49 protein-coding genes (1 of these 49 only partly in view) are annotated in these 57671 nt (G+C 71.1%); 15 read left to right on the plus strand and 34 right to left on the minus strand.

Translation table 11 applies throughout. The features are described 5' to 3' along the window. Positions 1-816, plus strand: the 3' portion of a protein-coding gene (locus ACIHEJ_RS15260) for a M48 family metallopeptidase (RefSeq protein ID WP_400135288.1). 264 nt of this gene lie to the left of the window's left edge; only the last 816 of its 1080 coding nucleotides appear in the window; the start codon falls outside the window, past its left edge; it ends in the stop codon at positions 814-816. A 287-nt stretch (positions 817-1103) separates the two neighbouring features. Here ACIHEJ_RS15260 and ACIHEJ_RS15265 read toward each other — a convergent pair whose 3' ends face one another. From ACIHEJ_RS15265 to proB, 5 genes are all read right to left on the minus strand, one after another. Beyond that, positions 1104-2174 (minus strand): hypothetical protein, encoded by a 1071-nt coding sequence (locus ACIHEJ_RS15265; protein WP_400135289.1) that lies wholly within the window; start codon positions 2172-2174, stop codon positions 1104-1106. 89 nt (positions 2175-2263) lie between these two features. Beyond that, a complete protein-coding gene (locus ACIHEJ_RS15270; protein WP_400135290.1) occupies positions 2264-2872 on the minus strand; it encodes a hypothetical protein in 609 nt (202 codons plus the stop codon). A gap of 91 nt (positions 2873-2963) precedes the next feature. Beyond that, a complete protein-coding gene (locus tag ACIHEJ_RS15275) occupies positions 2964-4250 on the minus strand; it encodes a glutamate-5-semialdehyde dehydrogenase (protein ID WP_400135291.1) in 1287 nt (428 codons plus the stop codon). 129 nt (positions 4251-4379) lie between these two features. Beyond that, the gene (locus ACIHEJ_RS15280) at positions 4380-4808 is read right to left on the minus strand and encodes a hypothetical protein (RefSeq protein ID WP_400135292.1); all 429 of its coding nucleotides are present in this window, start codon (positions 4806-4808) and stop codon (positions 4380-4382) included. Positions 4809-4949: 141 nt separating this feature from the next. Then, entirely contained in the window at positions 4950-6056 is a 1107-nt protein-coding gene (gene proB / locus ACIHEJ_RS15285; protein WP_400135293.1) for a glutamate 5-kinase, read from the minus strand. A 217-nt stretch (positions 6057-6273) separates the two neighbouring features. Here proB and ACIHEJ_RS15290 point away from each other — a divergent pair, with 217 nt between their 5' ends. Further along, positions 6274-7692 carry a polysaccharide pyruvyl transferase family protein gene (locus tag ACIHEJ_RS15290; RefSeq protein WP_400135294.1) on the plus strand — a complete coding sequence of 473 codons (1419 nt, stop codon included), beginning with the start codon at positions 6274-6276 and terminating at the stop codon, positions 7690-7692. 4 nt (positions 7693-7696) lie between these two features. Here the strand turns inward: ACIHEJ_RS15290 and ACIHEJ_RS15295 are convergent, their stop codons facing one another. From ACIHEJ_RS15295 to ACIHEJ_RS15355, 13 genes are all read right to left on the minus strand, one after another. Then, positions 7697-8902, minus strand: a complete 1206-nt coding sequence (locus ACIHEJ_RS15295) for a glycosyltransferase family 2 protein (RefSeq protein ID WP_400135295.1) — start codon at positions 8900-8902, stop codon at positions 7697-7699. 309 nt (positions 8903-9211) lie between these two features. Next, a complete protein-coding gene (locus ACIHEJ_RS15300; RefSeq protein WP_400136107.1) occupies positions 9212-11326 on the minus strand; it encodes a hypothetical protein in 2115 nt (704 codons plus the stop codon). 187 nt (positions 11327-11513) lie between these two features. Then, entirely contained in the window at positions 11514-13010 is a 1497-nt protein-coding gene (locus ACIHEJ_RS15305) for a D-ribitol-5-phosphate cytidylyltransferase (protein ID WP_400135296.1), read from the minus strand. A 196-nt stretch (positions 13011-13206) separates the two neighbouring features. Then, positions 13207-13656 (minus strand): hypothetical protein, encoded by a 450-nt coding sequence (locus ACIHEJ_RS15310; protein ID WP_400135297.1) that lies wholly within the window; start codon positions 13654-13656, stop codon positions 13207-13209. 113 nt (positions 13657-13769) lie between these two features. Beyond that, a complete protein-coding gene (locus ACIHEJ_RS15315; protein ID WP_400135298.1) occupies positions 13770-15314 on the minus strand; it encodes an alkaline phosphatase D family protein in 1545 nt (514 codons plus the stop codon). A gap of 243 nt (positions 15315-15557) precedes the next feature. Then, complete coding sequence (locus tag ACIHEJ_RS15320) at positions 15558-17051, minus strand: FG-GAP-like repeat-containing protein (RefSeq protein ID WP_400135299.1); 1494 nt, start codon at positions 17049-17051, stop codon at positions 15558-15560. A gap of 175 nt (positions 17052-17226) precedes the next feature. Continuing rightward, entirely contained in the window at positions 17227-18675 is a 1449-nt protein-coding gene (obgE, locus tag ACIHEJ_RS15325) for a GTPase ObgE (protein ID WP_400135300.1), read from the minus strand. Between the two features lie 120 nt (positions 18676-18795). Then, the gene (gene rpmA / locus ACIHEJ_RS15330) at positions 18796-19050 is read right to left on the minus strand and encodes a 50S ribosomal protein L27 (RefSeq protein WP_023550764.1); all 255 of its coding nucleotides are present in this window, start codon (positions 19048-19050) and stop codon (positions 18796-18798) included. Positions 19051-19064: 14 nt separating this feature from the next. Continuing rightward, complete coding sequence (gene rplU / locus ACIHEJ_RS15335) at positions 19065-19385, minus strand: 50S ribosomal protein L21 (RefSeq protein WP_009188585.1); 321 nt, start codon at positions 19383-19385, stop codon at positions 19065-19067. 228 nt (positions 19386-19613) lie between these two features. Beyond that, complete coding sequence (locus tag ACIHEJ_RS15340) at positions 19614-24134, minus strand: ribonuclease E/G (protein WP_400135301.1); 4521 nt, start codon at positions 24132-24134, stop codon at positions 19614-19616. A 262-nt stretch (positions 24135-24396) separates the two neighbouring features. Further along, positions 24397-25173 (minus strand): TIGR03936 family radical SAM-associated protein, encoded by a 777-nt coding sequence (locus tag ACIHEJ_RS15345; RefSeq protein ID WP_400135302.1) that lies wholly within the window; start codon positions 25171-25173, stop codon positions 24397-24399. Between the two features lie 46 nt (positions 25174-25219). Further along, positions 25220-26188 (minus strand): hypothetical protein, encoded by a 969-nt coding sequence (locus ACIHEJ_RS15350; protein ID WP_400135303.1) that lies wholly within the window; start codon positions 26186-26188, stop codon positions 25220-25222. Positions 26189-26225: 37 nt separating this feature from the next. After that, complete coding sequence (locus ACIHEJ_RS15355; RefSeq protein ID WP_400135304.1) at positions 26226-26825, minus strand: hypothetical protein; 600 nt, start codon at positions 26823-26825, stop codon at positions 26226-26228. 314 nt (positions 26826-27139) lie between these two features. Here ACIHEJ_RS15355 and ACIHEJ_RS15360 point away from each other — a divergent pair, with 314 nt between their 5' ends. Beyond that, on the plus strand, positions 27140-28057 hold the full coding sequence (locus ACIHEJ_RS15360; RefSeq protein WP_400135305.1) for a hypothetical protein: 918 nt from the start codon (positions 27140-27142) through the stop codon (positions 28055-28057). Positions 28058-28107: 50 nt separating this feature from the next. Here the strand turns inward: ACIHEJ_RS15360 and ACIHEJ_RS15365 are convergent, their stop codons facing one another. From ACIHEJ_RS15365 to ACIHEJ_RS15380, 4 genes are all read right to left on the minus strand, one after another. Next, the gene (locus ACIHEJ_RS15365) at positions 28108-28818 is read right to left on the minus strand and encodes a hypothetical protein (RefSeq protein ID WP_400135306.1); all 711 of its coding nucleotides are present in this window, start codon (positions 28816-28818) and stop codon (positions 28108-28110) included. A 145-nt stretch (positions 28819-28963) separates the two neighbouring features. Then, positions 28964-31516 (minus strand): amino acid permease, encoded by a 2553-nt coding sequence (locus ACIHEJ_RS15370; protein ID WP_400135307.1) that lies wholly within the window; start codon positions 31514-31516, stop codon positions 28964-28966. 157 nt (positions 31517-31673) lie between these two features. Then, the gene (locus tag ACIHEJ_RS15375) at positions 31674-32099 is read right to left on the minus strand and encodes a SpoIIE family protein phosphatase (RefSeq protein WP_400135308.1); all 426 of its coding nucleotides are present in this window, start codon (positions 32097-32099) and stop codon (positions 31674-31676) included. Positions 32100-32195: 96 nt separating this feature from the next. Beyond that, complete coding sequence (locus tag ACIHEJ_RS15380) at positions 32196-35192, minus strand: SpoIIE family protein phosphatase (protein ID WP_400135309.1); 2997 nt, start codon at positions 35190-35192, stop codon at positions 32196-32198. 183 nt (positions 35193-35375) lie between these two features. Between ACIHEJ_RS15380 and ACIHEJ_RS15385 the strand changes: the two genes are divergently transcribed. From ACIHEJ_RS15385 to ACIHEJ_RS15405, 5 genes are all read left to right on the plus strand, one after another. Beyond that, positions 35376-35510, plus strand: a complete 135-nt coding sequence (locus ACIHEJ_RS15385) for a hypothetical protein (protein WP_400135310.1) — start codon at positions 35376-35378, stop codon at positions 35508-35510. A gap of 174 nt (positions 35511-35684) precedes the next feature. Beyond that, on the plus strand, positions 35685-35912 hold the full coding sequence (locus ACIHEJ_RS15390; protein WP_400135311.1) for a ferredoxin: 228 nt from the start codon (positions 35685-35687) through the stop codon (positions 35910-35912). Further along, positions 35902-37296: an NAD(P)/FAD-dependent oxidoreductase gene (locus ACIHEJ_RS15395; protein ID WP_400135312.1), complete on the plus strand. Its 1395-nt coding sequence runs from the start codon at positions 35902-35904 to the stop codon at positions 37294-37296. Before ACIHEJ_RS15390 ends, ACIHEJ_RS15395 begins: the two co-directional genes overlap by 11 nt. A 39-nt stretch (positions 37297-37335) precedes the next feature. Continuing rightward, complete coding sequence (locus ACIHEJ_RS15400) at positions 37336-38544, plus strand: cytochrome P450 (RefSeq protein ID WP_400135313.1); 1209 nt, start codon at positions 37336-37338, stop codon at positions 38542-38544. Positions 38545-38556: 12 nt separating this feature from the next. Beyond that, on the plus strand, positions 38557-39177 hold the full coding sequence (locus ACIHEJ_RS15405; RefSeq protein ID WP_400135314.1) for an isochorismatase family cysteine hydrolase: 621 nt from the start codon (positions 38557-38559) through the stop codon (positions 39175-39177). 43 nt (positions 39178-39220) lie between these two features. Here the strand turns inward: ACIHEJ_RS15405 and ACIHEJ_RS15410 are convergent, their stop codons facing one another. The 3 genes from ACIHEJ_RS15410 to ACIHEJ_RS15420 all read right to left on the minus strand — a co-directional run bounded on the left by ACIHEJ_RS15410 (position 39221) and on the right by ACIHEJ_RS15420 (position 41612). Next, complete coding sequence (locus ACIHEJ_RS15410; RefSeq protein ID WP_400135315.1) at positions 39221-40810, minus strand: serine hydrolase; 1590 nt, start codon at positions 40808-40810, stop codon at positions 39221-39223. Between the two features lie 50 nt (positions 40811-40860). Further along, the gene (locus ACIHEJ_RS15415; protein ID WP_400135316.1) at positions 40861-41133 is read right to left on the minus strand and encodes a hypothetical protein; all 273 of its coding nucleotides are present in this window, start codon (positions 41131-41133) and stop codon (positions 40861-40863) included. A gap of 122 nt (positions 41134-41255) precedes the next feature. Then, positions 41256-41612, minus strand: a complete 357-nt coding sequence (locus ACIHEJ_RS15420) for a carboxymuconolactone decarboxylase family protein (protein ID WP_400135317.1) — start codon at positions 41610-41612, stop codon at positions 41256-41258. 355 nt (positions 41613-41967) lie between these two features. Between ACIHEJ_RS15420 and ACIHEJ_RS15425 the strand changes: the two genes are divergently transcribed. Together ACIHEJ_RS15425 and ACIHEJ_RS15430 are read left to right on the plus strand one after the other, a co-directional pair. Next, a complete protein-coding gene (locus ACIHEJ_RS15425) occupies positions 41968-42408 on the plus strand; it encodes a hypothetical protein (protein WP_400135318.1) in 441 nt (146 codons plus the stop codon). Positions 42409-42436: 28 nt separating this feature from the next. Beyond that, positions 42437-42610 (plus strand): hypothetical protein, encoded by a 174-nt coding sequence (locus ACIHEJ_RS15430; RefSeq protein ID WP_400135319.1) that lies wholly within the window; start codon positions 42437-42439, stop codon positions 42608-42610. A gap of 84 nt (positions 42611-42694) precedes the next feature. Here the strand turns inward: ACIHEJ_RS15430 and ACIHEJ_RS15435 are convergent, their stop codons facing one another. The 3 genes from ACIHEJ_RS15435 to ACIHEJ_RS15445 form a co-directional block, all read right to left on the minus strand. Next, positions 42695-42925 carry a hypothetical protein gene (locus ACIHEJ_RS15435; protein ID WP_400135320.1) on the minus strand — a complete coding sequence of 77 codons (231 nt, stop codon included), beginning with the start codon at positions 42923-42925 and terminating at the stop codon, positions 42695-42697. Continuing rightward, positions 42922-43602: an AAA family ATPase gene (locus ACIHEJ_RS15440; RefSeq protein ID WP_400135321.1), complete on the minus strand. Its 681-nt coding sequence runs from the start codon at positions 43600-43602 to the stop codon at positions 42922-42924. The genes ACIHEJ_RS15435 and ACIHEJ_RS15440 overlap by 4 nt, the downstream gene beginning before the upstream one ends. Positions 43603-43755: 153 nt before the next feature. Next, positions 43756-44310 (minus strand): ATP-binding protein, encoded by a 555-nt coding sequence (locus ACIHEJ_RS15445; RefSeq protein WP_400135322.1) that lies wholly within the window; start codon positions 44308-44310, stop codon positions 43756-43758. A 178-nt stretch (positions 44311-44488) separates the two neighbouring features. Between ACIHEJ_RS15445 and ACIHEJ_RS15450 the strand changes: the two genes are divergently transcribed. From ACIHEJ_RS15450 to ACIHEJ_RS15460, 3 genes are all read left to right on the plus strand, one after another. Then, positions 44489-45088 carry a TetR/AcrR family transcriptional regulator gene (locus ACIHEJ_RS15450; RefSeq protein ID WP_400135323.1) on the plus strand — a complete coding sequence of 200 codons (600 nt, stop codon included), beginning with the start codon at positions 44489-44491 and terminating at the stop codon, positions 45086-45088. A 277-nt stretch (positions 45089-45365) separates the two neighbouring features. Further along, the gene (locus ACIHEJ_RS15455) at positions 45366-46331 is read left to right on the plus strand and encodes an alpha/beta hydrolase (protein ID WP_400135324.1); all 966 of its coding nucleotides are present in this window, start codon (positions 45366-45368) and stop codon (positions 46329-46331) included. Between the two features lie 152 nt (positions 46332-46483). Continuing rightward, the gene (locus ACIHEJ_RS15460) at positions 46484-47848 is read left to right on the plus strand and encodes an FAD-binding oxidoreductase (protein ID WP_400135325.1); all 1365 of its coding nucleotides are present in this window, start codon (positions 46484-46486) and stop codon (positions 47846-47848) included. Positions 47849-47926: 78 nt separating this feature from the next. On the opposite strand, the gene ACIHEJ_RS15465 is transcribed toward ACIHEJ_RS15460, so the two are convergent. From ACIHEJ_RS15465 to ACIHEJ_RS15490, 6 genes are all read right to left on the minus strand, one after another. After that, positions 47927-49435, minus strand: a complete 1509-nt coding sequence (locus ACIHEJ_RS15465) for an APC family permease (RefSeq protein ID WP_400135326.1) — start codon at positions 49433-49435, stop codon at positions 47927-47929. A 95-nt stretch (positions 49436-49530) separates the two neighbouring features. Then, positions 49531-50289: a DUF2182 domain-containing protein gene (locus tag ACIHEJ_RS15470; protein WP_400135327.1), complete on the minus strand. Its 759-nt coding sequence runs from the start codon at positions 50287-50289 to the stop codon at positions 49531-49533. Continuing rightward, the gene (locus ACIHEJ_RS15475; RefSeq protein ID WP_400135328.1) at positions 50286-50900 is read right to left on the minus strand and encodes a DUF1326 domain-containing protein; all 615 of its coding nucleotides are present in this window, start codon (positions 50898-50900) and stop codon (positions 50286-50288) included. Before ACIHEJ_RS15475 ends, ACIHEJ_RS15470 begins: the two co-directional genes overlap by 4 nt. A 540-nt stretch (positions 50901-51440) precedes the next feature. Beyond that, positions 51441-52577, minus strand: a complete 1137-nt coding sequence (locus tag ACIHEJ_RS15480; protein ID WP_400135329.1) for a catalase family protein — start codon at positions 52575-52577, stop codon at positions 51441-51443. 56 nt (positions 52578-52633) lie between these two features. Next, positions 52634-53986, minus strand: a complete 1353-nt coding sequence (locus ACIHEJ_RS15485) for a Dyp-type peroxidase (RefSeq protein WP_400135330.1) — start codon at positions 53984-53986, stop codon at positions 52634-52636. A gap of 178 nt (positions 53987-54164) precedes the next feature. After that, the gene (locus ACIHEJ_RS15490) at positions 54165-54938 is read right to left on the minus strand and encodes a hypothetical protein (protein ID WP_400135331.1); all 774 of its coding nucleotides are present in this window, start codon (positions 54936-54938) and stop codon (positions 54165-54167) included. Between the two features lie 313 nt (positions 54939-55251). On the opposite strand from ACIHEJ_RS15490, the gene ACIHEJ_RS15495 reads away from it, so the two are divergent. After that, entirely contained in the window at positions 55252-55929 is a 678-nt protein-coding gene (locus ACIHEJ_RS15495; protein WP_400135332.1) for a GAP family protein, read from the plus strand. 807 nt (positions 55930-56736) lie between these two features. After that, positions 56737-57204: a tectonin domain-containing protein gene (locus ACIHEJ_RS15500; RefSeq protein WP_400135333.1), complete on the plus strand. Its 468-nt coding sequence runs from the start codon at positions 56737-56739 to the stop codon at positions 57202-57204. Positions 57205-57671 lie beyond the last annotated feature (467 nt).

Genomic DNA, 57671 nt, shown 5'->3' on the forward strand with positions numbered 1-57671 from the left:
GACGCCTGTTACATCCTGGACCTCGAGAAGGTCCCGCCGATGTACGTCACGCAGGACCCGCAGCCGAACGCGATGTGCATCGGCCTGGACGAGCCGATCATCGTGGTGACGACGGGGCTCGTGGAGCTGCTCGACGAGGAGGAGATGCGGGCGGTCGTGGGCCACGAGGTGGGCCACGCGCTGTCCGGCCACTCCGTCTACCGCACGATCCTGCTGTTCCTGACGACCATCGCGCTGAAGGTGGCCTGGATCCCGCTGGGCAACCTGGCGATCATGGCGCTCGTCACGGCGCTGCGGGAGTGGTTCCGCAAGTCGGAGCTGTCCGCGGACCGGGCGGGGCTGCTGGTGGGGCAGGACGTGCGGGCGTCGATGCGAGGCCTGATGAAGACAGCGGGCGGCAACCATCTGCACGAGATGAACGTGGACGCGTTCCTGGAGCAGGCCGAGGAGTACGAGTCGGGGGGCGATCTGCGCGACTCCGTGCTGAAGATCCTGAACGTGCTGCCGCGCTCGCACCCGTTCACCACCGTGCGGGCGGCCGAGCTGAAGAAGTGGGCCGAGTCCCGGGACTTCCAGCGGATCATGGACGGCCACTACCCACGGCGCAGCGAGGACAAGGACACCTCCGTCAGCGACTCCTTCCGGGAGTCCGCGGCCAGCTACGCGAGCGATGTGAAGGGTTCCAAGGACCCGCTGATGAAGCTGGTGGCGGACCTCGCGGGCGGTGCGGGCGACCTGGGCGGCCGGGTACGGCGTGGCTTCGACGGCTTCAAGAGCCCGCCACCGGCGAAGGAGGGGCCGGCGGACGCGGAGTAGAGCGGGCCGCCGGTGCAAGCGCCCGGTGAGTGCGGCCCCGCCGGGGTCGGCACCGCCGGGCGGAGTGTCAGGGGCTGGGCACCGCCGGGCACGCCACCGCCGGGCCCGGCACCGCCCGGCTCAGCGGCCCGGTCCTGCTCCCCGGCGGACTGCCCGCCACAGGACTACGCACCGCCGGATCCAGGCGCCCCGCCGAGCGCCGCCGGGCCCGGCATCGCACAGCTGGGGTGCCGCCCCTCTCCCGAGCGGCTTCTCTGCGAGCGCCGTGATCCCCGCCCGGTTCTGCCCTACCCCTTCGGCTGGGCCGCAGCGGCCAGCGTTCCGCACAGGGCCGTAGGGCTGTCCGTTGCGTAGGGGTCCGTCCCCGCGGGGCCTCCTGATCGGGCTGTCTGGCCTGCCAGGAGGGGGCGGAGGTAGGCCGTGGAGTCCTCGGCGCAGGACAGCGGCCCCGCCTGGACGTAGGACGTGACCAGCTGGGTCTGGTGGGTGCGCAGGTCGTCGCGGGTGAAGTGGAAGGTCAGCTCGCGGCGGACGGTGAAGAGGGAGACGGCCGCGCCCGCACCGGCGCCGGTGCGGCGCAGGGCGTAGACGAAGGTGTGGTCGGCGGTGACTTCCAGCGTGGCCGCGTCGCTCTCGGTGGCCCGGAGGTCGCCCTGGACGCGGATCCTGTCGTCGGCCAGCTGGGCCCGGGAGGGGTCGAGGCGGACCAGCCAGCCGGTCGCGGCATGCCGGCCGTCCGCCGACGGGCGGTCGAAGCTCTGGTCGAACTGGTCCAGCTGGTCGGCGTCGAGCAGGGACCGGGCGGGCCCCGCCTGGCGGCCGGTGAGCACCTCGGGGTAGAGCGAGGAGCGGACGATGTAGTCCTTGGCGGTGGTGAGCGCGGCCACGATCTGGCTCTCGGAGAAGTGGGCGGTGCTCCGGGAGGCCGGCAGCGGAATCCCCTCGGCGCCGATCTCGTAATGGACGGCGGGGCTGTGCCTGTACAGGGTCTCGGCGTCGGCGTCACCGGGCACCTTGCCCTGCGGAGCGAGCGGGATGACCGTCATCCGCAGGGGCTCCACGGGCCGCCGGGCCTGCGGTGAGCCGTAGGGGTGGCGGACGCCCATGTAGATCGCGGTGCCGAAGGCGATGGCGATCAGCAGGACGAGGATCAGTGCCTGGCGGGTGAGGCCCCGGTGCAGGGGCGAGCGGCGGCGTACGGCGGGCGCGTGGTCGGCCATCCGCTCCCGGGCGGAGTACTCCTGCAGGCGGGCAGCACGGACGAACGACTCGTCGAAGACGACGGATCGGTACTCGTCCTCTGCACCGCCGGGGCCGCCCTCGGGTGTCCCCTCCGGTGGGTCTCCAGGCCCGCCCATACTTTCAGGGTAGGTCTCGGAAGCCTCGGGTAAACGCCCTGGTACACGACAAGTTCTGACAGGTTCTCACCAGGCGGCGCCCCCGGCGCTCAAGGGGAGCGCGGGATGGCCGAGGCGGCGGGCTGGGCCGGCTGGGAGTAGTCGGCTGAGACGGAGGGAGCCGCGGCGCTGCCCTGCTCCAGACCGGTGGAGGCGGGGGTGGGCACCCCGTCGCGGGTGCTGGAGGAAGCCCCCCGGTAGACGGCGGCGAAAGCCAGGGCGACCATGCCGATGCCCATGACGACGGCGAGCACCCAGGCCACGGGGCGGTGCCAGCGGACCTGCTTGCCGTAGGAGCCGAAGGGGCCGTGGCGGTCGCCGAGCACGTAGGTGTCGTGCAGCTCGTCGTCGCCCGGATCTTGGCCGAAACCGACGCCGTCGGGGCCGTAGGCGTCGTCGTAGTGCTCGCCCGTGGTGCGGGCGCGGCGAGCCTCCGCCTCCGACGCCTCGGCTCTGGCCTGGGCGGCGGCCAGGAGGCGTTCGACGGCGGTCGGCTCATGGAAGGCGGCCGCCTGTACGAAGGCCTCGTCGAAGACCACGGAGGCGAACTCTTCGTCCGACACCCCGCGGTCGTGGTCGTCGTCGGGCTCCCAGCCGTCAGGGAACGGCGTGCCCCCCACGTCCTCCGGCACGCGTCCAGAGTAGTCCTGGGGGGTCAATTTGGGCAGACGGTATGGAAATTCGTCTGACTGGTGAGACGCCTTTCGGACGCCTCGCAGCAGCCCGGCAGGTCCGCCGACCGGGTGAACCTCAGCGGCGTACGTGCCCGTCACCGGTGACGATGTACTTCGTGCTGGTCAGCTCCGGCAGGCCCATGGGGCCGCGGGCGTGCAGCTTCTGGGTGGAGATGCCGATCTCCGCGCCGAAGCCGAACTGGCCGCCGTCGGTGAACCGGGTGGAGGTGTTCACGGCGACGGTGGTGGAGTCGACCAGCTGGGTGAAGCGGCGGGCGGCCTGCTGGGAGGTGGTGACGATCGCCTCGGTGTGGCCGGAGGTCCACAGCCGGATGTGCTCGACGGCCTTGTCCAGCGAGTCCACGACCGCGGCGGCGATGTCGTAGGACAGGTACTCGGTCTCCCAGTCCTCGGCCACGGCCTCGACGACGGTGGCCTTGGAGTCCTTGGCGTAGGCCATGACCCGCTCGTCGGCGTGCACGGTGACGCCGGCCTCGGCGAGGGCGTCGAGGGCGCGGGGCAGGAACTCGGGGGCGATGTCCTGGTGGACGAGGAGGGTCTCGGCGGCGTTGCAGACGCTGACCCGCTGGGCCTTGGAGTTGATCAGGATGTCGACGGCCATGTCGATGTCGGCCCGGGCGTCGACGTAGACGTGGCAGTTGCCGGTGCCGGTCTCGATGACGGGCACGGTGGACTCGGTCACGACCGTCTGGATCAGGGAGGCGCCGCCGCGCGGGATGAGGACGTCGACCAGGCCGCGGGCGCGCATCAGCTCGCGGACGGAGTCGCGGCTCTCGCCGGGCACGAGCTGGACGGCGTCGGCGGGCAGCCCGGCGCCGCCGACGGCGTCCCGGACGACCCGGACGAGCGCGGTGTTGGACTCGTAGGCGGAGGCGGAGCCCCGCAGCAGGACGGCGTTGCCGGACTTCAGGCAGAGGGCGGCCGCGTCCACCGTCACGTTCGGGCGGGCCTCGTAGATGATGCCGACGACGCCGAGCGGGACACGTACCTGGCGCAGGTCGATGCCGTTGGGGAGGGTGGAGCCGCGGACCACCTCACCGACCGGGTCGGGCAGCTTCGCGACGTCGCGGACGTCGGAGGCGATGGCGCGGACCCGCTCGGGGGTGAGGGTGAGCCGGTCGACGATGGCCTCGCTGGTGCCGTTCTCCCGGGCCTTGGCCACGTCCTTGGCGTTGGCCTCGACGATCTCGGCCGTCCGCACTTCCAGGGCGTCGGCGACGGCGAGCAGCGCGTCGTCCTTCACGGCGCGCGGGAGCGGCGCGAGGTCGGCGGCGGCACCCTTGGCCCGGTAGGCGGCCTGGGTGACCGGGGACATCGAGTCGTACGGCGAGAGCGTGGTCATGAGGGAAGGGTAGTGCGCCGGGCGGGCCACCCACCGCTCGTCCCACAGCCCGAGACGAGCCCTGGGGCCTCGGGCGGGGCTCGGCCGGCGCCTCGGGCGGCCCGCCGGGCAGACGCTCGGCCGGGCCGTTCAGAAGGGGTGCACGCCCACCGGGGTCGCCGGCGCGGGGCCGTACCCCGCGGCGATGCGCTGGTGGTAGGTCTCGCGGTCGATGACCTCGAGTCCGACGATCTCCCAGGGCGGCAGCCCGGCGCTGTGCCGGTGCTCGCCCCACAGACGCAGGGCGACAGCGGCGGCGTCGTGCAGGTCGCGGGCCTCTTCCCAGTACCGGATCTCGGCGTGGTCGGTGGCGTACCTGCTGGTCAGCAGGAAGGGGTGGTCGTGGGCGAGCTGTTCCAGGGCCCGCCGCAGGTCCGGGAGCGGGACCGTCTCCCCGGAGACGCTGAGGGTGACGTGCCACAGCCGGGGCAGATCCTGGGGTTCTTCGTAGGCGTCCCCGGCCGCGACACTCGTCAGAGCACCGCGGGACGCCGCCGTCCCAGGGCGCACTCGTCTCACGACGGCCTCCTTCACACACCGCTCGGGAACGTGTTCCTGGGTCACAGTTGAGCAGGCCCTATCGCTCCGTGGGGCGGTTTTACGGAACGTCCCCCACCGGGGGCCGTCGGTACGCCCCGTTTACGAGCGGTTTTGCGAGGGTCACGCGTGCAGGAGCACCAGGTCGTCCCTGTGTACGACCTCGCGTTCGTACGCCGGGCCCAGGTCTCGCGCCAGCTCACGGGTCGAGCGGCCGATCAGCCGGGGGATCTCCTTGGCGTCGAAGTTGACGAGTCCGCGGGCGACGGCGTGCCCCGCCGTGTCGCGCAGTTCGACCGGGTCGCCGGCGCTGAACTCGCCCTCGACGGCGGCGATTCCGGCGGGCAGCAGCGACTTGCGGCGCTTGACGACCGCGTCCACGGCCCCGTCGTCCAGGGTCAGGGCGCCCTGCGGGGTGGAGGCGTGCTGGAGCCAGAGCAGCCGGTCGGCGGAGCGCTTGCCGGTGGGGTGGAAGTAGGTGCCTGTGTCGCCGCCGGACAGCGCCTCGGCGGCGTGCACGGCGCTGGTCAGCACGACCGGGATGCCGGCGGCGGCGGCGATCCGTGCGGCCTCGACCTTGGTGACCATGCCGCCGGTGCCGACGCCGGCCTTGCCCGCGCTGCCGATCTCCACACCGGCGAGGTCGGACGGGTCCCGCACCTGAGCTATCCGGGAGGTGCCGGGCTTGCTGGGGTCGCCGTCGTAGACGCCGTCGACGTCGGAGAGGAGGACGAGGAGGTCGGCGTGGACGAGGTGGGCGACGAGGGCGGCGAGGCGGTCGTTGTCGCCGAAGCGGATCTCGTCGGTGGCGACGGTGTCGTTCTCGTTGACGATCGGGAACGCGCCCATCGCGAGGAGCTTGTCGAGGGTGCGGGAGGCGTTGCGGTGGTGGGCGCGGCGGCTCATGTCGTCGGAGGTGAGCAGCACTTGGCCGACGCGGACGCCGTAGCGGGCGAAGGAGGCGGCGTAGCGGGCGACGAGCAGGCCCTGGCCGACGCTGGCGGCGGCCTGCTGGCGGGCGAGGTCCTTGGGGCGGCGGCGCAGGCCCAGCGGCGCCAGTCCGGCGGCGATGGCACCGGAGGAGACGAGGACGATCTCCCGCTCTCCCCCGCTGCGGCTCTTGGCGAGGACGTCGACCAGCGCGTCGACGCGGTCGGCGTCCAGGCCGCCCGCGGCGGTGGTCAGCGACGAGGAGCCGACCTTGACGACGATCCTGCGGGCTTCACTCACGGCCTGCCTTGCGCTTGCCACTGTGCCTGCCGTCCCCTCGGTTTCTGCTGCCTTCCGGCAATCTACGCGAAGTGGATCGCGCGGCGCGCGCCGGTCCAGCCTCCGGACATGCGCGGACGCCTCCGGAGTAATCGTTTGCTCACAGGTTGCGTACGGCAAAAAGGTTGTACTGGTTGCCCATAGAAATTAAATCCTCGACAAAGTTAACTTGACCGTCGTGTCACCTACTGTTCGCCAGCCGAAGCGCATTCTGCTCAGATCGGGCAAGAGCCCTTACGACGTCTTCTCCCTGGAGGACGCCCTCCATCAGGACGTCATCGCCACCAACTCGGGCAACCTCATCTTCCAGGACGCCGCGCACAAGATCCTGGAAACGCCGGACACCGAGGTCGTCTCGAACGGCGGACGGACCGAGGTGGCGGCTGCCGCGCGTATCAACGAGGAGTACGACGCGTTCGTCGTCCCTCTGGCCAACGCCTTCCGGCCGTCCTTCGAGACCGCGCTGAAGCGGCTGACCCGGCTCATCTCCCGGCTGCGGATCCCGGTCGTGGTGCTCGGCGTCGGCGCGCAGACCGGGGTGAGCTACGACCCGGCGCGGCTGAAGCGGATCGAGCCGACCGTGCGCGAGTTCTGCTCGGCGGTGCTGGAGCGCAGCGCGTCGATCGGTGTGCGCGGGGAGTTCACCGAGCAGTATCTGCAGGACATGGGCTTCCGTGACGTGGAGGTCATCGGCTGCCCGTCGCTGTTCCTGTACGGCCGCGATCTCGAGGTGCGCAAGGGGACCGAGGAGCTGACGGCCGGCTCGCGGATCGCGGTGAACGGTTCGCACAGCGCGGTGCAGAAGCAGGGACTCGGGAAGGTCATCGACCGGGCCCACGCGCAGTACCCGAACCTGCGGTTCATCGGCCAGAACCTCAGTGACGCACGGCAGCTGCACTGGCGGGACCTGTCGGACCCCAACTCCCGGGTGACCGCGATGCCGACGCATCCGGACCACCCGATGTACCGGGAGGACAAGGTGCGGGTCTACGTCGACCCGATCACCTGGATCGACGATCTGCGCTCCTTCGACTTCTCCTTCGGCTCCCGCATCCACGGCAACATCGCCGCGCTGCTGGCGGGCACCCCCGCGACCGTGCTGTGCGGCGACTCGCGCACGCTGGAGCTGTGCCGCTACTTCGAGATCCCGCACCGGCGGCTGGACCAGGCCGTCAAGGACCCGGAGTCGGTCGACCCGGCACGGCTGTACGAGCAGGCGGACTTCGGCGGACTCGTCGGCAACCACGTCGAGCGCTTCGAGCGGTTCATCGGCTTCCTGGACAAGAACGGGCTGCAGAACACCTTCACGCACGGCGACGGCGGGGCCGCCTTCGAGAAGCGGATGCGCTCGCTGTCGTTCCCGCCGGGTGTCCGGCCGTGGAACGACACCGACCTCGCCTCGCTGAGCAGCCGGTTCGGCTGGTTGCACACCCGGGTCACGGAACTGACCGAGGACAACGTCCAGTTGCGCAAGGACCTGGCGCGGGCCCGGAAGACGCAGGGCGGCGTCCCCGCCCCCGCTGCCTCCGTCTACCGGCGGGCCCGCCGGGTGGTGGGCCGGCCGCTGCGCCGGGCGCTGCAGGCCGGCAAGCAGTAGCGCGTCAGGCCGCCGCCGCTCCCGCTCCCCCGCTCCTCAGCATCCTGCGCACCTTGCGCAGGGCCCGGCGCAGGAAGGAGTTGGCGGCGGCCTCGCGGTAGCCGGGGAAGGCCCGGGCCTCGCGGGGCTCCGCGAGGTAGACCTCGTCGGGGACGCCGGCCGCCGCGGCCCGGAAGTGCGGGTAGCCGAGGTACACCCGGGTGCCGCGCTTCTCCACGACGGCGTCGGCCTGCTTCTTCGCCTTGACGAACTCCACGACGTCCACGAGGAGTTCGGGCCGCTGCATGGCCACCAGGTGCAGCCGCAGCCGCTCGTGGACCTTCAGCCGCCGGGCCACGCCGGGCGTCCAGTAGGCGTCCATCAGCGGCTTGGCCAGTTCGAACTTGTTCCGCCGCACGTCCTCGCCGTCCTTCAGGAACCTGGGCCCGAACTGCGGCAGCAGGGTGATCAGGAAGGGCCGGACCATGAGGGTGTCGCGCCTGGAGCCGGCCGGAACCATGTCGGCGATCAGCTTCATCAGGGCGCGCGCGGAGTCGAAGCGGAGCGTGTAACTGCCGGTCTTGGTCACGTGCTTGCCGTCGTCGCGGCCGACCAGGTAGTAGCAGGTGTAGTCGGCGAGCACGGAGACACCGTCCGCCCGCAGGTAGGCCTCCATGGTGAAGAGGGCGTCCTCACCGGTCCACAGCGACTCGTCGAACCGCATCCCGTGTCTGTCGAGCAGCTCGCGGCGGAACAGCTTCTGCGCGCTCAGCGTGAACTTGATGTTGGAGGAGAAGACGTCGGTCCGGTCGAGCGTCTTGCCCCACATGGACTTCGGCGGGGTGCGGTTGATGCCTTCGACCCGGCCGAGGACGACGTCCGTGCCGTTCTCGTCGGCCATGGCGACCATGCGCTCCAGGGCCTCGGGCCCGAGCCGGTCGTCGGCGTCGAGGAAGAAGACGTAGCGGCCGGTCGCCTTGGCGAGGCCGACGTTGCGCGGGCCGCTGGGGCCACCGGAGTTCTCCTGGCGGATCACGGTGACGTGCTGGGGGGCGCGGGCCGCGAACTCCTCCAGGCACTCCCCGGTGCCGTCCGTGGATCCGTCGTCGACCGCGATGACCTCCAGACGCGCCGGGTCCATGGTCTGCGCCTCGACGGATGCCAGGCACTCGACCAGGTACGGCATCGCTTCGTACGCCCCGATGACCACGGTCACATCAGGCTGCGTCACGACGGTCACTGTTCCCCCTCGGTCAACGGATATTTCCCCCGTATCGCCTCAATCGCAATCTGTAAGACGGGTAACCGCTTACGTCGGTTGCCTGCGGACCCGGAGCCTGTGATTCACCTCACAGGGTTCCCGTCGGCGGCGGACGGCACCGGACAGTACGCGGCGGCAGTAAGAGACGCTCATCCGCGGAGCGTGCCCGCGGTAAGACCGGACGGTAAGAAACCTGAAACGGGACCGTGGGAGAAGCACCGGAAGGGCCCGGCCCGGGAGTTTCCCGGGGCCGGGCCCTGATCGAGGCGATCGGTGCGGTCAGCCCGCGTTCACGCCGTCCGTCTCTCCGGCGGACGCCGTGCGCTGGCCGGGCAGCGCGTTGGTCAGCTCGGCGGTCTCGGCGGGGTCCGCGTTCGCGGCGCCCAGCCGGGTCTCCTGGCCGACGTTGCGGGCCTCGGCCTTGCGGGCCAGGTCGGCCACCGCGCCGTTGAACTGGTCGATGGACTTCGGCTCGTCCGGGCCGAGCAGGTAGCGCTTCAGCTCCTTGCGGGCGTCCGTCAGCGGGTCGCCGGACGGGTCGCGCACGGCGTCCAGCAGCCCGCCCAGCTCGGCCGCGTCGTTGGACAGGATCACCGCGGCGCGCACGGCGGTGTTCTGCCGCTTGAACTCCTCGTGGCCGAGCTCGCCGGAGTCGGTGACCGCGTACGGCTTACCGCTCGCGATGAAGTCGGAGACCACGGAGGAGATGTCGGAGACCATCGCGTCGGAGACGTTGAAGCAGTCGTACAGACGCGGCTCGGCGCCGGTGATGACACGGTGCTCGTACGCCGGGAAGGAACGCCAGTAGGCGGTGTTCCACTCGGTGCGCAGCCGGGAGACCTCCTCGTGCCTGGCCACGTCGACGATGCCGTCACGGGTGGCCTCGGCCTCGTCGCCCTTGTCGCCGCCGGCGCCGGCCAGCTGGGCGAGCCGGGCCTCGATCCGGGCCAGCTCGGCCTTGGCCCGGTCCTGGGCGGCGGCGTCGGGGGTGAAGCGGGCGTCGGCGGCGCGCTCGGCGGCGGCCTTCTCGACGAGGGCGGTGATCCGCTTGTGGGCGGCACCCGCCTCCTTGCTGACGGTGCCGGTGAACGGGTGCGGCTTGTACAGGACACGGACCGGCGGGTCGGCCTGGACCAGCTTCTTCACGATGTTCTCGCCGGCGAGGACGATGGAGGTGTTGCCGGGGTTGCCGTCCCAGCCCTCCCAGGTCGGGGCGTAGAGCACGGTCGGACAGCGTCCGTCGGCGGCGTCGCCGCGGGGCCCGTCGGGCACGCCCTGCCAGGACTGGATGGGCGCGAGCTGCGGGCGGCCGACCTCCACGATGTCGTCGTCGCGGACACCGACGTCGGCGATGGCGTAGCGGTCGCGGCCCGCGCGGCCGGCGGTCCACACCTCGTCGTAGACCTTGCTGTACGGGTTGACGCTGGCGAGCTTGTCGCTGTCGCCGTGGCCGATGAAGACGTGCTTCATGGTGGGCACGCGCAGCAGGTGGATGTTCTTGCCGACGTTCGCCGCGTAGAGGGCGACCCGCACGGTCGACAGGTCCATGTTCATCAGGTGCACCCCTCCGGGCACGCAGACGACGGGGACCGTGGTGGGTGCGAGGTTGTTCAGGATGGCGCGCTCGCGCAGGATGATCAGCGGCCGGGTGTCCAGCTGCTCCATCGTCTCCAGCCACATGTTGACCTGGTACGCGGAGTCCTTGGAGCCGGAGAAGTAGAGCACGGTCTCCGGCTTGTAGCCGGCCAGCCAGTCGTCGAGGGCGGCGAGGACGACCTCGGTCTTCGGCGGGATCTTACTGCCCCGGACGTACGGCACGAGCACGAGCACGTACAGGAGGCCGAGGGCGGCGGTGAGCCCGACACCGACGAAGCCGGCGACGGAGGAGCCCACCTGCGCGGAGACCAGGATGCCGACGACCGCGAAGAGGTCGAGGTGCAGCATCTTCTCCGCGGAGCGGTGCAGCAGCCGGCGCGGCGGGGCGTCCGGGATGCGGATGCGGGACCGCAGGTCGATGTTGCGGGTGGCGACCGGCATCCGGCGGCGGTTGCGGATGAGGGTGACCAGGGCGCCGTGCGGGGCCTGGAGGCCGTAGAAGGCGATGAAGCAGGCGACCGCGCCGTAGAAGATCAGGTCGTTCGCGTGGGACAGGCGGGCGAGCAGCAGGATCAGCAGGAGCTGCCGGATCAGGAAGCGGATCGACAGACCGGCCCGGACCTTGCTGAGGCGGTTGATCAGGTAGCTGCCCTTGCGGTGCAGATAGTGGTCCGCCAGGTACGTCACGGCGGTCGCGGCCGCGAAGGCGGGAGTGCTCGGGACGAGCGCGGCCAGCATGAGCGCCGGGAAGCCCAGGATCATGAGGGCCGCCGCGGCCAGCTCGGCCGCGCTGCCCACCCGGGCCACGCGAATAGCGGTGGATATCACGGAGAAACCTGCTCTGGGAGGGGGAGTGCCGGTTTTGTTCGGTAATGCCGGGCGTATCCGGGTTTTTGCGAGATGTACGGATTCAGGCCTCTGCAAATACCCGATGAACGGGTACCCACAGAGGCCTGAATTTCGAAAGCTTAATTACTTCCGATTATTACACGCCGTCCTGACGGTCCAGCACCGAGGCCAGCGCCTGCTCGAAGCCGGAGGCCTTGGCGGCACCGGCGGTCGGGTCCTGCTGGCGGACGTCGATGACGTGACCGGTCAGCTCCGACAGCAGCACGTCCAGCGAGGTGCGGGCCACGGCCTCGGAGGAGAGCAGGCTGCCCGCGGGCTCCTGGCCGAAGGCCTTGGTGCGCATCGGGGTGGCGGTGCGCTCGGGGTTGATGCAGTTGACGCGGATGCCGTCGCCGGCCCACTCGTCCGACAGCGCCTGGGTGAGGTTCACCATGGCGGCCTTGGTGGAGGAGTAGAGGGAGTACTCGGCACGGCCGCGGGTGTAGCTGCTGGAGGTGTAGAGCAGCAGCTGGCCCTTGGTCTCGGACAGGTACTTGTAGCTGGAACGGGCGATCTGCACCGGGGCCAGGTAGTTGACCTTCAGCGCCTCCTCGATGGTGGCGTTGTCGGTCTCGGCGAGCTTGCCGATGCGCAGCACGCCCGCGGTGTTGACGACGTAGTCGATCCGGCCGGTCTCCGCGTACGCCTTGGACAGCGCGTCGTCGACCTCCTCCGGGTTCTCCACGTGGGTGCCGGTGGTGGAGCGGCCCAGCGCGTAGACGTTCGCACCGTACGATCCGGCGAGTTCGGCGATGTCCTGGCCGATGCCGTAGGAGCCGCCGAAGATGACGACCGTCTTGCCGGTCAGCAGCTCGCGGTAGGCCTCCTCGCCGTTCTGCTCCGGGGCGGCCGTCGAGGCCAGCTGGAACAGCTTGTCGGCGATGAAGACGTCGACCGGCTGGGTCACCTTCATGTTGTACTCGTCACCCGCGACGACGTGGATCGGCACGTCCGGCAGGTACCTGAGGACCACCGAGCAGTCGTCCGTCGCCTGGAAGTTGGGGTCGCCGGCGGCGACCTCGTAGGCGCGGCGGATCGTGGACAGCTTGAAGGCCTGCGGGGTCTGGCCGCGGCGCAGCCGGGAGCGGTCCGGGATCTCGGTGATGAACTCGCCGTCCTCACCGTGCGTGCGCGTGACGATGATGGTGTCCGCGGACGGGATGGCGACGTCGACGGCCTGGTAGCGCTCCAGCGCGGTCACGCAGTCGTCGATGACGCGCTGCGAGAGCAGCGGGCGCACGGCGTCGTGGAAGAGGACGTTGCGGTCCTCACCCTCGGCCAGACCCTCGCCGAGGGCGGAGATGGCGCGCTCGGTGGTCTCGTTGCGGGTCGAGCCGCCCTCGATGATCTTCTTGACCTTGGTGAACCCGGCCTTGGCGACGATCTTCTCGACGTCCGGAACATAGCCCGGCGCCATCAGCACGATGATGTCGTCGATCGAGTCCGCGTTCTCGAAGGTGGTCAGGGTGTGCTCGATGACTGCCTTGCCGGCGATCTTCAGCAGCTGCTTGGGGATCGACAGACCCACCCGCTGACCGGTGCCACCGGCCAGGATCACTGCGGTGGTACGGGGCTTGGCTATGTGCTGGGACACAGGCTGACCTACCTTGGGGCGACAGGGAACCGTGAAATGGTCCCACTCTGGGTAAGCGCAGTGCAAGGTGAGCGACATCCCATGCATATGTGAGCGCAACCTGTCATTCACCTGGCACGCCCGGTGATTGGGCGCGGGCCCCGTGAACCCCCGTGAATTTGCTGTGAGTAAGTCCACAGGTGGGGCGAGAGAGGCTTCAGCCCCGCCCGCGCCGCTTCGGACAGCGGTGCCCGAGCACCCGCGGCGGCTCGTCCGGCACCGGCTCCGGCCGCGACGGTACGGCGGACAGCAGGCCCGGATCGCCGAGGATCCGCACGCCCGGAGCGGCGATCCGTTCCGCCGCCCCGGCACCGATCGCGCCCGCCGCCTCGACGGCCCAGCGCGGGGTCACGATCTTCACGTCGCGGGGTGTGGGACTGCACGCGTTCTTCATATGCAGCACGGCGCCGTTGCGGATGAGGCGGGAATACCGCTCCTCGGGGAGTCCATTCCCGCGGAATTCCACATCAAGATTCCGCAGCATTTCGGTCTCGGCCAGGGTAAGGGACCGATTCGCCGTGTCCGGGGCGGGCCTGAGGAGATCCTCCGGCAGCCCGAGCAGTGCCTCGACGGTGCGGGGCAGACCGCCGCGGTCCCGGTCGTCCACCACGACCGCGGTGACCCGCTCCGCCCCGGCCGCCCGGGCCCACCCGTAAGAGCCTCGCCCGAGGCGGGGCCGAGGGGAGCCTGGGACCGGGACGAGTCCCGGGCTCCGGAGCCTCACACCAGCCGGACGCCGGGCTCGTCCGACTCCACCCGCAGCCGGGCCAGGGTGCTCGCCGTGGCCTGCGGCCCGGTGACCGTGTCGACGACCCTCACCCGGGCGTCGATGCCGTCGCTGTCGATGTCGAAGAGGTGGTATCCGCGGTGGGCGTCGATCAGCTTCCAGTGCGGGTTGTCCGCCTTCAGCGGGTCCCACTGGGCGTGGAAGGCGGCCTGGTCCTGGTCGCCGTTGCTGGAGATGGAGGTGCCGACGAACTCGGCGCCGACGACATCGGAGTCCGGGTCGGCGAAGTCCTCCTTCAGGTCGCTGATCATCGTCAGGTGCCGGTCGCCGCTGAGCACGACCGGGTTGCGGATGTCGGCGAACTCCTCCAGCAGGGCGCCTCGTTCGGCCTGGTAGCCGTCCCAGGCGTCGTAGTACCAGAGCTTGCCGTCGCCGGGCAGCAGATCGGTCTCGGCCATCATGATCTGCGAGGCGATCAGGTTCCAGCGCGCCGGGGAGTCGTGCAGTCCGTCGAGCAGCCACCGCTTCTGCCCGGCGCCGAGCATGGTCGTCGACGGTGACTCGGCCCCCTCCTGGGTGGTCGCCTGGTCGCTGCGGAACTGCCGGGTGTCCAGGACGTTGAGCCGCGCCAGCCGGCCGAACTCCAGGCGCCGGTACATCTGGATGTGCGGGCCCGTGGGGATCGCGGAGGCGCGGACCGGCATGTGCTCGTAGTAGGCCTGGAAGGCGGCGGTCAGCCGGGCCACGAACGCGTCGTGCGACTGCTTGTCCGGGTCCTGGGGGACCTCGCCGGCCCAGTCGTTGTCCACCTCGTGGTCGTCGAACGTGACCACCCAGGGCGCGCTCGCGTGCATCGCGGCGAGGTCGGGGTCGGTGCGGTACTGGGCGTACCGGTTGCGGTACTGCACCAGCGTGTACGGCTCGCCCTTGCCCTCGTGCCGGCGCACCGCCGTCGTGGACGGGGCCGACTCGTAGATGTAGTCGCCGACGAAGAGGACGAAGTCGGGGTCCTGGGCGCGCATGTCGGCGTAGGGCGTGAAGTAGCCGTGCTGCCAGTTCTGGCAGGAGGCGAGGGCCACGCGCAGCGAGCCGCCGCGCTGGTGCGGGTGGGGTGCGGTGCGGGTGCGGCCGGTGGGCGAGAGCTGGCCGTCGGCCCGGAAGCGGTACCAGTACGGGCGGTCCGGGCGCAGGCCGCGGACGTCCACGTGGACGCTGTGGCCGAGTTCGGGGCGGGCCTGGGCGATGCCCCGGCGGACGGTCCTGTGGAACCGCTCGTCCTCGGCCAGTTCCCACTCCACGGTGTACACCGCGTCGGGCATGCCGCCGCCGTTCAGCGGGTCCGGCGCGAGTCTGGTCCACAGCACGATGCCGTCGGGCAGCGGGTCGCCCGAGGTGACGCCGAGGGTGAACACCCCGTCCGGGAGCGGGGTGCCGGCGGCGCGGGCGATGCCCGGCAGCCACAGCTGGGCGGAGGCCGCGGCGCCGAGGACGGCGGCACCGGCGGTCAGAAAGCGGCGTCGGTCGGGCGATGCGGTCATTCGCTGACTCCCCTGCCACGGTGGCCTCTTCGGACTCCGGGAAGCTCCCACGGCCGGACGGTCCGCCTCCTGAACGAGACCAATCACGAGCATGACAAATGGACAGACAACAGGAAATCCGTCGCGGCACGAGAACACCCTCGCGCCACAACGGATCTGACGGTAGTTCAGAACGCGCCGCGGGCCGGAGGCCGACAGGCGACACGATCGGGGCACGGGCCGGCCCGGGGGCCGAACACCGGTTCAGGAACCGAAGGCGTAGCCCAGCTGGGCGCCGGTGGCCACCGTGCCCAGGGTGCCGCTCGCAAAGCTGAACGAGCCGCTCGGGGTGATCCCCGTGGAGCCGCCGCGCAGCACCCACACCGCCCCGGCCTTGCTGTTCTCCCCCGGTGCGCCGACGGCCAGATCGGCCCGCCCGTCGCTGTCGGCGTCGACCAGCCGGACGGCCGTGCCGAACGCGTCCCCGCTCTCGCCGGCCCCGGGCACACCCGCGGTGTCCTGGTCGAACGCCTTCGCGCCGCTGCCCGTCGGACCGGCCGCGGTGCCGCGCAGGGTGACGACCCGGCCGCCGCCGCTCGTACCGGGCACGCCCACCGCGACGTCCGCGTAGCCGTCGCCGTCGATGTCCGCGACCGACACGGAGCTGCCGAAACCGGACCCCGGCTTGGCGGTGCCCGGCACACCGGCGCTGTCCTGGTTGAGGAGCACCGCCTTCGTCCCGTCGGGACCGTTCGCGGTACCCGGGATCCAGGCGATCCGGCCGCCCTTGGCGAGCGGCGTGTCCACATCGCTGTCGGCGCCCTCGGCGGCCCGGCCCACCACCAGGTCGGCGTAGCCGTCCCGGTTCACGTCCCCGACGGCGAGGTGCTCGCCGCCCTCGAGTCCGTAGGCACTGGTGTCCCGCACCATCGTGTACGGCGTGAGCCCGGTGTGCGTGCCCGTCCAGTACACGACGCGGCGGGCGTCCCACTCGTCGCCGTCGTTCCTGGTGGCGGCGATGTCGGTGATGCCGTCGCCGTTGAGGTCACCCGCGGCCAGGTCCAGATAGCGGCTGTCGAACTGGTCCGTGACCAGCCGGCCGGCCTGCGCCGTCGAGCCGTCGCGGCGGAACGGCCCGTTCAGCACGCGCAGGTCGTGCGCGTTCTCGACGGTGACGACGTCGGGCGCGCCGTTGCCGTCGACGTCCCCGACGACCAGGTGCCCCCGGTCGCCGAACCCGTCGTACGCCTTCCCGCCGGCCAGGGTCGCGCCGCCGGACAGCCCCTTCGGGCCGCCCCAGACGACCTCGACGGTCCCGGCGTCGGTGCCGGCCGTGGTGTCCTCGCCACCCGCCCCGACGACCAGGTCGGCGTAGCCGTCCCGGTCCAGGTCGGCGGTGGCGACCGCGCTGCCGAACCGGTCACCGGCCTCGGCACTGCCCGGCACCCCGGCGCTGTTCTGGCTGAAGACCTGCTGGGTCGAGGTCTTCAGCCCGCTCGCCGAGCCGTAGAGGACGGCGACATAGCCGGCGCCCTTCTGGCCGCTCACGGTCGCCGAGGGCGCGGCGACGGCGAGGTCGGCGTAGCCGTCCCCGTTGAAGTCGTCGTGCAGGTGCTTGCCGCTGGGGTCCGTGGCCGGGGCGGCGGCAAGGGCGGCGGGGGCCGCGAGGGCACCGGCGGCGAGGGCGATGCCGGTGGCGATCGCGAGAGTGCGCCGGCGGAAGGGGCGGAACAGAGGCACGTCGGCTCCGGGAGTCATGGAGAGAGAGGAGTGCGACGCGGCGAGGTGCAAGATCCTCTCCGCGTCGCACGGTACGACTCACCGGGAAGGGGCAGGGTTGCCCTCACCGCCGCCCCAGATTTCCCCGACGTTCACTTTTTCAGTTCTTCGGTGCCGGGAGGCCCGGCTCGCCGGGCCTCCCGGGGACGCGTCCTCACTCGAACGGGTCGAAGTCGCCGTACTCGCGCAGGGCCTCGTCCCGCTCGGCCTCCTTGTCCCGGCGGCGCTGGGCCGCGGGCCGCGGCGCGTCGAAGCGGTGGTCCTCACCGCGGCGGCCGAGCATCTCCGCGCCGGCCATGACCGTCGGCTCCCAGTCGAAGACGACCGCGTTCTCCTCGGGGCCGATGGCGACGGCGTCGCCGGCCCGGGCGCCCGCCTTCATCAGCCGCTCCTCGATGCCGAGGCGGTTGAGGCGGTCGGCGAGGTAGCCGACGGCCTCGTCGTTGTTGAAGTCGGTCTGGCGGACCCAGCGCTCCGGCTTCTCGCCGCGCACCCGGAACAGCGGCTCGCCGCCGACGTCCTCGCGGGCGACGGTGAAGCCCGCGTCGTCCACGGCCTTGGGCCGGATGACGATCCGGGTCGCCTCTTCCTTCGGCTTGGCGGCACGCGCCTTGGCGACCAGGTCGCCGAGCGCGAAGGACAGCTCCCTGAGGCCGATGTGGGCGACGGCCGACACCTCGAAGACGCGGTAACCGCGGGCCTCCAGGTCGGGGCGGACCATCTCGGCCAGGTCCTTGCCGTCGGGCACGTCGACCTTGTTCAGGACGACGATCCGGGGGCGGTTGTCGAGGCCGCCGTACTCCCGCAGCTCCGCCTCGATGATGTCGAGGTCGGAGACCGGGTCGCGGTCGGACTCCAGGGTCGCGGTGTCCAGCACGTGCACCAGCACACTGCACCGCTCCACGTGCCGCAGGAACTCCAGGCCCAGGCCCTTGCCCTGGCTGGCGCCCGGGATCAGACCGGGCACGTCGGCGATGGTGTACACGGTCGAACCGGCCGTCACCACACCCAGGTTGGGCACGAGCGTCGTGAACGGGTAGTCCGCGATCTTCGGCTTGGCCGCGCTGAGCACGGAGATCAGCGAGGACTTGCCGGCGCTCGGGTAGCCGACCAGCGCCACGTCGGCGACGGTCTTCAGCTCCAGGACGATGTCCCGCAGGTCACCGGGCTCACCGAGCAGCGCGAAACCGGGCGCCTTGCGGCGGGCGGAGGCCAGCGCCGCGTTGCCGAGGCCGCCCCGGCCGCCCTGCGCGGCGATGTACGACGTCCCCTGCCCGACCAGGTCGGCGAGCACATTGCCCGCCTTGTCCAGCACCACGGTCCCGTCCGGCACCGTCAGGACCAGGTCCTGGCCGTCCTTGCCGGAGCGGTTGCCGCCCTCGCCGGGCTTGCCGTTGGTGGCCTTGCGGTGCGGCGAGTGGTGGTAGTCGAGCAGCGTGGTGACCGACTGCTCGACGGTCAGGATGATGTCGCCGCCACGGCCGCCGTTGCCACCGTCCGGGCCGCCGAGCGGCTTGAACTTCTCACGGTGGACGGAGGCACAGCCGTGGCCCCCGTTACCCGCGGCGACGTGCAGCTCGACGCGGTCCACGAAGGTGGTCATGGTTCAGTGCCTCCAGGGATATACGGGTTTGTCCTTGCTCAACACGCGAAAGGCGGACCTGCCTTCCCGAACGGGAAGTGAGGTCCGCCTCGCGAAAAAACGTTCGGTCTGGGCCTTGGATCAGGCGACCGGAACGATGTTCACGACCTTGCGGCCACGGTGGGTACCGAACTCCACCGCACCGGCCTGCAGGGCGAACAGCGTGTCGTCGCCGCCACGGCCGACACCGGCGCCGGGGTGGAAGTGGGTGCCGCGCTGGCGGACCAGGATCTCACCCGCGTTCACGACCTGACCGCCGAAGCGCTTCACGCCGAGCCGCTGGGCATTGGAGTCGCGACCGTTCCGGGTGGACGATGCGCCCTTCTTGTGTGCCATTTCTCCTCAGTCCCTTACTTCGCAGCCGTGGGGATCGACGTGACCTTGATCGCCGTGTACTGCTGGCGGTGACCCTGCCGACGGCGGTAGCCGGTCTTGTTCTTGTAGCGCAGAATGTCGATCTTCTGGCCCTTGTGGTGGTCCACGACCTCGGCCTGGACCTTGATGCCGGCCAGCACCCACGGGTCGCTGGTCACAGCGTCGCCGTCGACAACGAGCAGGGTCGAGAGCTCGACCGTGTCGCCAACCTTGGCGGTGGAAATCTTGTCAACCTCAACGATGTCGCCGACAGCAACCTTGTGCTGGCGACCACCGCTGCGCACGATGGCGTACACGCGGATCTCTCTTTCGCTCGAGAACGGCACCCCCGAAGGCCAGCCGCCCACAACGTCACGGGCGACCTCTCCCGGCCCGCCTTGCGTCCGGGAGGAAGAGGTTTACGGGGATGTGGCGTGCTCAATGCGCACGCCGACGGTCAAGGTTACGGGGCCACAGCCGAAGGGGTCAAACCGGGCCCCGCGGGTGTGGGGCCGGTCACCTGGACCGGCCCCACACCCCGGGCGTCAGCCCTCGTCTCCGGCGGTGGCGACCGTGGTGGTCTTCTTCGCCGTCGTCTTCGCGGCGGCCGTCTTGGCGGTCTTGGCCGCCTTCTTGGCCGTCGTCTTCTTGGCGGCCGTCTTCTTGGCCGCGGTCTTCTTGGTGGCGGCCTTCTTCGCCGCGGCCTTCTTTGCGGTCTTGCGGGCCGCCTTCTTGGCCGGAGCCGTCACCTCGGCCACCTCCTCGGCCGTCACCTCGCCGGCCGGGGCCTCCGCGGTGACGGGAGCCTCGGCGGCAGGGGCCTCGGCAGCGGCCTCCGCCGGGGCCGACGGGACGACCACCACGGCCGTCTCCTCGGCAGCGGTCGGCGCGGTGGCCTTGCGCACGGCGCGACGGCGCGGACGGGCCGGGGCCGCGCTCTCGGCGGGCGCGGGCGCCTCCTCGGCGGCCACCGGGGCCGGCGGCTCCTCGACGGGGGCCTCGGCGGCGGGCTCCGCGACGGTCACCACGGCCGCCTCGACACCCGCGGGGGAACCGGCCGGCGCGGACACCTTCCGGGTCGCCCGACGGCGCGTACGGCCCTTGGGCGCGGCCTCCTCCGCGGCCGGTGCCTCGGCCTGAGGCGCCGGGACCACCTGGTCCTCGGCGGCGGCGGGCTCGGCGAGGGCCTCGGTGGCCGACTCCGGCTGCACGGGGCGCGCGGCCGCCTGCTCGGCGGTGACGTCCTGCGCGGTCGGAACCTCGACGGCCTCCGCGGCCTCGGCCTCGGCCTTGCCGGCCTTGCGGGTCCCTGCCCTCTCCGCCTTCGGCGCGCCCGCCGGTGCCGACGCGCGGCGGCTCGCCCGGCGGCGCGAACGGCCACGGGTGGCCGCCGCCTCCGCCTCGGCGACGCTGCTGTACAGCTCCTCGTCCAGCGCGAAGTCGGGCGCGGGCAGCGCGACGGGCTCGGCGAGTTCGGCGGCCACCTCGACGGCGGTCTCCGTCTCCGGCTCGACGGCCTCACCGGTCTCGACGGCCACCGCGGCGGTCTCGTGCACGTGCTCGTGCACGTCACCACCACGGCCGCGCTTCTTGCGCTTGCCGCCGCCCCCGTTCGCGGACGGCTGGTCCAGGTGCACGATGACACCGCGGCCGTTGCAGTGGACGCAGGTCTCCGAGAAGGACTCCAGCAGGCCCTGGCCGACCCGCTTGCGGGTCATCTGCACCAGGCCGAGCGAGGTCACCTCGGCCACCTGGTGCTTCGTACGGTCACGGCCCAGGCACTCCAGCAGGCGGCGCAGCACCAGGTCGCGGTTGGACTCCAGGACCATGTCGATGAAGTCGATCACGATGATGCCGCCGAGGTCGCGCAGCCGCAGCTGGCGCACGATCTCCTCGGCCGCCTCCAGGTTGTTCCTGGTGACCGTCTCCTCCAGGTTGCCGCCCTGGCCGGTGAACTTGCCGGTGTTGACGTCGACGACGACCATCGCCTCGGTCCGGTCGATCACCAGCGAACCGCCGCTGGGCAGCCAGACCTTGCGGTCCAGCGCCTTGGCGAGCTGCTCGTCGATCCGGTAGGTGGCGAACACGTCGACCTCGGACGTCCACCTCGACAGCCGGTCCGCGAGGTCCGGGGCGACGTGCGAGACGTAGCCGTGGATCGTCCCCCAGGCGTCGTCACCGCTGACGACGACCTTGGAGAAGTCCTCGTTGAAGATGTCGCGGACGACCCGGACGGTCATGTCCGGCTCGCCGTACAGCAGCGTCGGCGCGTTGCCGTTCTTGGCCTTCTTCTGGATGTCCTCCCACTGCGCCTGCAGCCGCTCGACGTCCCGGCGCAGCTCCTCCTCGCTCGCGCCCTCGGCGGCGGTGCGCACGATGACGCCCGCGTCCTCGGGAACGATCTTCTTGAGGATGGTCTTCAGCCGGGCCCGCTCGGTGTCGGGGAGCTTGCGGCTGATGCCGGTCATCGAGCCCTCGGGGACGTACACGAGGTAGCGGCCCGGCAGGGAGACCTGGCTGGTCAGACGCGCACCCTTGTGCCCGATCGGGTCCTTCGTCACCTGGACGAGCACGGACTGCCCGGACTTCAGGGCGGACTCGATGCGGCGCGGGCCGTTGGCCATGCCCAGCGCCTCGAAGTTGACCTCACCGGCGTAGAGCACCGCGTTGCGGCCCTTGCCGATGTCGATGAAGGCGGCCTCCATCGACGGCAGCACGTTCTGGACCTTGCCCAGGTACACGTTGCCGACGTACGAGGTCGACTGCTCCTTGTTGACGTAGTGCTCGACGAGCACGCCGTCTTCCAGGACGCCGATCTGCGTACGGTCACCGTGCTGGCGGACGACCATCACGCGCTCGACGGCCTCACGGCGGGCCAGGAACTCGGCCTCGGTGATGATCGGGACGCGGCGGCGGCCCTGCTCACGGCCTTCCCGGCGGCGCTGCTTCTTGGCCTCCAGGCGCGTCGAGCCCTTGATGGACTGCACCTCGTCGGACGGCTCGCTCGGCTTGCGCGGCTCGCGGACCTTGACGACCGTACGCTCCGGGTCGTCGGAGGACGGCTCGGTCTCGGGGGCGCTGTCACCGGCCCGGCGACGGCGCCGGCGACGGCGCCGGCTGCCGGCGCTGGAGGAGGCGGAGTCGTCCCGGTCCTCCTCGGCGTCCTCTTCCTCCTGCTCGGCGGTGTCCTCGGTGTCCTGCGCGGCCTGCTCGGCGGCCAGCTCGTCGGCCTCGGCGTCCGCGCCCTCACCGGCCTCGCCGTCGGCGGCGTCACCACGGCGGCGGCGACGGCCACCACGCCGGCGACGGCGACGCGAACCGGACTCCTCGAAGCCGTCGGCGCCCTCGGTCTCGTCGGCCTCCTCGCCCTCGGCGAGCTCATCGGCGGCCTCCTCGGCCTCCGGCTCCTCGTCCTCGGTGGCGGTCTCGGCGGGGCGCGTCTCCTCCGCGGCGGCGCCCCGGCGGCGACGACGGCGACGCGAGCCGGTCTCGGCACGCTCCTCCGCGTACTCCTCGGGCTCCTCCGTCTCGGCGACCTCGGCGGCGGCCTCGGCTGCGGCGCGCTCCGGCGTCTGGAACTTCGGCTCGGCGAACACCGGCGCCTGGAAGACGGCGACGGTGGGGCGCTTGGGCCGGCGCGGCGCCTCGGCCTCCTCGGCGTCCTCGGCCTCGCTCCGGGCAGCCCTCGCGGACCGGGCGCTCTGCGCGGGCTCGGCGAATCCGGACGCGGCACGGACGACCCGGCGCCGGGCCCGGCGGGGCGCCTCGGCCTCGGCGGGGGCCTGTGGTGCCTCGGCGGCGGGCGTCGGCCGGGTGGCGGACGCGGGCTCGGTGGTGTGCTGGTTGACGGGAACCTCCGGGGTCTGCGCGCCCGTACCGGACTCGGCGGTGGGAGCGGCCTCGGCCTCGACGGCGGGTGCGGCCTCGGCGGGCGCGGACACCCGGCGCGTGGCCCGGCGGCGGGTACGGCGCGGAGCGGCCTCCTCCTCGGCACCGCTCACCTCACCGGGGGCGGCGGCCTCGACGGCGGGTGCCTCGGCAGCGGCGGCCGGAGCCTCCGCGGCGGCGGGCTCGGCGGACTCAACGGCCTCGGTGGCCTGCGGCGCACCGGTCGGCGCGGACGCACGACGGGTCGCCCGACGACGCGGACGGGCAGCGGGCGCGGCCTCCTCCACGACGGCGGACGCCTCAGCCGGGCCGGCGGCCTCGGCCGGAGCAACGGCGGCAGGAGCCACCGACTCGACAGCCTCGGCCGCAGCGGGCGCACCGGCCGGCGCGGACGCACGACGGGTCGCCCGACGACGCGGACGGGCAGCGGGCGCAGCCTCCTCCACGACGGCAGACGCCTCAGCCGGGCCAGCGGCCTCGGCCGGAGCAACGGCGGCAGGAGCCACCGACTCGACAGCCTCGGCCGCGGCGGGCGCACCGGTCGGCGCGGACGCACGACGGGTCGCCCGACGACGCGGACGGGCAGCGGGCGCAGCCTCCTCCACGACGGCAGACGCCTCAGCCGGGCCGGCGGCCTCGGCGGGGGCCTCGGTCTCGGTGCTCGCGGCAGCCTCGGCGGCGGCGGTCGGCGCGGTGACGCTGCGGGTGGCCCGGCGGCGGGTGCGGCGCGGGGCGGCCTCCTCACCGACGACGACCTCGCCGCCCTCCGCGACGGCGGCGGGCTGCTCGGCGGCGGACGCGGCCGGTACGACGGTCTCGACGGCCTCGGCCGACGTGGGGGAACCGGCGGGCGCGGAGGCCCGGCGGGTGGCCCGGCGACGAGGACGGGCGGGCGCGGCCTCTTCGGCGGCGGGCGGCCCGGCGGCCTCCTCGGCCTCCGCGGTCACACCGGCCTCGACCGGCTCGGCGGCCTCTTCCGCACCTTCGGTCGCGAGAACCTCGGTGACCTCGTCGGCATCGGCGGCCGGTATGGCCGGCACGGTCACCTCGGCGGGTGCCTCGGCCGCGGCGGGCGGGCCCGCCGGGCGGGAGGCTGCACGGCGACGCCTGCGCGGCGGCAGGGTGTCGCTGGGAGTGTTCAGTTCGGAACCCTCATGGGGTTCGGTCGGCTCGAGCATGCGGGCGTTTCTCCCGTCAGGCCCCCGGGCGCCGCGCCTGGTCCGGCGGCGGTCCGGAAAGACCGTCCGCCGGTGACGTCCGCGGCCCGCGCGATACGCGGTGGCCGCCGTCCGGGGCGCGGGCGCCACACGGGAGCACTCTGTGTCCTGTCTCGCCGGTTCCGTACGCCTTGTCGGTACGGCCTGGCGAAAGTCTTCTGGTCGGTGCGCTGCCCGACCCAGGTGGCTCCCGAGTACGAGGGCGGCGCTACGACGTCCGTCCTTACGCGGAACCTTCCGGCGTCGGCGCCGTCGCGGCGGCAGCCGGTGCGGCCGTCAGGGCCCCGGTTGCCTCGCGGTCGGGCGCGAGCGGGTCGGTCACCGTGCCGGTCTCTTCATCGAACAGCCCCTGCGCCAGCCTGGTCACCGCTGCGGGGACCGGCGGCGCCAGGTCGGCCACGGCGCGGAGACCGGACAGGACGTCGTCGGGTCGTACGGCAGGCGTCACGTGCCGAACAACCAGCCGCAGTATCGCACAGGGCTGGTCGGTCGGCCTATCAGCCGGTGAACCGTGCGTCTCCAGGCTCACCACGGCCGGGCGGGCGTCGAAGGTGCGGACGCCGTTCTTGGTCATCCGCTGGACCTCGACGGTCCCGGCCTTGTCGAAGGCCTCGGCGGCGCGCCGGGCGTCGGCCGGGTCCACGCCCTCCAGCCGCAGCTCCCACACGGAGGCCGTCAGCCGGTCGGCGAGGCCCGAGGTCCGCGCCTCGACCGCCTCGATCACGTCGAGCCCGGCGGGCAGCGACTCGTCGAGGAGGACGCGCAGGGTCTCCGGGTCACGCGGTGCGGTGAGCGCGATTTCCAGGTACTCCGCCTCACTGCCCGTGCCGGTGGGTGCGGCATTGGCGTACGACACCTTCGGGTGCGGCGTGAACCCGGCCGAGTACGCCATGGGCACCTCGGCACGGCGCAGCGCACGCTCGAAGGCGCGCTGGAAGTCTCGGTGGCTGGTGAACCTCAGGCGGCCGCGCTTGGTGTAGCGCAGTCGGATGCGCTGCACCGCGGGTGCGGGCGGCGGGCCTTCGGGCTGTCGCTTGCCCAGTGTCCTAGTCCTTCGTGAGAGCGGTCGTACTGCTACCAAGAGTACGTGTGTCGGGCTGCGAAGGTTCCCGCCGGTCCACCGCGACCGGCGGGTGCGGGTCGCCCCACAGCATCCGTCGGAAGTCGGCGCGCGCCCGCCGTACCGTGTCGCGGGCGGCGGTGAGCGCCTCGCGCGCGCCCCGGCCCAGCGCGCGCAGCGCCTGGCCGGCGGGGCGCAGGACGGTGTCCCGCACGACGTGACCGACCGGTGTGAGGACGGTCCGGTACACCCAGCTCACCGGCTCCACGAAGATCCACCGGAAGAGGGTCCCCAGGATCCGCCCGACGGCCCGCGAGAGGTGCCCGGCGATCCGCCAGGCGTGCCCGAGGGCGTCGCCCACCTCCCGGGCGACGACGGCGAGCACCCGGCCGACGGGCGCGAGCACCCGGCGCCACAGGGCGAGGGCGGGCAGGACGAGCAGCACACGGGCGATCCCGTACAGGACCAGCCCGATCCCGGCGGCGACCGCGCCCACCAGCCGTCCCAGCCCCCGTACGCACCAGGCGACCGCCCGTCCCACCGGCGCGAGGACCCAGGTGTACAGCCACTGCGCGGGCACCACGACGAGGTACCGCGCCAGCCGGGCCAGGGCGTGCCCGACGGGTGTGAGCACGTACCGGTGGAGCCACCGGGCGGGTACGACGACGAGGACGTCGGCCAGCCACGCGAGTGCCCGGCCGACGGGCACCAGGACATACCGCCACAGCCCCACGAGGGGCCGGACGAACAGCACCTTCCCCGCCCACGCCAGGGCCCGCCCGAGCGGCCGGAGCACGGCGTCCCGCAGCACCCGGCCGACGACGACGAGCGCGTCCCACACCATCCGCACCGGCACGACCAGCACGAGGGCGACGATCCGCACCGGGATGCGGACGGCGGTGACGAGGCATCCCTCCGGTCGCCGGGACGCGGGCGGCGGCTGCTGAAGATCCATACAGAGACGGACGCCGGAGCCGCCCGTTCGGATCCGGTCAGGTCGCGCGCGCCTTGTAGGCGTCCGGGTAGCTCTCGGTGAACCTCACGGCCCCGACCAACAGGGCGATGGGGACGACCCAGTTGAACCAGTCGTCCTGCGAGGGGAAGCGCACGGCCAGCCAGGTCGAGACCGTCATCAGGGCGAAGGCCAGCCCCCACACGGCCGTCAGCACCTGGTTGATGTGCTTGAAGACCGGCGAGTCCCAGAACTCACGGGGGGTCGACTCCCGGGCGTACTGCGCGGTGAACGGGTCGCGGAGCAGTGATCCGAGCGCGACGACGGCCACCAGCCCGTTGGAGATGACCTGGGCGTACGTCTCGACCCAGAGGAGCTGTGCGCGGCTGACGGCCAGCCCGAGGACGCAGAGGACGGCGAAGAAGACGATGGCGGTGATGTCGAGGATCCGGATCCTTCCGCGCAGGAGGTCCCGCCCCGACAGGGCGATCGCGGCGACCAGCGCGGCGAGGGCCGCGTACTCCCAGGTGCTGGGGCCGGCGACCACCCCGAAGATGATCCACGGGGCGAACGAGAAGAACACACCGGCCGTGGTGACGGGCTTCTCGGCCGTTGTCTTCGTCGCCGTCTGCTGAGCCATGGGACGTCCTCCCGTGGGGTCTCGTGGCCGTCCCCCGCCGCTTCCATCGTGCCGCCGGCCCTCGACTGCCGCATGCCGCCGTGATGCGGTCCGCGCGGCGGCCTCCCCTCGTACGGGACCGAGCTTCCTCCCCGACCGTGCCGACGTGGATCCCCGGCGGATCGCACGACCGGCTCGGCCCGTGTCGTCCCCGGCGCGGACGGTGCCGGACGTTAATGTCGGCACACCAGGGACCTCCGTGCACTCCCCGGCCCTGGACCTGTCCCCGGTCTTCCCGTGAGGAGAGCACGACGGCGGAGAACAGTCACCGGCGTGTGGTCAGGCTCCTGACGTTCTGGTTGCGGCCCGCGTTCGCGCTGCGGGTCCTCAACCGCTTCCAAAGAGTCGCCGGCTTCGACCGCTCGATGGCCCTGGCCTCCAGCGCCCTGACCGCCCTGATCCCGGCGGCCATCCTGGGCAGCGCCCTGCTGGGCAGCCTCACGGCCTCCGACGTGGCGCACCGGATCACCGAGCGGTACGGGCTGACCGGGGCGGGCGCCGACGCCGTGAACGCCCTGTTCTCGCCCGCCCAGAGCAGCAGCACGAGCATCAGCGTGTTCGGCGCGCTGTTCATGGTGGTCTCCGCGCTGAGCTTCACCCGGGCCGCGCAGCGGCTGTTCGAACAGACCTGGGAGCTGAAGCCCCTCAGCGTCCGCAACACCCGCAACGGCCTGTGGTGGCTGTTGTCCGCCGCCCTCTACACGCTGGTCACCGGATGGCTGTCCGTGCTGCTCGGCGGCGGCCGGACGGGGCTGGTCGCCGCGGTCTGCGAGCTCCCGCTCAGCGCCGCCTTCCTGATCTGGAGCGGCTGGCTGCTGTCCGCGCGCAGGATCACCTGGCGGGATCTGGTGCCCTTCGGGGTCACGGCGGCGGTGACGACGGCGGTCTACTCCGTGGGCACCCGCCTGTACCTGCCGCACTTGTTCAACACCTCCGCCGACCGGTACGGCCTGGTCGGCGCCGTCTTCGCGCTGATCTCGGCCCTCTTCGGCGTCATGCTCGTGATCGTCGGGTCCGCCGCGCTGGGCCGTGAGGTACGGGACGAACTCATCCGGATCGAGCAGGGCGGACGCACCCCGGACGACGAGGTCCGCCGGCAGTGGAACAGCGTCGTCGACCAGACCCGGTCGCGCTGGCGGACCGTGCGCCGGCAGGTCTCCCGTCATCACTCCGAGGAGCCTCCCGAGCGCTGACGCGCGGCGCCCCCGCCGACGGGTTCCCGCCGGCGGAGACGCCGGTTCGTTCACGGCTGCTGGGGGTTGTCCGTCGGCTGGGGGTCCACCGGCACCCACTGGGACGCGGGTCGCTGCCCCTGCGCCGGAGCGGGACACACGAGGGCGTTGGAAGCCGCGCAGTGCAGGGTGTAGACGTCTCCTCCCTGCGTGATGATCTTGTAGAACGCGTCACGGCCGTTGGCGTCCACCGAGACGCCGCACACCGGGTCCGAGGGGAAGCCGGCGATGCCGCTGAGGTCGGTCCAGCCCCTGGCGTTGGCCGGGCCCGACACGATGTTCGGGTTGTCCGGGGACGGCGCGATGCCGGGACGCCGGCCGGCGTATGGCACCCCGCCGACGAGCGCGGCGAGGAACTGCTCGGTGCCGTTCGGGTCCGTCGAGTCGACGCCGGTACCGCACGCCGTCGCCGTCGCGGTCGCCGTCGTGGTCACGGTCGCCGTGGCCGTCGCCGTCCTGGTCACCGTGACGGTGGGCTTGGGGTGCTGGCTGTCGCAGTCGCCGCCCTTGTTGTCCGGCTTGGTGTGGTCGCACGGGCGGGGGTCGGCGGCGTACGTCGTGCTCGCACCCGTCTGCGAGGTCATGCCGGCGGCCACCGCCACCGCGGGGGTCGCCACCGCGACCGTCACCGCCGCCGCGATCGCGGCGAGCCTGCGGAGCCGGGTGGGCCGGCCGCCCGGCTCCGGCCCGGAGGGCGAGGTCGTCCTGTGCTCAGGACTCATGTGGGTGCTCCTTGATCCTGGTGGGCTCGGGACTTTCCACGAGCCTGGGCGGGAGCCTCACCCGGGCGGGCCGGAGCATCGGCGCATCATGCGGAAACACGCCTGTACATCAATAGGTCGGGCTACGCGGTGCCTGCCGGACGCGTTACTCCGGGCCGTCCGTCGGCGCGAGGTCCTGCTCGGCCCAGATCGTCTTGCCGGTCGGGGTGTAGCGCGTGCCCCAGTGGTGGGTCATCTGGGCGATGATGTACAGGCCCCTGCCGCCCTCGTCGTCGCTCGCGGCGTGCCGCAGATTGGGCGTGGTGTGGCCGGTGTCGGACACTTCGCAGATCAGGGTCCGGTCCCGGATCAGACGTACGCGGATCGTGCCGCCGACGTAACGGATGGCGTTGGTGACCAGTTCGCTGACGATGAGCTCGGTGGTGAACGTCAGGTCGTCCAGGCCCCAGTCGCGCAGCTGTTTGCCGACGGCCGTGCGGATGGTGGCCACCGCGGCGGGGTCCGGGGACAGCGCCCACTGGGCGAACTGGTTGCGGTCGAGCAGCCGGGTGCGGACCACGAGCAGCGTCGCGTCGACGTCCACCGGCCCGGGCAACAGGGTGCTCACCGCCCGGTCGCACAGCACCTCCAGGGCGCCGCGGTTCTCTGAGAGGACGTGGGACAGCTGCGCGAGCCCGTCGTCACGGCCGTCGGCCGCCTGCAGCAGGCCGCCCGTGAAGAGCGCGACCACACTGCCCGGGTCTAGCCGCAGCTCCGCGCTCTGGTAGGGCGGGCCGCCGATCCCCAGCGGCGGTCCGATCGGCAGCTCCGGATAGGTGACGGCACCGGTGTACGGTTCGACGACCGCCAGCACCGGCTCCCCGGCCCGCGCCACGCTGCACGTCCCCGAGACGGGGTCGTACACCGCGTACAGGCAGCTCACCCCCAGCGCCTCGTCGGACCGCGGCAGCCGGCGGGCCGGGCCCCGGACGTCCGCGCGCTCGTGCGCGGTCTGCTCGACCAGGTCGTCCAGGCGTGACAGCAGCTCGTCCGGGCTCAGGTCCAGCCGGGCCAGTACCCGCACCCCCGTGCGCAGGCGTCCCATGGTGGCCGCGGCTCGCAGGCCGTGACCGAGCACGTCCCCGACGACCAGCCCGACCCGGGTGCCCGACAGCGGGATGACGTCGTACCAGTCGCCGCCCACCCCGGACCCGCTGTCGGCGGGCAGATAGCGGCTCGCCGAGTCCACGGCGACGTGCGGCGGCAGCCGGCCCGGGAGCATGCTCCGCTGGAGTTTGAGTGCCACCGTATGGCCACGGGTGACCACCGGCATCAGCAGCAGACCGATCAGCAGGGCGCCCAGGCCCAGGACGGTGACCCCGCCCGTCCTGCCGAGCAGCGGCAGGTCGACGGCGGTCGAGCCGTACCCGGGGTCCGCATAGACGACGAAGGCCGCGTAGACGAACAGCAGGCACATGATCAGCGCGCCGAGCCCCGGCAGCACGCCCTTGAAGACCAGGTCCCGCCTGCTGCGGGTGAGGATCTTGCGGTGGAACCAGACGCAGGCGAAGCCGGTCATTCCGTACTGGAAGGCGATCGCGAGACCGACCGAGTCGACGGAGTCGGCCACGAGGTTCTGGCTGAACGACGTCAGCAGGAGCAGCAGGGCGATCGAGGCCGCCCCCATGCCTACGGTCCCCCAGGTCGGCGTGAGGAACCTGCGGTGGATCCGGGCGAACCGGAACGGGACGGCCTTGTGGGCCGCCATCGAGAAGACCGTCCTCGCCATCGGCAGGACGGTCGTCTGGGCGGAGGCCAACGCGGAGGTCAGCACCATCAGGATCAGCAGGCGCGACAGGAACAGCCCCGTGCCGTGGCTTCCGAACACGGCCTCGCCCAGTCCGGAGAACACATCGTCCTGGTTCTGCACGTTGCCGAGTCCGATGCTCGTGGTGCCGACTCCGGCGAACGTCTGCGCCGACGTGGACACCAGGCCGTACATGACCAGGAGCAGCACGGTCGACAGGACCGCGGCACGGCCGGGGACGCGCGTGCTGTCGACGGTCTCCTCGTTGACCGAGAACGCGGTGTCCCAGCCCCAGTAGAGGAAGACCCCCGCGAGGATCCCCGAGGTCAGGGCCCTCGTCGAGGGCACCTCGAAGGGATTGAACCAGGAGGCGGAGATGTGGACCGCGGTCGGCGGAGCAGGACTGGTGTAGGCCCTGACCAGCGCGGCGACGGCGAACAGGAGGAGCATCACCAGTTCCATGCACAGCAGCCACCGCTGGACGGCCGCCGAGACCTCGATGCCGACGTAACAGACCGCGGTCACCACGGCGATCCAGACGACACCCGCCACGGTCACCCACAGCCGGCTCTCCGCCGGTCCGTCCAGACCCACCAGCCGGAAGCCGTAGGCGGCGGCGATCGCGGCGAGGTTCACCATGACGATGATGTCGGCGACGATGAGGCCCCAGCCGCCCATCCAGCCGGCGCGTGGTCCGAAGGTGCGGGTGGCCCAGGTGAAGGTGGTCCCGCAGTCGGCGTTGGCCGCGTTGAGCTCCCGGAAGGCGTACGCGATCAGCAGCATCGGGACGAACGCCAGCATGGTGACGACCGGGGCCTGCAGTCCGGCCCCGGCCACGATGATGCCCAGCGTGGCGGCGAGGCTGTACGCCGGGCCGGTGGAGGCCAGACCCATGACGACCGAGGAGAACATGCCCAGGGCGTCGCTCCTGAGCCCCTTCCGGCCGGCCCCGGAACCCGGAGCGGGGCGGTCGTCCGGCACGGCACTGGCGAAAGGCCTCACACTTGATTGCAACGCCGCGCCGCCGCCCTCCGCAACAGCGCCGAGCCGGTGCGGACGTGACCGGACGTCACCCACGCGACGCGCTGTCATGCCTGGGGGTGGGGCGCAGGGCGAGCAGGGCGATGTCGTCGGTGCTGTCGGTGCCGAACTTGATGACCGGTTCGTCGCAGAAGACGTCGAGCGGGGCCTGCGCGTGGGTCGCGGTGTGGCGGCGCAGCCGGGCCATGGCGTCGTCGAGGGACTCTCCGCGGCGTTCGATGAGGCCGTCGGTGAAGAGCAGCAGGGTGGAGTGGGCCGGCAGCAGGTCGACCTCGGTGCGCGCGTGGATCATCGCGTTGGTCACCAGCTCGCCGACCAGCAGCTCGGCGGTGCCCTCCAGGTCGGGCGGGACGTCGTCCAGCGCCGATCGCACGAACCGCCGGGCGAGCGCGGCACTCTGCGGCGCCGGAGCCGGCCGCCGCGACGGTGCTCCGGGTGGGGCGGCAGTGCCCATACCAGCGGGGTGCCCAGATTCATCCGCCGGAAGAGGCGGCGAGGCACCTGCGCTCCTGACGGCCGGGCGCGAGCACTCCGCGTCGGAGCCCGAAGATCAGCCCGAGGGCGCGGGGAGGGGCTGTTCGGTCCAGATGGACTTGCCCGTGCGGGTGTGGCGGGTGCCCCAGCGCCGGCAGAGTGCGGAGATCAGCTGCAGGCCCCGTCCGCCCTCGTCGGTGGCGGAGGTGTGGCGGATGTGCGGTGTGGTCAGGCTGGCGTCGGAGACCTCGCAGATCAGTGCGCGGCTGCGGAGCATGCGCAGCCGGGTGGGGCCGCAGGCGTGCCGGACGACGTTCCCGACCAACTCGCTGACCACGAGTTCGGTGGTCGTGATCAGATCCTCGTCGGCCAGGTCCCACCGGGCGAGCTGGCCACGGACCAGCTCACGGGCCCGGCCTGCCGCCGTCGGGTCCTCCGGCAGCGGCCACTCCGCGACGTTCTCCGCGTCCAGCGGATGGGTGCGGGCCAGCAGCAGGACCGCGTCGTCCACCAGCGCGCCGTGGGCGGGCAGGAGAGCAGAGGTGAGGGTGGCGCAGAGGGCGTCCAGGCCGGACGCGTCCGCCGGTGGGGCCGACGCGGTCTGCACGGACCGGGAGAGGAGCTCGGCGAGCCGGCTCATGCCCGTGGTGACGTCCCTGTCCTTGCTCTCGACCAGGCCGTCGCTGTAGAGGGCGAGCAGGCTGTCGGCGGGCAGCAGGGTCTCGCGGGTTTCGAAGGGGGGCGCGGCCACCCCCAGCGGCGGATCCGGGGTCATGGGCAGGAAGGTGACGGTGCCGTCGGGGTGGGCCACCGCCGGGGGCGGCTGACCGGCGCTGGCGTACGACAGACGCCGGGTCACCGGGTCGTAGACGCCGTACAGGCAGGTCGCGAAGGCGTCGTTGCCCAGGTCGCCGACGATGTCGTTGAGGTGGCCGAGGATCTCGTCGGGGGGCAGCTCCAGCTCCGAGAGGGTGCGCACGGCCGTGCGGAGTCCGCCCATGGTGGCGGCCTCCGCCATGCCGTGGCCCATGACGTCGCCGATCACGAGTGCCACCCTGGCCGCGGAGAGCGGGATCACGTCGTACCAGTCGCCGCCGACGTCGGCTCCCTGTCTGGCCGACTGGTAGCGCGCCGCCGTCGTCACCTCGGGCAGCTCGGGCAGTGCTCGCGGCAGCAGGCTGCGCTGGAGGGTGCGGGCCCGGGTCGTCGCCTCGTCGTAGAGGCCGGCCCGCTCCAGGGCCTGCGCGATCAGGCCGCTGAGCGCGGTCAGCAGCGTTCGTTCGTCGTCGTCCAGCACCCGTGCGCGGCCGAAGGAGATCACCACCGCGCCGATCTCGCGCCCCGACACCGCCAGCGGCAGGAAGGCCCACGCGTGCTTGCCGCCCTCCCGGACCAGGGTCTCGGTCTCCGCGTAACGCTCCAGGATCTCCTCCCGGGAGGAGATGAAGAGGGTGGTGCGGGTCCGCAGGGCGTCCCCCACCGGGGTGGCGGTGTCCGTCACGGTCCACTGCCCGTCCAGCAGCCGGGTGAAGTGCTCCGAGTATCCCCGGGAACCGACCACGGTCAGCCGGTCGCCGGCCACGCCGAGCATGATGAGTCCGGTGGCTCCGAGGGGTGTCATCACCCCGTCGGCCACCGCCGCCATCACGTCCTGGGCCGTGACGGACTCGGCCAGCTCCCGGGTGATCCGCTGCACCAGGGCCGCCCGCTCCGCGGCCGCCCGCTCCGCAGCGGCTCGCTCGGCCTCGCGCAGGTGCCGCTCGGTGGTGTCGGCGAGGTAGAGGGTGAGACCTTCCGGCACCGGCACCAGCCGCAGGTGGTACCAGGACGTCCCGTCCGGCCCCGGTACGTCGAATCCGGCCGGCCGGCCCTCGGCCGCCGTGGCCTTGCACCGTTCCTCCAGGCCCGGCACGGCGTGCAGCGCGGGTATGTCCCAGAGCAGGGACCCGGCCACATCCCCCGCGGCGCCGAAGAGCTTCTCGGCGGCCTGGTTGAGGAATCCGATGCGCCAGTCCGTGTCCAGGGAGACGAAGCCGTCGCTCATGTGCCGCAGCGCCTGCCCCACCGACTCGGCGGCGGTGTGCGTCTCGCTGCTGTCCCGGAGGGTGCCGATCACCTTCACCGGTGCCCCGTCCTCGTCCGTGAGCGTCCGGGCGCGCGCCTCGATCCAGAGGTAGGTGCCGTCCTGGCGCCGGATCCGGTACTCGTCCTGGAAGCCGCCGCGCAGCTGGATGCCCATGTCGAAGCCGGTCACCGCCCCCGGCAGGTCGTCGGGGTGGATCAGCGCCGCCCACGCCTCGATGCCGCCGGCCATCACCTCCGGATCGATTCCGGCCAGCACCTCCTCGACGGGTCGGTCGCAGGTCAGTTCTCCGCTGCGCAGGTCCCAGGTGTACGTGAGGGAGGGCGCCCCTTCCGCGTCCCACGGGCGGCCCTCGCGTTCCTCGTCCCACGGGGAGGCCTCCCGTGCTCCTGGCCCGCGCTCCAGGGCGCGCAGCAGGGTGGGGGACGGATTGAGGATCCCGGACGCCCGGAGCCTCACGGACATCCATGCCGCCACCTCGTTCAGGAACGCGCGTTCCGCCGCGCCGGGCTCGTCGCCCGGGGCGAAGAGGACCGAGAGCGCGCCCCGTCGCCGGCCACCGCCGGGAACGGGGACGGCCAGGTGACCGATGCCGGCGGGGACTCGGGACGGCCACAGGGCGGCGGGGTCCCGGCCCGGCACCGGGTCGGGCGGGGCCAGCTCGGGCTGCCAGGCGATGATGTCGTCGCGGGCGGCCCTGCTGGGCGGCGCCGCGCCCCGGGCCGGGATGATCAGCCAGGGCCGGGTCATCGCCTCCGGCAGGCCACTGTCGGCGACCAGGTAGAGGATGCCGCTCATGCCGCCGCCGGGCAGGTGCACCATGCCGCCGAGGCCGTGCGTCTCGGCCACCGCCTGCTGGAGCGCGGTCAGCAGCACGTCGGCGTCACGCCGTTCCTTGTCCACGGCGTCGAGCAGCCGCATCCGCATGCGGTGTCGCTCCAAGGGCCTGGGCCGTACGGTCTGTATGTCGCCGCCTCTGGTGTTCACCACTGTCGACTGCCACCTCCGCGCTCACCGCAGCGATCTGCATGCGCCGAAACCATCCTAATCGGGCGAATTTAAGCTATTTCACCTGTTGAAGGGTAGGGCCCTCGTCAATCAACTCCATGTGGCGTCGTCTCACCCTTGGTCACCGTGCGGCGGCGACACCACGGGGAGGGTGGTGAAGCCGGCATGCGGAATTCCCGAGCGCACACCGCTCGCCGCCTGGCCCTGCCGACGGCGGCCGCGGCTCTGCTGCTGACGGGCTGCGCCGTGCCCGGGGGCGGCTCCACGGCCCTGTCGGGCACGGCGGTCACCCCGCGGTGACGGCGAGCGCGCCCACCCCCGGCGCTTTCCCACTCCGGCGCATCCTTGACCGGTTTGCGAGCAGCTGTGAGGAAGCCGATCCTGGACTGAGGCATGCCGATACCAATCGTGTGGACCGAGCGCAGAGGGCTGCGGAGCCGATGGCGACCGCGGCCGGCAGAGAGCGTGTTCCAGATGAGGCTTGTCGTCGATCTCAACCGGTGTCAGGGATTCGCGCAGTGCGTCTTTCTCGCCCCGGACGTCTTCTCGCTCCACGGGGAGGAAGCACTGCTGTTCTCCCCCCGCTTCGACGAGGCACATCGTGACCGGGTGGAGAAGGCCGCTGCCGCCTGCCCGGTCCAGGCCATCCTCGTCGACTATTCCGACGAGCCGACCAAGGGCGTGGAGCGTCATGTCGGCTGACACGGACGTCGAGGCCCTGCGGCGCCAGGGCCGCATTGTCGTCGTCGGTGCCTCGCTGGCCGGCCTGCGCGCGGCGGAGACCCTGCGTGAGAAGGGCTTCACCGGATCGCTCACCATGATCGGCGACGAGCCGTACGAGCCCTATGACCGGCCGCCGCTGTCCAAGCAGGCACTGCTCGGACGGGCACGGCCCGAGGACACCGCGCTGCCGCGACGGCGCGACATCGACGCCGAATGGCGCCTGGGCGTCGCCGCGGAGAGCCTGGACCGGGACGCCAAGCAGGTACGCCTGACCAACGGCGACAGCGTCCCCTACGACCGCCTGCTGATCACCACCGGGACCAGGGCGCGACCCTGGTTCCACCCGGAAGAGGCGGCGCTGGACGGGGTGTTCGTGCTGCGTACCCGCGACGACTCCGCACGCCTGCACCGGAAGCTGACCGGGGGCGTGTCCCGGGTGCTGGTGATCGGCGCCGGCTTCACGGGCTCGGAGGTCGCCTCCGCCTGCCGGGAGCTGGGCCTGGAGGTCACGGTCGCCGAGCGCGGCCCGGCACCGCTGGTGGGCGCACTCGGCGGAGTGGTCGGCGCGGTCGCGGACCGGCTGCAGCGGGGGCACGGAGTCGACCTGCGCTGCGGCGTGAGCGTGACCGCCCTCGAGGGCGACGACGTGGGACGGCTCAGGCGCGCCCATCTGTCCGACGGTTCGGCGATCGACGTGGAGGTGGCGGTCGTCTCGCTCGGTGCCGTACGGAACACGGAATGGCTGGCCGGCTCGGGAGTGGCGGCGGGTGGCCGGGGGGTCGCGTGCGACGCCGGGTGCCGGGTGTTCGACGTCAACGGCATCGTCACAGACGACATCTACGCCGCCGGTGACGTCGCCCGCAGCCCCCACCCGCTGTTCGACTACCAGTTCCTGGCGCTGGAGCACTGGGGCAACGCGGTCGAGCAGGCCGAGATCGCCGCCCACAACATGATCTGTGCGGGTCCGGACCGCCGTCCGCACCTGTGGCTGCCGATGTTCTGGTCCTCCCAGTTCGGTGTCAACATCAAGTCGGTGGGTGTTCCCTCGCTGGGCGACCAGCTGGTCGTCGCCCAGGGGGCGCTCGCCGAGGAGCGGTTCGTGGCGGTGTACGGCTACCACGGCCGCGTCATCGCGGCGGCGTCCTTCGACGGGGCCAAGTGGCTGGGGTTCTACGAGCAGCAGATCGCGTCCGGCGCCCCGTTCCCGCCGGAGTACCGCGCGGTCGACCGCCGCACCGAGACGCTGCATCCTGTCGACCCCGCCTTCCCCGACCCCCATCTGCCCACCCACGGGGCCACGGTCACGCTGACGGGTCACTCGCCGAGCGAGCGGCGGGTCCAGTTCGTTCCGGCGCATGCCTGACCGCCGGCCCTGTACCGCCCGGAGCCCTCAGGAGTCACCATGACGTCCGGCACCCTCGTCGCGCAGATCATCGACTACGCCAATCGCTCCGATCCGTACCCGCTCTACGCGGAACTGCGCAAGCAACCCGTCAGGCGGCAGGACGACGGCTCCTACGTGGTCAGCACCTACTACGAGGTGCGGAGCCTCGCCAACGACCCGCGGCTGAGCAACGACACGCGCAACCGCCCGCCCGGCCAGGGCCGCCCCGGGCAACCGGACCCGGAGAGCGGCCTGCCACCCAGCTTCATCTTCACCGACCCACCCGTGCACGACGAACTGCGCGACACCGTCAACCGGCCGTTCGGTCCCCCGCACAGCCCCAGATTCCTCGACGGCCTGCGCGGCGAGCTGGCCAAGGTCGTCACCGAACTGCTCGACGCCTTCGAGGGCAAGGACCAGGTCGACATCGTCGAGGACTTCTCCTACCCCCTGCCCGTCACCGCCATCTGCAAGGTCCTCGGCGTGCCACGCGAGGACGAACCACGCTTCCACGTCTGGGCCGACGCCCTGGCCTCGGCACTCGACCCCCGGCCCGGCGACGACAGCGGACAGGAAAAGGCGCAGCAGGCACGCCAGGACATGGGCGCCTACCTGTCCGACCTGATCGAGACCAAACGCCGCCACCCCGGTCCCGGGATCCTCAGCGCGCTCGCCCCCACCATGACACCGGCGGACCTGGAGGCCACCGCCGTGCTGCTCCTGGTCGCCGGCCACGAGACCACCGTCAACGCGATCACCAACACGACCCTCACCCTGCTGCGCCACCCCGACGTCCTCGACCGGTTCCAGAAGGACCCGGACCTGGCCGTCCCCCTCATCGAGGAGGTACTGCGCTACGAGCCCCCGGTCCAGTTCGTCCCGTGGACCACCGCCCTGGCCGACATCGACGTCGCCGGCACCACGATCCCCAAAGGCTCTCCGGTCTGGCTCATGCTGGCCGCCGCCAACCGCGACCCCAGACGCTTCGAAGACCCCGACCGGTTCGATCCCGACCGCAAGGACAACGAGCACCTGGGCTTCTACACCGGCATCCACTACTGCTTCGGTGCCCCCCTCGCCCGCATCGAACTTCATGTGGCGGTGCCCGAACTGTTCCGCCGGGTCAAGTTCTCCCGGTTGCTCGAGGACCCGCCGCCGTACCGCGCCAACGCGGTGCTGCGCGGCCCCCGCCACCTCCCCGTGGCGATCGAGGGCCTCACGGCCTGAGAGGTCACCGTCGTGACGGACCGTTATGACCCTGGAGGCACAGCAGTACTGCTGGTGGACCCCTACAACGACTTCCTCTCCGAGGGCGGCAAGCTGTGGCCGCGCGTGGAGCCGGTGGCCGAGGAAGTGGGCCTGCTGCACAACCTGCGCACGGTCGTCGACGCCGCGCGCACGGCCCGCCTGACGCTGGCGTTCGTCCCGCACCGGCGCTGGGAGGAGGGCGACTACGTCGGCTGGGACCACCCCAATCCCAGTCAGCGCAAGGCGCAGCGCCTGCGGACCTTCGCCCGCGGGAGCTGGGGAGGCGAGTTCCACCCGGACTTCCAGCCGCGGCCGGGAGACCTGCTGATCAAGGAGCACTGGGCGCAGAGCGGCTTCGCCAACACCGACCTGGACTTCCGGCTCAAGCAGCGCGGCATCACGTACGTCGTCCTGATCGGAGTGCTCGCCAACACCTGCATCGAGTCCACGGGCCGCTTCGCGATGGAGCTCGGCTATCACGTCACCCTCGTCACCGACGCGACCGCGGCGTACAGCGCCGACATGATGCACGCCGCGCACGAGCTGAACGGCCCCACCTACGCCCACGCCATCGTCACGACGGCGGAACTCGTCCACATACTGGCGGGCTGAACCCGCGGACGTCGCGGTACGGCCGGCGGCGCACCGCCAGGTCTCAGCGGCTGAAGGTGCCGAGCCCGTTGGCGTCGAGGTGCTCGATGGTGACGCTTCCGGCCTTGCCGGAGCCGGTGGTGCGGAAAGTGACGCCGGACAGGCCGACGGCGTTCTCGCCCTGCGTCCGGTAGCTGAAGGTGTCGCCCGTGTAGTGCCTCAAGGGGAACGTCGTCTTTCGCGGACCCAGCGTCATGCTCAGACGGCCTCTGTCGTCACTGGTGACGGTGACCGGCCCGTAGTACTCGTTCGCGTAGGTGCCCGTGTAGACGTCGTCGGCCTTGGCCGGTGCGGCCTTGGCGGGCGGCTTGGTGTAGTTCGTGGGGGAGATCCCCGTATAGGCGGCGGCCCGCACCACTTTCTTGTAGAAGGCCAGCCAGTCGACCGTCTGCTTCCCGTTCTGGGCGATGTCGAAGAACGCGGCGGCTATCGCCTCGGGTACGCCGACGGGTTGTCCGTTCGTCAGCACGACGATGCCGAGCCGTTCGCCGGGCAGCAGGGTGACCTCGGTCGCGGCGCCCAGGTCGAAGGCGCCGGAATGGTTCAGACGCAGCCGCCCGCGCTCGTCGTAGCCGACGTTCCAGCCGAGCCCGTAGAAGCCCGGCTCACCTGCCGGGGCGAGTGGGTCCATCGCGACGGAGTGGGGGATGCGGGTCTGGTCCAGGGCCGCCGGGTCGACCAACGGCTCCCCCTTCACCGCGCCGTTGTCCAGTTGCAGGCGCATCCACTCGGTGAGGTCGTCGACACTCGAACTCGCACCGCCCGCAGGCGCCTGGCTGTCGGCGTTCTCCGTGGTGGAGGGCTTCCAGCGGCCGTCGACCTCGACATGGGCCGACGCTTTGTCGACGGCCTTGTCATAGTCGGCGCGCCGGTAGCTGGAGTGATCCATCCCCAGGGGCTTGAACAGCGTGTCCGCTGCCAGCCGCGGCCAGTCGGTGTGCGCAGCGTCGGCCACCGCCACCCCGGCTTCGGTGAAGCCGTAGTTGGTGTAGGCGTAGCTCGCGCGGAAGGGGGCCAGCGGCTCGAACCGCAGGTGCCGCAGAATGTAGTCGCGCTGGTAGCCCAGGTCCTCCAGCAGGTCACCGGCGTGGTCGGGCAGCCCGCTGCGGTGCGAGAACAGGTCCGCGACCGTCACGTTCGCGGTCACGTACGGGTTCCTGAGCGCGAAGCCCGGATCATGGTCGACTATCCGGTCGTCCCAGCCGACGACCTTGTGCCCCACCGCCCCGGAGACGACGGTGGACGACAACGGCTTGGACAAGGACGCCAACTGGAAGACGGTCTCGGGGTCGACCTTCTCGCTCCTGCCCAGCTCGCGGACGCCGAAGCCCTTCTCGTACACGACCTTGTCGCGGTGGACGACGCCCACGGCGACCCCTGGCACCCCGGTCTGCCGCATCGCGTTCCCCACCAGGCCGTCGAGCCGGTCCACGGCGTCCTGCACCTGCGCCTGCGTCAACTGGGGTGGAGGTTGCTTCGGTGGCGTGGGGGCGAGCGACGCGGTGGTGGACGGACTGCCGGTGTCGGCGTCCACGCTCGCGCACCCCGACAGGGCGATTCCGAGCACACCCAGGTACACCACTGCAGGGCTCATCCGGGCCCGCCGGCGCGGCCTCCTCCTGCGACTTTGACGCCTCATGTTTCTCAGGGCGGGTTGGCCGCCATCCGGCAGGCGCCGTTCGCGGCGCCGCCGGGCACGCCGGCCCCGGTCAGGCCGCTCACACAGCCCGCCAGGTCACCGTGCACGCCTTGGGTGCACGCCGTTCCGACCGCGTCCGACACTTCGACGCCCGCCTGCTGGACCAGCCCCGTGCAGGCCGGGATGTCCGCATGGGCGGCGGGAGCGGTGAACGCCACGCCGCCGAGTACGAGGGTCAGACCGGTGAGGGCACCAGCGGTGCGGGCCGGCACGCGCATGGGAGACACCTGCCTTCCGTGGTCGGTCGGGGACCGGCGGATTCGACGCGCCGAGCAGCGCCGCCGGCACCGCCTGCCGTCGCCGGATCAGGCGAGAGCCGGCGTACGCGCGAGGACCTGTCTCACGACGTGCTGCGGCTCTCGGCCTCGGCCTGGGCGATGGCCTCGGCCTCACTGTCGGCCAGTGCGAGCGCGACCCCGAACGCCTGGGCGATGTGGCCGGAGGCCGACATGACGCGTGCGGTCCCCACGACGGGGGCGATGGCGACGAGGAGATCCTGCAGCTGCTCGACCGTGAAGTCGGCCTTGACCGCGGGGTTGATGTGGGCCAGGTAGGAGATCGCCGGTGCGTCCATGGCCACGAGTGCGGCGAGGCGGGCCAGGATGATCGTCCGCTCGTCCATGTGGCAGTGCTCGATGGAGTCGATCGTCATGGCGGCGATCGTGTCGAGTACCGGAGTCTCGGATGCATGAGCCATGGTTGGGCCGCCTCCTTGTGGTGTAGGGAGATGAACCGCCACCCGCTCGACGCGGGAGCCCCCCTGCAGCCCGGCGGTTGCGAGTCAAGCGTAAGCACGCCCCGGTGGGCGCGCGCGTCGAGCCGGACCGCTGGATCGGACGTGGCGAGCCGGTGTCACACCCGGGCGGGGGCGGCGGGATCGGAGGCCCTGGCTGCGAAATCACCCGCACCGTGTGAGGTCGCCGGCGCCCCGCGGGCGCAGCCTGGAGTCATCGGGTCAGCGCCGGGCGGGAGAGGAATCGACCACTCGGAGAGCGACGCCGCCCCGCTCAGCAGCCCTCGCTGATCAGCGGACGAAGCCAACGGAGGCAGACATGACCACGGCACCCGTCACACACACCCGGAAACAGCAGTGGGCCACCGGGCTGATCCTCTTCGGCGCCGTGATGCTGATGATCGCGGGAGTGATCGACATCTTCCGCGGCATCATGGGAATCGCCAAGGACGACGTGTTCTTCGTGACAGGCGGTTACGTCTTCCAGTTCGACCTGACCGGCTGGGGCTGGGTCACCCTCATCCTGGGTGCCGTCGCCGTGGTGGTCAGCATGGGACTCTTCCAGTCGGCGAACTGGGCACGGATCTCCGGCATCGTCATCGCCGGACTGATCATCATCGCCAACTTCCTGTCCCTGCCCTACTCCCCGGTGTGGTCGACCCTGATGATCGCGTTCGCCGGGGTCGTCATCTGGGCCCTGTGCGTGGCCCAGCCCAGGGGGACCGAGCCGCGCCAGAGCGGCACATCGGGCGTCACCTGACGCCCTCGTCGCCGAGTGAGGTACTGGGATGAGTGCCGGAGAACGGGCCAAGGCCATGGCCGAACAGGTCGTCGGAAAGACCGTGCGCAAGGCGGCGCACGCGGTGCACAAGGAGACCCTCGCGGCCAAAGGCGCCGCGCTCGAAGCACGGGGCAGGATGCGCGGCGCGAAGGAACGGACCAAGGGCTCCTTCAAGCACTGAGCGGTCCTCCGGGTCGGTCGGACCGATGCGGACGCCCACCGCCCTGAGGGTGCCGGGCCCTCCCGGCACCCCGAGGCCGGTCCGTCACCTGCCCTGCCTCAGCGGTCGCAGGACCGCCTCGCCCACGCGTACGAGCGCGGACAGCGGTGGTCCGGCCCAGCCGGTGAGGTCCCGCGCGAGGGCGGGGTCCAGCTCGACGGTCACCTTGACGTAACGCGTGTCCAGTGCGGTGATCCTCCTGGGAGGGGACGAGGGGGCCGCGGTGTCGGGCCGGGGCCGCATCGCGGCGCGATAGGCGTCTTTGCGCTGGTTCATACCGTGTCCTGACGCTTGATGAGCTCCTCGGCGAGGTCCATGTACGCGGTGCCCTCCACCTGGACGGGACTGCCGAAGGACTGCGAGTACAGGTCCAGGCGCGGGATGTGTGTGGACAGCACGTGGAAACCCCGCTCGGCCAGGGCCTCGCGCGCATCGGCGTCGGGGCCGGTGCGCGTGGCATCCGGGCGATTGGTGCGGTTCAGCAGGACGGCGGCCCGGGCCGGCCGGGCGCGCAACGACTGCAGGTCGTCCATCTCCCGGTCGATGGGCGCCATGCGGTCCAGCTCGATCGGGGCCGGGGTCACGGGCACGATCCACTCGTCGGCGTACCTCATGACGCCCCGGGCGATGGGGGCGTGGTCCTCCAGCTGCGGGGCGTCGAACACCACCGCCTGCCGGTTGTCGAGGAAGTCGTTCACGCGACGGTGCACGTCCCCCACGGGAAGGGCGAGCACGGGGAACGGGAAGCCGCCCGCCAGTTCGCTCCAGCGCAGCGCGGACGAAGCGGGGTCGCTGTCCACGAGCAGCGGTGACAGGCCCGATGCGTGCAACGCGTGGGCCAACCAGACGGCGCTCGTCGTCTTTCCCACTCCGGGTTTGAGGTTCACGAATGCATAGCTCAGCGGCACAGGAGCCGACGCTAACGGCCGCGCGCCGACGGCCGCCGTCGGCACGGAGCCGCCATGCCCGGTTCACCCTGCGGCGCCGGCGAATCATTCCCGCGGGCTAACGCGGGCGGCGCCGCCGCACGCAGGGGCCGCCACGCCTCGCCCGCCACCCACGGCCACCACGGCTCCGGTCGGCCACGGGCTGCCCGGTCCCCGTGATCACGGTGTTCGTGTCTCACGAGGACGGTCCTCGGCCTGGAGCTCGAACCACATGGTCTTGCCGGTGGCGGTACGAACGCTGCCCCAGGCGGCCGCGAGCAGGTCGAGGAGCTCGATGCCCCGGCCGCCCTCCGCGTACGGCTCGGCGGCGCTGCGTGCGGGGCACACGGACTCGGTGTCCTCGACCTCGCACAGCAGGCGGGAGTCACGCAGCCGCAGGTTGAGCCTGAGCGGGCCGCGCGTGTGCCGCAGGGCGTTGGTGACCAGTTCGCTGACCAGCAGCTCAGCGGTGTCGGCCAGGTCGCTCACGGCCCAGTCGTCCAGTTGCGCGGTCACCAGCCGACGGGCTCGGCGCACGGAGGTCGGTTCACGCCGCAGGGGCCAGGAGGCATCCCGGTCGGTGGCACGGCCACGCGGCGCGTCAAGCGGTCGCAGCGGGGTGAGCACGGGGGACCACAGGGCGCGCTGCCTGGCGAACCACGAGGGTCCGCCGGCGCGAGAAGACCGCTTTCCCCGACGGAGGACGATGGGGTGTCCGATGGCCCGGGTGGCCATGGGAATCAGTCCTTTCTCCGGCGGCCGGACGGCCCGCCGCATGATCACGCCCGGGTGTGCGCCAGGCTCCGATACGTAGCAGTCGCTACACCTCAAATATAGACGTAGCGGACGCTACAGTAAAGAGTCCGCCAAACCGGACAACTGAGAGCATGATCGCAAGCACCCGGGAGCCCCCATGCCTCGCTCGACCGATCCAGCCAAGCGTCGCCACCTTCTCGACCGGGTCCGCGAGTACGTGCTGCGCAACGGCGTCGCGGACCTGTCTCTGCGCCCGCTGGCCAAGGCCCTGGACACCAGCGACCGCATGCTCCTGTACTACTTCGGCACCAAGGAACGGATGGTCGCCGAAGCCCTCGAGATCTACGAACGCCGGCCGCTTCTGCGCACCCGCCGGCTGCTGGAGAGCATCGGCTCGCCCACGGACCCCGCGAGCCTGCGCCACTTCATGGAGGAGGTGTGGCGCCAGTTCAGCGACCCCGGCGTGCGTGCCACCCTGCCTCTCTACCTCGAGGTCATGAGTGCCAGCGTGCTCCACCCGGACCGCTACGGCCCCGTCATGCGCGATCTCGTCACCGACTGGACGGACCTGTTCACATCCGTGTTCCGCGACCTCGGCATGGCCCAGGACCGCGCGCGGGCACAGGCCACCCTCCTGACCGACGCCTCCTTCGGTCTCCTGATCGCCCCGCTGGCTGACGGCCACTGGGACCGAGCCGACAAGGCCTTCACCGCCCTCCTCGACGGCCTGGAACCCGGCTGGCACATCACGGCGTGACGACCGCGGCCTCCATCCGGCCGTGTGCCTCACCCACCTCGGTGCGCTTGACCGCTCGCAGCCGGCGTCGGACGTCCCGGCGTTCCGGACCTCACCGGCCGGCGTCCCGAGTCGAGGGTCGCAGGACACGCGACTACGATGGCGGTGTCGCCCCATCGAGGGTCTGACCAGGGACTCGGCCCGGAACGCCGGTGTGCGGCAGCGCCGTATTCCCCAGGGCGGGGTCACGCCCCGCCCGTCTTCGCCATGCTTCTCAGCCCCGCCAGGGAGCATTGCCATGCCCGCTCAATTTCCCTCGCTCATCCTCGAGCGTCCGGCACAGGAACTGGCCGACGCGACCTCGAGCCCTCCGTTCCTGTACGAGCTGGAGCCGACCGAAGCGCGCAAGGTCCTCGACGACCTGCAGGCCGCTCCGGTCGACAAGCTGCCGGTCTCCGAGGAGTGGCTCACCGTACCGGCCTCCGTGGGCGATGTGCGGGTGCGCATCGTCAGACCGGAGGGCGCCACCGGAGCGCTGCCCGTCATCCTGTACATGCACGGTGGCGGCTGGGTGCTGGGCAACGCCGCCACCCATGACCGTCTGGTACGGGAGTTGGCGGTGGGTGTGCAGGCGGCGGTGGCCTTCGTCGAGTACACGCCCTCGCCCGAGGCCCACTACCCCGTCGCCATCGAGCAGGGCTACGCCGCGGCGCAGTGGATCACGCGCGAAGGAGCGTCCAAGGGCCTGGACGCCCGGCGCATGGCGGTGGCCGGCGACTCGGTCGGGGGGAACATGACCGCCGCGCTCGCCCTGCTGGCCAAGGAACGCGGTGACGTCACCTTCGTGCAGCAGTCGATGTACTACCCGGTCACGGACGCGGACATGAACACCAAGTCCTACGACCAGTTCGACACCGGCTACTACCTCAGCCGCAAGGCGATGGAGTGGTTCTGGGACGCCTACACCACCGACCCGAAGCAGCGCGCGGAGATCACCGCCTCTCCCAACCACGCCACCACCGAGCAGCTCACCGGCCTGCCACCCGCCCTGCTGATCGTGGACGAGGCCGACGTACTGCGCGACGAGGGCGAGGCGTACGCCGCCAAGCTGCGGGCCGCAGGCGTCCCGGTCACCACGGTGCGCTACGACGGCACCGTGCACGACTTCATGATGATCAACTCGCTCAGCGAGTCCAAGGCCACCCGCGCCGCCGTCGACCAGGCCGTCTCGCTCCTGCGCGACGCCCTCGGAACCTCGCTCTGACGACGAGGGGCCCAACCGGACGCAGAGGCAGCACTGGGGCCGCCGCGCTCACTTCCTGCGACGCAACGGCGTTGCCGACGCGGTCGTCGTGCCGGTCGTCCGCGACTGCGCAGGCCCCAAGCGCGAGTGCCGTGAGCGAAGGAACCGAGAGCGTGAAGTGCCCGCGAACGAAGCTGACCGGACGCGTCGTTCGTCCCGACGACCCCGACTACGCCGACGCGCGTCTGGGCTGGGACGAGCTGTTCGTCCACCATCCCTCGGTCATCGTCTACGTCCAGAACGCTCAGGATGCGGTCAACGCCCTGGCCTGGGCCCGGCAGCATGACGTCCCGCCACGGGTGCGGAGCGGCGGCCACAGCCTCGAGGGCTGGTCGAACGTGGACAACGGCATCGTGATCGATGTCAGCGAACTGAAGTCGGCTCACATCGACACCACCGCCCGCACGACGACGGTCGGCGCCGGGCTCAGCCAGCTGGAAGCGGTGACCACGCTCGCGGAGAAGAACCTCGCGGTGACGACCGGAACGGAGGGAAGCGTCGGCCTGTCCGGCGCGACGCTCGGAGGCGGCTTCGGCTTCCTCACCCGCTACCTCGGCATGGCCTGCGACAGCCTGATCGGCGCCGAGATCGTCGTAGCGGAAGGCACAGATGGCGCCAGGGTGATCAACGCCGACCTGGAGAACCACTCCGACCTGCTCTGGGCCCTCCGTGGCGCAGGCAACGGCAACTTCGGGATCGTCACATCCCTGACCTACCAGGTGATTCCGCTGGAGAGCGTCACCTACCTGCAAGCGACCTGGGACGGCATCGGGGACCTGCAGGGGGTCTTCGAGGCGTGGCAGCACACGACGCCGGTCGCCGACGACCGCCTCGGCGCCCAGCTCGAGATCCGCAGGAACCGGATCCTGCTGTTCGCGGTCCTCGCGGAAGGAACCCCGGCGGAGGCCGAGCAGGCGCTGACCCCGATCCTGTCGGTCGGTGACCCCATTGTCACGGTGCAGGTCGGCAATTGGGGCGACGTGTATGCGGCGTTCCAGATCCCCGCTGAGGACGAGCCCGCGAACTGGAAGTTCTGCTCGCAGTTCACCAGCGTGCCCTTCCCGAGGACAGCGATCGGCGTGATCGCCTCGTTCATGCGTGACGCGCCCACGGACGACAGCAACTTCTTCACCCAGGCCTTCGGCGGTGCTGTCAGGAAGAGCCCCCGCGGTGGTACGTCGTTCCCCCACCGCGACGCGCTCTTCTACTCCGAGCCCGGCGCCGGCTGGGGGAAACGCGGAGTGCCGGGCAGCGGCGCCGAACTGACTTTGCGGGCCCAGGCCTGGATCGCCGAGTTCAGCCAGGCACTGCGGCCCTATGCCAACGGTGCCTACGTCAACGTTCCGAACGTCGGCATGCAGAACTGGCAGACCGCCTACTGGGGAGAGAACTTCGACCGGCTGCGCACGATCAAGGCGAAGTACGACCCCGGGAACGTGTTCCGGTACGAGCAGAGCATCCCGCCCGCATCCTGCTGACCGACTACGACAGCGGTCGTCCACAACCGCGGTCGGCCACGACGGCGGCTCGGGCGACCGGGCCGCCGGAGCACCCTGTCAGTGCTCGAAGACACCGACGTCTCCCGGTTCGGTCTCCAACGCCGGGCGATCGAACAGCAGCAAGCCGACGAAGAACAGCCCGCCCACGACGAGCAGGCCCCCCACGATCAGCACGGGGACCAGCGCCTCAGCCGGCGACACCAGCACGACCAGGGACGCGAGCGTCCACACCAGCGCGCAGACGGCGACCGGCAACTCGAACCGCCCGAGGTCGAACGCGCCCTTCTTGCGGTCCAGACGGCGCCGCACCGCCAGGTACAGGACGATCGTCGCACCGTAGATGATCGCGGGAAGGATCGTGGACGCCGTGATCAGCTTCAACAGCGCGGCGCCCGGCAGCGCCACCATCAGGACGAGGCCCACGACGAGAATCAGCACCGTCGCAGGGACCGGCGTCTGTGTACGGGGGTTGACCCGGCGCATGAGCCGGTGGGCGGGGAAGCGCCCGTCGCGCGACATCGCGAAGACCATCCGTGAGCACGCGGTCATCACCACCGTCCCGGCGCCGAAGAACGCGATCGCGATGGCCACCAGGAGCACTCTCTCCATCTGCGGCCCCAGTTGCTCACGCATGATCGCCGCCACGGGCGACTCGCTCGCGCTGATCCTCGGGACGTCCTCGATCGCGATGGTGAGGCAGATCAGGAACGCGATACCCAGGACACCGGCGGCCACGACGGACCCCACGATGGCGCGCGGGACGGTGCGGAAGGGGTCCTTGGCCTCCTCGGCCAGATTCGCCGCGGAATCGAAGCCGACGAGCGTGGCAAGGCCCATGATCATCGCGATCATCAGCCCGCCGCCGACGTCGAAGTAGTGCGGGGCATGCTCGGTGATGCCGCGCGAGGTCAGGTTGCCGACCGCGCCACGGCCGGTGACCGCCACCGCGATGGCAAGGGCGAGCGCCACCACCACGACCAACGCCAGCTCCAGCCCCACCGCGCACGTGTTGATCAGGCTGACGAGGCGTGTCGAGGCCACGACGATCACGGCTTGGACCAGCAGAACCACCAGGGTGATCACCCGCGCGGTGTCCTCGTCCGGCCGCATGCCCACGAGCGGCATGAACGCCTGACTCGCGAGCGCGTTGTCGATCGCCACCACCGCGATGGCCAGGTAGCAGAAGCTCAGCCAGCCGAACCCCCAGCCGACCTTCGGGTTGGCCAGCCGCGAGGCCCACTGGTACGACGAGCCGCTGAGCGGGATACGCCCGGCGAGCTGCGCCACCACCAACGCCACCAGCACCTGCCCCGCCGTCGCGATCACCCACAGCCAGATCCCGACCGGTCCCGCGTTCTGCAGCACGTCGTCATAGGTCGAAAAGACGCCGACCGCCACCGAGATGAACGCGAACGAGATCGCGAACACCTGAAAGGAGCCGAGCGTCCGCTTCAGCTCCTGCTGATAGCCCCCGAGGGCAACGGAATCCTCCTTGCCCTCGGAGCCCGGCGAAGCCGCGTCCACCACTTCGACACCCGCCTTCCGCCGCGCACCGTGCATTCGCATACATATAAGACACATGCGCAGCACTTGTGCACCCGGGAGCTCACTACGTGGGTGTCCATCTGCCGCATGCCGTCCCGCCGCAGGCGCGGCACGCCTCACATCCCGGTCATACCGCCACCGATGAGACCCGGAGCCAGCGCCGGCACCCAGAAGACGGCGACGGCCAGAGCGATCGAGACGACACCCACGGCGCGGGCCACCAGACGGCCGGCCGGAGCGAGCTTCTCAGCAGTGACCACGGCGGCCAGCGCCACCATGGCCCACAGGTTCATCAGACCGAACGCCGCCAACAGCAGCATGAGCGACCAGCAGCACCCCAGGCAGAAGGCACCGTGGTGGGCTCCGGCGCGCAGATCACGAGAAGGTCCTGGGTACGAGGCATAGCGAAGCATCTGCCCGACCGGAGAGCGGCAGCGCGCCAGACAGCGGTCTTTGAGGGGCGTGAGCTGGTAGACGCCACTGACCGCGAACACGGCCGCGGCCACTGCGGTCCCTGCCGCGGCGGGAAGGGTCGCCGCCCGGCCCAGGCCCGCGGCCAGCGCGTACGCCGGCAGCCCGGCCGCGGCCCAGACGAGCAGATAGGCACCGGTGAAAGCGGCCATGCGCCCCGACCGGTGCACGGTGATGGTGCGCGCATACAGCGCAGCCACGGGAGCCGTGGCGGGCAGCATCATGGCGGCCATCATCAGCGTCCACACGGCCAGGAAGGCGGGCAGTCCCAGGCCCATGGTGCCAGCCGTTGCCTGCGTGCCTCCCCAGCGCGTCACCATCCAGCTCCAGGCGATGGCCGCGGCGACCAGCAGAAGCCCGGCAGGGTGCGCCCAGCGGCGGCCGCTGACCGGCCCGTCGGTCATGCGGACCATGTGAAGGGCGCCGAGTGTCCGTTGCCGCCGGTGAAGTCCCAGGACCGGCCGTACACGCCGTGGCCCGTCGACCGGGTGGACCGGGCGATCGTCAGCGTGCTGTTCACAGGGTGGAACATGCCGGTCAGGCCCATCACCGGACCGTCCTCACCGAACTGCGGGGCGACCTGGTCCTCGATCTCGATGTCGATGGCGTCGCCCACCCGCGCGGCGTGGCGGCGGCCGTCGTCGCGGTAGTCGATGGGGACGCGCCGCACACCGAGGACCTCGCCGATGAGCGGGGTGAGGGCCGCCATCGGCCCGCCGGCCTGGCCGGAGAAGACCTTGCCCAGCGCCTCCGCCTGGCTGTCGTCGGCCGAAACATCGACATAGAGCGCGACCTGCCAGCCGCCCTCGGCCATCACCCGGGGTGCGTCGATGAAGACGGCGACGCTGTGGTCGGAGACGTCCACGTCGTCCACGGTCCCGCTGTCCACGTGGAACGCGAAGGTGACCTGGCAGCGCTCGTGGTCGGCGGGCGCGGTGAGGCCCGAGGTGGTGCAGGGGCACACCACGTCGCAGTTGCAGCTCTCCAGGTACGTGCCGCTCAGATTCCAGGGCATTCTTCCTCCCTGTTCCGCGTCCCCCCTCGGCATTCCGCACACCTCAGGAGGGTCCGTCGCACAGTCCGTCCCACCCAGAAGTCGCTTTTTCCCAGGCTATTCCCGACAGCCCCCGTCGCGCAGATCCACTGCCGGCGCAAGCGGCTGACGGTTGTGCGCGCGGCACGGGGGGGGCCAGCCGGGCGGAGCGGGGCGGGGACAGGAACGCAGGCCCGGCCGGGGGCGGCCCGCGTGCGAGGAGCAGAGCGAGCCGCTTCGACGAGGTGGACGGGGGTGCACCTCAGCTGCGTCGAAAAACCCACAGGGCCGAGCCCGCGGCTCAGCGGCGTCCGAGGTGAAGCAGCCGGCGCCAATGCGCCGACCGCAGCCGGCGCAGCACTCACCTCGTCCTCGCTCACCCCCGCCAGCGCCTCCATCACCCGATCGAGCGCCTCGCCCACCTCGGTGCGCGCGACCGCTCGAAGCCGGCGTCGGACCCCACCTCGAGGCACTGCACCGATCGGCTTCCTACGTCCCGAAGCCGTGCCCCAGACCCCTTCGTCACGCGACCCGGGTCCGACCAAGCACTTCGTCGGCGCTGCGCGGCTCCGTACGCGGCTGCTGGTTGAGCTTGTGGCGCGCGATGGAGGATCGCCGGTAGACCTCCTTGCGGGCCCGCATGATGTTGCCCAGGGGGGCGTGCTCGGCGGTGACTCTCCAGGGCGTGAAGGACAGTGCGTCCATCTTGTCCAGGTTTTCCGGGCTGGAGATGTCCTGCTGTGGCAGCCGCAGTCTGGCCACGGTGACGGACGGCGAGAGCTTCTCGGGCCACTCCACGGTGAGGTCCTCCACCGGCATGCGCTCCAGGTCGGTGCAGAGCTGGACCTGGATGTCGAAGGCGTAGGGCCGCTCCTGCAACTCGGCCTGCAGGGCCGGGCGGAAGACCTCCGCCGCGGAGGTCGGGTCGATGTCGCGCCTCACCACCGCGGCGGCGGCGGCCGGGTCGGGGGTGAAGCGGACCTTGGCGATGTAGTCGCCGTGCCGGACCGCGCCCATCGTCCAGTAGCTCGACAGCAGTATGTTCGCGGGAGGGGTCTTCGCCAGGCGAAGGAAGGCCAGGAACTCGTCCCACGCCCAGTTGTCCTGGTCCAGGGTTCCTTTTCCTGTCACGAACTCGGTGAAGAAGCGATGTGCGCCGGGTCGCCCCTGGGAGAAGTAGGCCGGCGCGTTCAGGAACAGTTCCTGGATGAACAAGTAGTGCTCGACCGTGTTGCAGAAGAAGATCGGGCCGTTGATGTTGGCGTAGTCGAACGTGCCCGTGTCCGGTTCGTCTTGCAGCAGCGTCGGGCCAGGGATGTCGAACATCTTCAGCGCCAGTCCGGTGGCGGCACCCAGTCGTGCGTCGGCTCCGGCGTGCGGCGAGCCGTTGGAGAAGCGGATGAGCGCGTCGTGGGTCCCCGGGGTCGCGTAGATCCCCTGGGCGTACTCGGGGGGCAGCCCGTCCAGGATCTCCACTTCCCCTCGGACCAGCCCGTACCCCTTGGCATGGGCGTCGCGCAGGGCCCGGCCGGTGCCACCGGCCTCGAGCGACTCGGCGATGTAGTTCTCGGTCTTTTCGATGACCCTCTGCAAGTTCTCCTCGAAGTGCGGATCGTCGTCTTCGATGTCCGGTGTGTAGCGGACGAACTGTGCTGCCATGACTCCGACCTCTCCTTTTGGAGACTGTGATCGCACCTCGGGGGTGGGGACCGTCCTCAGCCCTCCAGTTCCGCGAGCCAGCGCAAGGCGCGCAGCCCCGGTACGAAGCAGTACTCGCCGCCGCGGGTGACCACGAAGCTGGGCAGGTTCTGCAGGCGGCGCCGGACCGGCTTCTCCGGGATGGTGACTGTGCCGGTTCCGCCGTGATGCCCGGCCACCGGGTCCTGCTCGCCGGGGTAGCCGATGAAGTTGCCGTCGTTGACCCATTCGGCCTTGATGAACTCGAACTGCCGTTCAAGATGGGCACCGAGGAAGACCCCGACCAGACCGCGGTCGGCGCCGTCGTCCTCCAGCATGCCCTCCGGCAGCGGCGGGCCGTAGGTGGTGCCGCGGCGGATGAGGCGGTGCATGCGTGCGTCGCCGATGATGGTGGCATCCCGGGGGTTGGTGCGCCGGATGTGCGCACCGGCGGGGCACCGGTACCCGCGGTCGTCGTTCTCCCGGTACAGGAAGTTGTTGACCCGGTGCGGATCGGCCGCCAGCTCAGGATCATCGTGCTCCGGAGACAGCGCCAGCGGCGCCCCGCTCGGCCAGCGCCCGACCATCTTCGCCGCCAACAGGGCCTCCTCCTCGGCGCCGGCGCTGTTGGCGCGCAGGTAGCGGCGCCAGGCCGCCACATTGGTGTGGATCTTGCGAACGGCCGCGTAGGTCCCGTTGCGCCCCAGCACTTCGGGGCTGGGCATGGCAGGCAGGTTCCCGGTTTCGTCGGGGTAGCCGAGGATGAACTCACCGGCCTTGAGTGGAGCTTCCTGCGGGTTGGAGCCGGGAAGCCCGACGCCCTCGATGTTCGGATGGCTGATGCCGTCACGGAAACCGAAGGTGGTGCGCCCGGTCGGGAGCTGGCGGACCTCCTGCTGCCAGATCACCTGGACACCGGGCGTGTCCTCGTAGGCGACGCGGGCCCGCTCCAGCTCCTTGTCCAGTTGCGCCGCGTCGGAGGAGAGGGCACTCAACGCGATGTGGACCTCGCCCGTCCCGAACGGCGCCTCCCAGTGGGCCGGCGCACTCTCGCCCACGTCGCCGATCAGCTCCGCCCGAGCGGCCATGCCCTCACGGAACGCCTGCGGAAAGCTGTCCAGCGACTCCTGAGGCACTCCGAGGGCCCTCAGCCCCTGATAGGTCAACGCCACGGCAACCCAGGCGTCCTGGCTCCGGTCCGCACTCGGCAGACCGCCCGAGGTCACCGGAAGCAGCCGCCGCAGCAGGGCCCGGCCGGCATGGCGGTCATCGACGCGCAGGAAGACGAACTTTCCCTCGTAGGGCACAGGCCGTGGACGCAGTGCCCCGCTCTGGACGTCGTCGATCTCGACGCGCACACCGGTCGCGCCGCTGCTGTCCGCCGTGGTCATGATCGCTCGTGCCTCCACATCGGTCTCTGCCTGGGCAGCGCTGCAATGGCTGACACGCAAGTCCTGCAACGGCTGACGCTGACTCGCACCGGCCGACGCGGTTCACCGATGGTGGAAGTCGGCTCTGAGGGCTGGCCGTGTCCGGGTTCCAGGCCGAGGGGTTCTAGGCCGAGGGGTTCTAGGCCGAGGCCTCTTCCAGCAGCTTCTGGAAGGCAGGCGTGGCAATCAACTCCGCGTTGGCCGGATTCTCCAGCGCCGCCCGGAACTCGGGGGTGTCCAGCACCGCCTGGAACGCCTCGCTCACTCGCTGGTCCTTCCAGACCTGCTGCACGGTCAGATCGGGATAGGAACTGACGAAGACTCCCGCAGGCTCCTGGTGGGAGAGGAACCAGTCCTTCACCCCCGGATCTTTGACCCCGGGGAACCCATCGGTGTGGGAGAAGACCTTGTCGAAGCGGTCCCCGACTTCCGTCTGGGCGAAGTCGTCGATGTAGTTGTCCCAGGAGCCGTCGAAGACGCTGGCGAACATGTGCCGGGTGTCATTGTCGAAGATCACGTGCCGTGCGTCGTGCAGGGTGCCGATCTGGCGCAGGGCCGCATGGACCCTCTCGTCATTCGTCGCGTCGGCGAGCATGGCGAGATCCTCACGCAAGGCATCCGCATGGCCCGGCTTGATCTGGGTGAAGACGGTGAACTCGTTCGAGACCCCGTCCGACCTGCCTGGGCGCTCGGGGTGAGCTGATCGGGTCGCGCCTGTCGTTGCAGTCATCGCGAGACTCCCCTGCCGCGGATCGGTGCGAGGGTCACCAAACGCCGGAGCACGGGGCGTCATCGCCCTCACGACCCAATCCTCACCGCAGATGCGCTGCCACGCATCCTCAGCCCTGGCTGATGCGGTCACCCGGGACGGATTCCCGGGAAGCGCCGCCACCGGCGTGTCCACTTCGATCACTTCTCGCTTTCCCCACCAGGGGCAATCACGTTCCGTGACGGATTTTCCGTGACGGCATCGGAGCGGGCGCGGCAGGCCGCCCCGGGACCTCGCGCCCCCAGAGACTCCTGAGGACAGAACCGACCGGGCGCAGGAAGATGGAAGCGGTGGGACAGGCCGGGTATGCCGGCGTCGCCATGTCCGGCAGCCGCTTGTGCGCAGCCGTGATGACAAGGGCACAGCCGATCACGGAACAACCCGTCGCACCGCACAGGCGGTCGGATCACCCGTTTCCGCCATGCCCGCTCCACTGGATCGCCATCCGGAGGCAACCATGGGCGCAGTCCTCGGTGACGTGCTGGGTTTCGCGGCGGCCGTCGCGGTCAGTCCGCTCCCGATCATCGCCATCATCCTCATACTCGCCACGCCTCGGGGACGTCTCAACGGAGTCCTCTTCACCGTCGGCTGGATCCTGGGGCTCGCGGTGCTGGGCGCGGTGATGCTGGCGATCGCGTCCCCGGCAGGCGCCTCCGCCCACAAGCACCCGGCCACCTGGGTGGGAGCGCTCAAACTCGCGCTGGGCCTGTTCCTCGTCCTCTTCGGCGCTCGCCAATGGCACCGGCGCCCGAGAGATCCCTCGCAGGCCAAGCTGCCGAAGTGGATGAGCGCGATAGACCGCCTTACGCCGGTCAAGGTCTTCGGACTCGGACTGGCCTTGGCCGCGCTCAACGCCAAGAACGCCCCGCTGACCATCGCCGCGGGGGCCGCGATCGGCTCAGCCGGCCTGCCGGTGGGGCAGCAGATCGCATCCCTGGCGATCTTCGTCGTGGTCGCCACCCTCGGCCTGCTGGCCCCGCTGGGAGTCTTCCTGCTCGGAGGCGAGCGAGCCAAGACCACGCTCGGCAACTGGAAGGACTGGGCAGCTCAGCACAACGTCGCCGTGATGGCAGTCCTGTTCTTCGTCCTCGGGCTGAAGCTGCTCGGGGACGGCATCGGCATCCTCACCTCCTGACAGGCTTACGCGCGTCATCGTGTGGTTCGATCACAGACGCGCCGCGGTTGACGGACTTGCCTCAGTCGGCTCCCGGACGCGCGCCACCAGATGCCAACGAGCCTGCTCCTGATTCCTGATCAGGAAGGGGCCTCAACTGGATACACAGTCGCTCACAGGCCTGCAACGGGCTCAGCCCCACTCCACCTCGGAGACGATCTGTGGAGCGTGCCCAGGGCCCGGCAGTGGTGTCCGAGAGGGAGCCGACGTCACCGGCGAGCGAGGACGCGAAGCGCCGAGCGCAGGCAGCGCAGCAGCCATCTCCTCCTCGCTCACCCCCGCCAGCGCCTCAATACCCGATCGAGTGCCTCACTCACGTCAGTGCGTGTGACCGCTCGAAGCCGACGTCGGACCTGCGTTCTTGACCGTCAAGGGCAACAACTTCTTGCCGGTCGGGCCGATCTGGATGTGGGTGTCCATCTGCGGACATGCAGCCACTCGCAGCGGCACCGAGTGGAGAGGTTCTTGCCGAGCTTGCTGTTCTCGGTCACGTTGGGTGGAGGCCCCGCCTGAAGCCTGCCACTCCGCAACCGGGCCGCACTCGCGTCAACACGCCATTCATGAGTAGCTCGCGTGAGTGACTGCGGTTTGCGTCGCATTGACGATCTACCGGGCGCCATCAGTCCGGCTCGAGTAGGCAACCTCTTACACAAACTTGACTCTTTTCGGACAAATAGTCCGGTCGTCCTCCTCGCTCGTAAGCGAACGAGTCGTCCTGTTTGGGGAGCGTTCCCGTGCACGCCTTCCCAGCGGAAAGGAGTCGGAAGCATGGCCGACTGGAAGCAGATCAGCGGCGCACTGGTGCGCATCGCGGCGGGGTCCAGGACCAACGTCTGGGGGGTCAACGCCGCCGGGAACATCTACCGCTACACGAACAACGACGCCAGCCCCTGGGTACAGATCCCCGGAGCACTCACCGACATCGGCGCCGGCGCCGACGGCACCGTCTGGGGCGTCAACTCGGCCGGCAACATCTACCGCTACACCGGCGACCAGGACACCGGCCACTGGAAGCAGATCAGCGGCGGACTCAAGGCGATCGCAGCCGGCTCCCGCACCACGGTATGGGGCACGAACGCGGGCGGGAACATCTATCACTACACCAACAACGACGCCAGCCCCTGGGTACAGATCCCCGGAGCACTCACCGACATCGGCGCCGGCGCCGACGGCACCGTCTGGGGCGTCAACTCAGCCGGCAACATCTACCGCTACACCGGCGACCTCCCCGGCTGACCCGTTCGCCGACGAAGAGATCCGTGCGCCGCGCCACGCCCCACCGGCACCGCGGCGCACCCCTATCCCTGACTGGAGGATCAGACTCAGACCCACTCCACCTCGGAGACGATCTGCGGGGCATCTCCAGGGCCCGGCAGCGGCGTTCTGAACACGACCGGCGGCGCCGGCGGGCGAGGACGTGGCGCACCTGCCGCAGCCAGCGCAGCGGCCACCGCGTCCTCGCTCACCCCCGCCAGCGCCTCAACCACCCGATCGAGTTCCTCACTCACCTCAGTGCGAGTGACCACTCGAAGCCGGCGTCGGACCTGCGTTCTTGACCGTCAGAGGCAGCAGCTTCTTGCCGGTCGGGCCGATCTGGATGTGGGTGTCCATCTGCGGGAACGCGGACATCCACACTCAGCCCGCGATCCCGGAGAGCAGCACTACCAGACGCCGGTAAAGCCTGCCGCTGGGGAGCATCACGC

The organism is Streptomyces sp. NPDC052301 (genome assembly GCF_044593395.1).
Taxonomy (GTDB): domain Bacteria; phylum Actinomycetota; class Actinomycetes; order Streptomycetales; family Streptomycetaceae; genus Streptomyces.

Excerpts from the sequence above, each read along its gene's own strand:
- ACIHEJ_RS15370 (WP_400135307.1), bottom strand. The coding sequence starts at position 31,516 with ATGTTCTCCTCGGTCGTCATGGGTCTGGCCTCCACCGGCCCGGCGTAC.
- ACIHEJ_RS15450 (WP_400135323.1), top strand. The coding sequence starts at position 44,489 with ATGCCTCGCTCGACCGATCCAGCCAAGCGTCGCCACCTTCTCGACCGG.
- ACIHEJ_RS15485 (WP_400135330.1), bottom strand. The coding sequence starts at position 53,986 with ATGACCACGGCGGACAGCAGCGGCGCGACCGGTGTGCGCGTCGAGATC.
- ACIHEJ_RS15320 (WP_400135299.1), bottom strand. The coding sequence starts at position 17,051 with ATGACTCCCGGAGCCGACGTGCCTCTGTTCCGCCCCTTCCGCCGGCGC.
- ACIHEJ_RS15500 (WP_400135333.1), top strand. The coding sequence starts at position 56,737 with ATGGCCGACTGGAAGCAGATCAGCGGCGCACTGGTGCGCATCGCGGCG.
- ACIHEJ_RS15455 (WP_400135324.1), top strand. The coding sequence starts at position 45,366 with ATGCCCGCTCAATTTCCCTCGCTCATCCTCGAGCGTCCGGCACAGGAA.
- ACIHEJ_RS15415 (WP_400135316.1), bottom strand. The coding sequence starts at position 41,133 with ATGCGCGTGCCGGCCCGCACCGCTGGTGCCCTCACCGGTCTGACCCTC.
- ACIHEJ_RS15470 (WP_400135327.1), bottom strand. The coding sequence starts at position 50,289 with ATGACCGACGGGCCGGTCAGCGGCCGCCGCTGGGCGCACCCTGCCGGG.
- ACIHEJ_RS15375 (WP_400135308.1), bottom strand. The coding sequence starts at position 32,099 with ATGGGCACTGCCGCCCCACCCGGAGCACCGTCGCGGCGGCCGGCTCCG.
- ACIHEJ_RS15350 (WP_400135303.1), bottom strand. The coding sequence starts at position 26,188 with ATGGATCTTCAGCAGCCGCCGCCCGCGTCCCGGCGACCGGAGGGATGC.
- ACIHEJ_RS15410 (WP_400135315.1), bottom strand. The coding sequence starts at position 40,810 with ATGAGCCCTGCAGTGGTGTACCTGGGTGTGCTCGGAATCGCCCTGTCG.
- ACIHEJ_RS15480 (WP_400135329.1), bottom strand. The coding sequence starts at position 52,577 with ATGGCAGCACAGTTCGTCCGCTACACACCGGACATCGAAGACGACGAT.
- ACIHEJ_RS15395 (WP_400135312.1), top strand. The coding sequence starts at position 35,902 with ATGTCGGCTGACACGGACGTCGAGGCCCTGCGGCGCCAGGGCCGCATT.
- ACIHEJ_RS15390 (WP_400135311.1), top strand. The coding sequence starts at position 35,685 with ATGAGGCTTGTCGTCGATCTCAACCGGTGTCAGGGATTCGCGCAGTGC.
- ACIHEJ_RS15430 (WP_400135319.1), top strand. The coding sequence starts at position 42,437 with ATGAGTGCCGGAGAACGGGCCAAGGCCATGGCCGAACAGGTCGTCGGA.
- ACIHEJ_RS15265 (WP_400135289.1), bottom strand. The coding sequence starts at position 2,174 with ATGGGCGGGCCTGGAGACCCACCGGAGGGGACACCCGAGGGCGGCCCC.
- ACIHEJ_RS15420 (WP_400135317.1), bottom strand. The coding sequence starts at position 41,612 with ATGGCTCATGCATCCGAGACTCCGGTACTCGACACGATCGCCGCCATG.
- ACIHEJ_RS15445 (WP_400135322.1), bottom strand. The coding sequence starts at position 44,310 with ATGGCCACCCGGGCCATCGGACACCCCATCGTCCTCCGTCGGGGAAAG.
- ACIHEJ_RS15365 (WP_400135306.1), bottom strand. The coding sequence starts at position 28,818 with ATGAGTCCTGAGCACAGGACGACCTCGCCCTCCGGGCCGGAGCCGGGC.
- ACIHEJ_RS15275 (WP_400135291.1), bottom strand. The coding sequence starts at position 4,250 with ATGACCACGCTCTCGCCGTACGACTCGATGTCCCCGGTCACCCAGGCC.
- ACIHEJ_RS15400 (WP_400135313.1), top strand. The coding sequence starts at position 37,336 with ATGACGTCCGGCACCCTCGTCGCGCAGATCATCGACTACGCCAATCGC.
- ACIHEJ_RS15385 (WP_400135310.1), top strand. The coding sequence starts at position 35,376 with ATGCGGAATTCCCGAGCGCACACCGCTCGCCGCCTGGCCCTGCCGACG.
- ACIHEJ_RS15465 (WP_400135326.1), bottom strand. The coding sequence starts at position 49,435 with ATGCGAATGCACGGTGCGCGGCGGAAGGCGGGTGTCGAAGTGGTGGAC.
- ACIHEJ_RS15355 (WP_400135304.1), bottom strand. The coding sequence starts at position 26,825 with ATGGCTCAGCAGACGGCGACGAAGACAACGGCCGAGAAGCCCGTCACC.
- ACIHEJ_RS15425 (WP_400135318.1), top strand. The coding sequence starts at position 41,968 with ATGACCACGGCACCCGTCACACACACCCGGAAACAGCAGTGGGCCACC.
- ACIHEJ_RS15495 (WP_400135332.1), top strand. The coding sequence starts at position 55,252 with ATGGGCGCAGTCCTCGGTGACGTGCTGGGTTTCGCGGCGGCCGTCGCG.
- ACIHEJ_RS15475 (WP_400135328.1), bottom strand. The coding sequence starts at position 50,900 with ATGCCCTGGAATCTGAGCGGCACGTACCTGGAGAGCTGCAACTGCGAC.
- obgE (WP_400135300.1), bottom strand. The coding sequence starts at position 18,675 with ATGACCACCTTCGTGGACCGCGTCGAGCTGCACGTCGCCGCGGGTAAC.
- ACIHEJ_RS15435 (WP_400135320.1), bottom strand. The coding sequence starts at position 42,925 with ATGAACCAGCGCAAAGACGCCTATCGCGCCGCGATGCGGCCCCGGCCC.
- ACIHEJ_RS15340 (WP_400135301.1), bottom strand. The coding sequence starts at position 24,134 with ATGCTCGAGCCGACCGAACCCCATGAGGGTTCCGAACTGAACACTCCC.
- rpmA (WP_023550764.1), bottom strand. The coding sequence starts at position 19,050 with ATGGCACACAAGAAGGGCGCATCGTCCACCCGGAACGGTCGCGACTCC.
- ACIHEJ_RS15315 (WP_400135298.1), bottom strand. The coding sequence starts at position 15,314 with ATGACCGCATCGCCCGACCGACGCCGCTTTCTGACCGCCGGTGCCGCC.